Source organism: Pseudomonas graminis, from assembly GCF_900111735.1.
Taxonomy (GTDB): domain Bacteria; phylum Pseudomonadota; class Gammaproteobacteria; order Pseudomonadales; family Pseudomonadaceae; genus Aquipseudomonas; species Aquipseudomonas graminis.
This window is the reverse complement of sequence record NZ_FOHW01000014.1, coordinates 57,672-114,678: the sequence shown is the minus strand read 5'-3', so window position 1 is coordinate 114,678 and position 57,007 is coordinate 57,672. Positions and strand designations below refer to the sequence as shown.

Here is a 57,007-nt window from a genome sequence, read left to right as displayed (position 1 = left end):
ATTAGGACCCGTCACATCACTTTCATTGGCATGCATTCCGCTGCTCATCGCATTCGTCATCTACGTAGCGCTGTACAGGTGGAGAAGCCGGACGACGGGACTGGTTGCCCGGGGAAATCGGGTCGAGGTTACCGCACCTCCTTTCCGAAACCAGACGCTGCAGGGCGGAATAGGGGCTGCGCTGTCGAGCGTGATCTACCCTATGGTCCATTCCTACGATTCTCCCGCTTTATTACTTGCCTGTATCTTTTTCGCAATCTCACTGTTCATGCTCTTTTACCATCGGGTCAGTATTGCGTCTCTTCGCAGTTTGAAGGAGCAGGAGCTCAAGGAGCGGGTGAACTACACGTTCATGGAGGTGGAGAGGATACGCGCACGGCGTGCTGCCTCATTCATAGGCCGCTGGTCATGATGGTTCTGTGTATCCGCATCGAAGAAAAAATCGTTAGAGTGGGTGTGGGAAGATTAGCCCGCCGCGCGATGTGCGATAGGTACACACCCCGGTACCCCATACAAGGAGCTAGCGTCTAAATGTCCACTATCTACGATCCCGATGCACGAACGGTCAACGCGCTGACACGGACGCTTTTCATAGTTGCCATTGGCTTGGGTGCCGTTGGTCTCTTGCGCTCAGCCACAGACGGATGGGTGTACGGGCTGCTGTTTTTCTTGCTCTCAGGTTATACGCTTTACATGAGATATTGGTGTGAGCGTTATACGACATTCGCCCTGAGTTACTTCACTTTGATGATTTTTCTCTTGGCCCTTGCCCCCGCGTGGGTCAGTTACACCGTGGTCACGGATGACTTGGGAGGGTCTCCGACTGAGGGACGTATAACCGCCGGGTTGATATTGGGTTTCATCGCGACGCTGTACGCTGGCATTTATCTAACGCCTCCTCGAGGGTTCGCGTTCGACGTATCCGATAACAGGGTTTCATTTTCCGTATCTTCCACATCCGCGGGAGCGGAAGGGTTGATTGCCGGTGTTGGGACCTTGGCCGCAGGTGCAGTGATTAAATCAGTCACGCCGTTCACCACGGGCATTTTGATCATTCTGATTTTCCTCTTTGCCACCGTTTGCATGCTGATCCACGCTCGCGACCGTATCAGGGGGTTACGCACACTGCGCAAGAGAGAAAAGAACCGGCTCACGCCTTACACATTCATGCAGATTGATGAAATACGCGAAGCACGCAGCCGCTGGTGGCTGGGCAGGCTGTTCAACTGGCTTGCTTCCAGGCGCCATTAGTCAGGAGTCTGCCTGGCCAGTCTCACTTGATCCCCAATGGGCATCGGAACACGGCGCGCCTTGCCCCGATTGGGCTCCGGCTTGCCCATCCAGCCAATTCACTCAAATAAGCTCACAATCACCCCCGAACCACCCCCTCCAAACCCTCATGCCCCTGCACAATCAACCCCCTGACCAGCTCCTCAAATTCCGCCTCAGTCCCGGATTCCCGCACTTCGAACCCAGCACTCCATCGCACCACACACCGATCCACCAACTCCGCAACCTCATCCACCCGAACCTGTGCCCGATACCCATCCACCGGCAACGGCGACTCCTCAAACACATAAGCCAACCCCCTGACCCCATCATCAAACTCGGTCAAACGCTCACGCAACACGGCACCATCCGCAAGCGCCAGCCGCCTGACCGCACCCACCCGCAAACCCCCAGCCTCACCCTCAAGAAGACTCTTCAAAATCGCCGGATGCCAGTCCGCAATCCCGCCAAACTCCCGCAGCACCTTCCACGCCTGATCCGCACTGCACGGCAAACCGGCGCTGTACTCGACTAAAACCATCTCTACTGTCTCCCAAATAATTAACACTGCAGCGCTTAAAACCAATCGCGAACTAACAAGCTGCACTAACCCGACCCGCAAGCCCCGAAGTCGAAACCCCGAGGCCTGCGTCCATCAAGCCCACGGCTGTAAAACCTACCCCTCAAACTGGTGATAAACCTTCGCAATCACCTTCCAGTCCCCATTGATCTTGATCAACGTCAGGTAGTCGTTGTAATCCGCGCCGATCGCATCCTTCTCCATATCCACCCGCACAACAGCCGTAGTCGGTGTAATCGCCAACACGTCCAGCCGCGTCGTGATGTCCGCCGCCTTGCCGTTGCTCTCGACAAAGTCATACAGGTTGCTGATCGGCCCACCCAGCAGTTCGCCGTTGGTAAAACCGTACATCACCGCCTCTTCATGAAAGGCCTGCTTGATTGTCGCAACACTGCCTTCACGCAGGCCTTCAACGTAGCGGCTGGCGGTCTCGATGACGGCGTTGTAGTCGTGGGTGGCAACGGCTTTGATGTTCTTGCTCATGTTGATGACTCCAGGGTTTGAGTTGGATAGGGGATAGCTTCAATTACCAAAAGACCCGCCATCACCAGTCCTGTCGGGTAGGTGAAATGATCAGGTCGTTGACGGTGACATTGGCCGGCTGATTCAGCGCGTAGATGACGGCGCGGCTGATGTCTTCCGGTGCGATGGCGATTTCGTTGAGCGCTTGTGCGGCTTTGCGCCCGGCAGGGTCGGTGACTTTGTCGGCCCAGCCGGTGTTGATCACGCCGGGGCTGACGGTGTTGACGCGGATGCCGTGGTGCACGCCCAGTTCCTTGCGCATCGATTCGGTCATGGCCTGCACGAAGAACTTGGTCGCGCTGTAGACGCCGGCGCCGGGACCAACCTGGTGGCCTGCCACCGAATCCATATTGAGGATCTGCCCGGATTTCTGTTCGAGCATGAAGGGCAGGGCGGCGGCGATGGTGTTCAGGTAGCCCTTGATGTTGACGTCGATCATGGCGTTCCAGTCCTGGGTCACGAGGTCGACCCAGTTGGAGAACAACATCAGGCCGGCGTTGTTGACGAGGATGTCGACCGAGCCGTAGGTGTCTTTGGCGAACTGCGCCAGGGCGCGGGTCTGTTCAGCGTCGGTCACGTCGGTGACAAAGCTGGACGCCTCAAAGCCCAACCCGCGGAGTTCGCCGACAAGGGCGGCGAGGGCTTTCTCATCCAGCGCGGCAGCCACGACATTCACCCCTTGTGCGGCCAATGCTCTGGCCGTCGCGGCGCCGATGCCTGATGACGCGCCGGTCACGATGGCGGTTTTCTTGTCCAGATAGTTCGTGTTCATGATCATGTTTCCTCAAATTCCAGGCGTGCGGGCAGCGTCGGCCTTCGTGGGAAAGCCTTGCCGTTTAGCCGTTATTGAATGCGGTGCTTGAAAGCGGTGCGGTTGCCAGTGCTGTTAGTAAGTGCCCACCGGCCAGTCGGTGTAGCCCTTGGCGCCGCCGCCGTAATAGCTTTCACGCGGGGCGATGGTCAGATCGGCGCCGTGGCGCAGCCTCGCGACCAGGTCCGGGTTGGAGATGAACAGGCGGCCGAACGCGACGGCGTCGATCTTGCCCTGGGCGCGGCGCTCGACGGCCATGTCCAGGTCGTAGTTGTTGTTGCCTATGAACGGGCCGTTGAACTGGGCACTCAGCGCATCCATGTCGACGCCTGCCGGCACTTCACGGGAGGTGGCGGTCGCGCCTTCGACAAAGTGCAGATACGCCAGGTTGAAGCGGTTCAACTGCTGAATCAGGTAACCGTGCAACGCCATGACGTTGCTGTCCGGCGGCGTGTTGCCTGCATCCGGCGTGACCGGCGACAAGCGAATCCCGACGCGGTCGTTGCCCCAGATATCAACGATCGCCTGGGTGACTTCCAGCGTCAGTCGCGCGCGGTTTTCAATCGAGCCGCCGTATCTGTCGGTGCGCTGATTGGTGGAATCGCGCAGGAACTGGTCGAGCAAATAGCTGTTCGCCGAGTGGACTTCGACACCGTCGAACCCTGCGCGCTTGGCGTTCTCGGCCGCGTGCTTGTACTGCTCGATGATGCCGGGGATCTCGTCGGTTTCCAGCGCGCGCGGCATCGACACCGGCACAAAGCCGTCGACCGTGTAGGTGTTGCCCTCGGCCTGAATGGCGGACGGCGCGACCGGGGCTTCGCCGTTGGGCTGCAGGTCCACGCTGGAGAACCGGCCCACGTGCCAGAGCTGGCTGACGATCTTGCCGCCAGCCGCGTGCACGGCGTCGGTGACTTTGCGCCAACCGGCAACCTGCGCTTCGCTCCAGATCCCGGGCGTCGCTGCATAGCCGCGTCCCTGGGCCGAGATGTTGGTCGCTTCGGCCACGATCATCCCGGCGGTGGCGCGCTGGGCGTAATAGGTGGCGTGCAGTTCACCGGGCACGCCGTCTTCTTCATAGCGGCTGCGGGTGACGGGTGCCATGACGATGCGGTTGGCCATTTCGATGGCGCCCATCTGCACGGGGGAAAACAAGTCGGTGCTGTTACTGATATCACTCATTGAGAATTACTCGCATATTTGACCGGTCGTCTACCAATCTTTGAAAAAAAAGCGCCTGCTACCGCAGCAGGCGTTGGGTCAGGCTCATGGCCGTGTCGAAGGACATGGTGGACTTGTTGACCTTCACCAGAAGGGAAGCGCCCAGCCATAGTTGGTACAGGGTCTCGGCGAAGGCTTCGCTGCCTTCTTCGATGTGCAGGCTGCCGTCTGCCACGGCCATGTCGACACAGGCGGTGATGCGCTTGATGATCTTCGCCGTGCCGGCCTCCAGCACCCTGCGCATGTCCTCGGACAGGTCGCAGACTTCCGGGCCCAGCTTGACCACCAGGCATTTGCCTTCCGGATGATCGGTGCCCTGGGTCTCGATCCAGTAGTCGAAGTAGGCCAGCAGCTTTTCGACACCGCTGCCCGAGCGCGTCATGACGGTGTCGACGCGGCCCAGGTATTCGGAGAAGTACTCATCGAGCAACGCGGCGCCGAACTCTTCCTTCGATTTGAAGTAATAGTAAAACGAGCCCTTGGGCACGCCCGCCGCGCTCACCACTTCAGCCAGGCCCACGGCGGTGTAGCCCTTGTGGGTCATCAGCGACTTGGCGACGTCGATGATGTGTTGGCGCATTTCCAGGTTGGGTTTCTTCATAATGCGCAGCACCTTAAAACAAAACTGACCGGTCGTCTACAAAGTGACAAGTGCCCGCGATGAACGGCACTCATGTCAGGCGCATGCCCATCTCAAAGGCCCGCGTCTCGAACCCGAGCTCTTCATACAGCCGCCGCGCATGGGTATTGAAGCCCCACACCGACAGGCGAATGTCCTGCGCGCCGCGCTCCTGCGCCCACCCTTGCACTCGCTCAATCAGCCCACGGCCCAAGCCTTTGCCCCAGTAAACCTCGGCCACGCACACCGAGCCGATCCGCGCGAATGCCATCGGCTGCAGCAATGGCCCGCCCGCTGAAAACATCCCTGCGCTGACAAAACCCGCCGCTCGATCCCCGACAAACGCCAGGAAAATAACCTGCTCCGGATTGTTGAGAAAGCTCATCCAGTGAGGGGCATCGCGAGTGTAATCCCGGGTTTCAATCGCGTAGATATCGGGGCGCTCAGCGTGGTGAATGGCATTCAGCAGCTGCCCCAGTTCGCAGATTGCCGCCACGTCCTCGACCGTGGCTTGTCGGTAACTGATCACTTCATCCATTGCGCGTCGCTCCTTGTACAACCGTTGCGGAAGATCGGCTCTTGTACCCGTCGCCCATCAACTCCACAACCCAGTCGATGAACACCCGCAGCTTGAGGCTGATATGCCGGTTGGGCGGGAAGGCCACGTACATGGGCATCGATTCCAGCTGCCAGTCCTCGAACAACGCGATCAACTCACCGCTATGCACGGACGGCTGAGCCATGTACTGCGGCAGCCAGAGGGCGCCCATGCCGGCAAGACCTGCCGCGAGGTAAGCGTTGCCGTCGTCCACCGTGAGCAGGTAGCGGCTTTGCACCTGAACCCGTTCGCCGTCCCGCTGCAGCACCATCGGGAACAGCTGCCCGGTGCGCGCCCAGCGGAAACCGACGATGCGGTGCTGAAGTGCTTCGAGGTCACGGGGATGAGTCGGCGTGCCCGCGCGCCGCAGATAAGCAGGCGCCGCGTAGACGCCCAGCTGCAAGTCGGTGATGTGCCGGGCCATCAGCGATTGGTCGGTCAGCTCGCCGCCGCGCACCACGCAGTCGACGTTCTCGCCGATGAGGTCGATCATCCGGTCGCTTACGCCCAGGTCGATCTGGATGTCGGGGTAGCGGGCATTGAAGTCCGGCAGCGCCGGGATCAGCACCATGCGCGCGAACGGACTGGGCACATCCACACGCAAACGTCCCCGGGGCGCAGCGGAGGCGCTGGACAGACCGGTCTCGGCGTCGTCCAGATCCGCTAGCACGCGCAGCGCCCGTTCGTAGAACACAGCGCCGTCGGCCGTGACATTGACCTTGCGCGTGGTGCGGTTGAGCAGCTTGACCCGCAACCGTGCCTCGAGCTGCTGCACCAGTTGCGTCACGGTGGTCTTGCTCATGTGCAACGTGCCGGCGGCCTTGGTGAAGCTGCCGGTTTCCACGACTCAGACGAACGCCTGCATCGCGTCGAAACGGTCCATCGCGCCACCTTATTGTTTGGGGAATGCAAACAGTCTTGATCAGCGCTGCTGGTTTATCCAGCGAATCCTCCGCCCTACAGTCTGCCCATCAAAACCATGGAGCATCCCGCTCCGCTGAAGGAGAAAACCCATGACTGTTCGTGACGTTGTATTCCCGCCCGGCCGCCACGCGTTGTACGAGCGCAATCGCTACTCGCCGGCGATCAAATCCGCGGGCTTGCTGTTTGTCTCGGGGCAGGTCGGCAGCCGTGAAGATGGCTCGCCCGAACCCGATCTGCGCGCCCAGGTCCGCCTGGCATTTACCAATCTCAATACCATTCTCAACGCCGCCGGCTGCACCTTCGATGACGTGATTGACGTCACGGTGTTCATGGTCGATCCGCAGTCGACCCTCGAAAAAGCCTGGGAAGTGGTGCCGGAGTTCTGGGGCGAAGCGCCGCATCCGACCATCACGGCCGTCGGTGTGACCTGGCTGTATGGCTTCGATTTCGAGATCAAGGTCATCGCCAAGCTGCCTTAGTACCCGATGCTCAATCCGCCGGCCACGCCTCAACGCAGTTGAAATCCGCATCACAGCCCGACAGACTCACGCCCCGTTTCGGCAGGTCGTGCCGGGGCGCAGCGAGAAGGGGCGGCAAGGTTGAACGAACACACATTGTCCAGGCGTCTGGAGCGCGTGGCGGCGCTGGTGCCTGCCGGCGCGCGACTGGCCGACATCGGCTCCGATCACGCCTACTTGCCGGTGGCGTTGATGCGCCGTGGCCTCATTACCATGGCCGTGGCAGGGGAGGTGGCAACGACGCCGTTCAGCGCCGCACAACGTACGGTGCGCGAGAACGGTTTCGAGCAGCACATCCATGTGCGTCTGGCCGATGGCCTTGCTGCGATTGAGGTGGAAGACGGTATCGACACGATCAGCCTCTGCGGCATGGGCGGCGAGACGATTCGCGACATCTTTGAGGCGGGCGATGGGCGGCTCAGCGGAAGGGAGCTATTGATTCTGCAACCCAACGGCGGCGAGCCTGAACTGCGCCAGTGGTTGATGGATAACGCGTATCGCATCGTCCATGAGGACGTACTGCTGGAGAACCGCTTCGACTACGAAATCATCGTCGCCGAACGCAGCGGGCCAGTGGTGTACAGCCCTGAAGCGCTGTACTTCGGCCCACTGTTGATGCTCGAACGCAGCCCGGCGTTCCTCGACAAATGGCAGCGGCGGCTGCGTAACAAGCAACGCACCCTGGCCGGCTTGCAGCGGGCGCGGCAGGGCGTCTCGGAACACACGCTGCACGACACCGCACAGCAAGTTCGCTGGATCACCGAATTGCTCGGCTGAACGTGCGCGGTCTCAGCCCCCTCGGTTTCAAAGTCCCGGACGTAAGGCCCGGGCCCTGAATCCTTGTCTTAAAGCTCCTTCTTCATGTGCTTTTCGATCTGCTCCAGAGACTTGCCCTTGGTTTCCGGCAGGCACAGGAACACGAAGATCAGCGAACCGATGTTGATCGCCGCAAACACGAAGAAGGTCGGGTTGCCCAGGGTGTCCACCGCGATCGGGAAGAGGAACGCGACGGTCGCGTTGAACAGCCACTGCATCGACACCGCCGTGCCGGTCAGCAGGCCCCGCACCTGCATCGGGAACAGCTCGGACATGAGCAGCCAGTACACCGGCGAGATGCACATCTGCATGAACAGCAGGAACACCAGAATGCACGCCAGCGCGGCATAGCTCTGGGTCAGATTCTGCGGCATGAACATCAGTACGCAGCCCAACGCCGCCTGCATCATGATCACGATAACCAGGCCGGTCATCAGCAAGTGCCGACGCCCGTAACGGCCGATGGCCCAGATCCCCAGCAGCGTGGCGATCACCGACACGATGCCGTTGCCGATGGTTGCGGTCAGCGCAGCGTTGGTGCCCATGCCGGTGTGTTTGAGGATGATCGGCGTGTAGTACATGAACGCGTTGACGCCGGTGAACTGCGCGGTAAAGCCCAGCCCGACACCGATCAGCAACAACTTCAACACCCACGGCTGACGCAGCAGATCGCGAGCGGCGACGCGCTTGTGGGCTTCTTTCTCCTGGGCTTTCATTTCCTCGACTTCGCGCTTGGCGGCGTCTTTGGTGTCACGCAGTTGTTCGAGCACGTCTTGCGCTTCATCGAAGCGGCCTTTTGAGGCCAGCCAGCGCGGCGAGGGCGGCACGAAGAACGTACCGATCAGCAGCAAAACGCCCGGGACCATGGCGATGGCCAGCATGTAGCGCCAGATGCCGGGGGTGTGCAGTAACGCGGCGAGCACGGCGCTGAGCACGTAGGCCAGCAGTTGGCCGCTGACGATCATCAGCTCGTTGCGGCTGACCAGTCGGGCGCGGCGTGACGGCCCGGCGATCTCGGCGATGAACACCGGCACCGTGGCCGAGCCACCGCCAACGGCGATGCCCAGCAGAAAACGCGCGGCGACCATGAACGGCACCGAGGGCGCCGTGGCCGTGCCGAGTGCACCGACGATGAACAACAGCGACAGAATGCGCAGGGTCACGCGTCGGCCAAAACGGTCGGAGAGGTAACCGCTGGCCAGTGAGCCAAAGGCGGCGCCGACGATCAGCGATGCGGTGATCAGCCCTTCGCTGACCGGGTTCAGGCCAAGACCGCCCTGATCTAGCGGCAAGGTCATGAAGGGCAGGGCGCCCGCGATGATGCCCGTGTCGTAACCGAATGCGAGTGCGCCCATGGTGGCGACAAGGACCGAGATGAAAATCAGGCGACGCGGCGAAGTGCGCTGCTCGTCTGGTTGGCCTATGGCGGCGGATGGGGTGCTGGAAGACATGGAAACCTAAACCTCTCGTGGAACTGGCGTTATGCCGGTTCGCTGACGTCGTGGTTAGGGGCATGCGGGCTCTGTGAGTTCCGTGGGAGGGCGAAAAAAACTGACTGGTCGGTCTAGGGCCGATGTGCCCGGCCAGAGCCCCGGATTCTCGGGGCCACCGGCACGTACAGGGTGACAGTTGCAGTCCGGGCCGGACTCAGCAGCCATCCACGGTGCAGCCGATGGCTTGCGTGTTGCTCCGCTGCGCCCCCGTCGCGAGCATTTCGCCCACTTTCTGCGCGAAGCTGTCCATCCCGAACGGCTTGAGCAACACCGCCATGCCGGTCGCCAGTTGATCGCCACCCACGGCCGAGTTTTCCGCGTAACCGGTGACGAACAATACGTCGAGGGAAGGCAGCAGGGCGCGCGCGGCGTCGGCGACCTGCCGGCCATTCATGCCGCCGGGCAGGCCGACGTCGGTCACCAGCAGATCGATCGAGGGCATCGACTGCAGCATTTGCAAGCCCGACGGCCCGTCCATGGCTTCGCTGACCTGATAGCCGCGTTCGCGCAGGGTGTCGCACATCAGCATGCGCACGTGGGGTTCGTCGTCGATCACCAGCACGGTTTCGCCGCTCGTGCCGGGCTGCAAGGGGCAGCGGGTCTGTGCCTGCTCCCCCTCACCCAGGTAGCGTGGCAAGTAGAGCGTAACTGTCGTGCCCGCGCCGAGGGTGGAGCGCACCTGAACCGTGCCACCGGACTGGTGAACGAAACCGTGGATCATCGACAGTCCCAGGCCTGTGCCCTGACCGATGGGTTTGGTGGTAAAGAACGGGTCGAAGATCCGGTCGAGGATCTCCGGGGCAATGCCCGTGCCGGTGTCGCTCACGCTGATTTCAACGAAGTCGCCGGCGGGCAGCGAGGTCGTGACGCCTGCAGCGCTGTCAGCGGAGACGTTGCGGCTGTGCAGCGTGAGTTCGCCGCCGTTCGGCATGGCGTCGCGGGCGTTGAGGGTCAGATTGACCAGCGCGCTTTCCAGCTGCGCGGCGTCGATCTTGCTCAGCCACAGGTCGCCGCTGGCCATCGTTCGCAGGCTGATGGACGGGCCGCTGGTGGACGAAATGAGCTGACCCATTCCCGCGATGAGCCGGTTGACGTCGGTGGGCTTGGGGTCGAGGGTCTGACGACGGGAGAACGCCAAAAGCCGCTGGGTGAGGGTGGCCGCGCGATTGGCCGAGTCCTGGGCCGCGCCGACGTACCTGTCCAGCCCGTCGACCCGGCCGTTGGCGATGCGGCGGTCAATCATTTCCAGGCTGCCGATAATGCCGGCGAGCAAGTTGTTGAAGTCGTGGGCGATGCCGCCGGTGAGTTGCCCTACGGCTTCCATTTTGTGCGCCTGGCGCAGGGCCGAATGGACTGCGGACAATTCCTGGGAGCGGGCGAGCACGCGTTGCTCGAGGGTTTCGTTGGCGCTCTGGACCTGTTGAAACAGGGTGGCGTTATCGATGGCGATGGCCGCCTGAGCGGCCAGGGCCGAGATCAGATTTTCATCGCGCGGGGTGAATTGGCCGGGCTCGGGGTGGCCATAGAACAGCCCGCCCAACACTTCGCCGGAGCGCGACACCACTGACACGGCCAGATAACTACGCATCGGCGCATGGCCTGCCGGCAAACCGAAATGCGGGGAAATCCGCCCATAATGCGGGTCCAGCAGTATGTCGTCGGAGCGCATCGCGCCCGCCGTCAGGAACGCGGGCGCGAACACCGGGCTGGCACGCGGGCTGGCACGCGGGCCCGGCAGCCCGGCCAGTTCCGGCGACTGGACGCCAGACAGCGTGAAGAGGTCAAAATGATCGCCGGTGGCGTTGTGAAAATACCCGCCGATCTCGGCGCCGGTCATCTCGCGGCCGGCATCGGTCACCGTCTGTACAAGGCGCTTGAGGTCCAGCTCGAGGGCGAGCTCGGCATTGACCCGGTTGAGCGTTTCCAGCGTGCGGGTTTCCTCGCGCAACGCCGCTTCACTGGCCTCCAGCGCGGTACGGGCAATATGCGCCTGGGTGACGTCGTGACCTTCACAGAAAATGCCGGTGACCTGGCCTGCCTCATCGAGCAGCGGCTCATAGATGAAGTCCAGATAACGTACGTCCCGCGGTGCGTCGGGGTGACTGAGCCGGATCGGCGTGCCCTGATGCACCAGGCGCTCGCCGGTGGTGTAGACCGCATTCAGCCACTCGTAAAACCCTTGGCCGTCCAGCTCCGGGAACGCCTCGTAAATGGTTTTGCCAATGTAATCACGCTCGCCGAACAGCCGGGTGTAGGACTGGTTGACGAACTCGAAGCGGTGCTCCGGGCCGTTGAGGATGGTGATGAAACCGGGCGCCTGCTCGAACATCTTGCGTTGGCGGACCAGTTCCTGCGCCTTGCGCCGCTCGGCGAGGACCCGCTCGGTGACTTCGTGGCCCTGATTGAGGATCCCTGCAATTCGCCCGTTTTCGCCACGGATCGGCGTGAAGCTATAGTTCCACCACGTCTCATGCAGGCGCCCGCCACGCTCCATCATCAACAGTTGGTCGAACGCGGAAAAGCCTTCAGCATCCCTGACCGCCGCTTCGAGTTGCGGCCCGACGACGTCCCAGATCGCGGACCAGACTTCCCGCCCCGGGCGTCCCAGTACCGCCGGGTGCCGGTCTGCCGGAATCGGCGCCCAGGCGTCGTTGTACAGCAGGCAGAAATCTTCGCCCCAGTAGATGGCGGTCGGGAAGCTGGAGTGCAGGCAGATGCTGATGGCCGAGCGTAAAGACTGCGGCCACTCTGCCGGATCACCCAGTGAAGTCGACGCCCAGTCGAAATCCCGGATCAGCTGTCCCATTTCGCCGCCACCAAGGAGAAAGTCCTGGGGGCCAATTTGTACGTTGTCCGACATCATGGGCGACTTCTCGACGCTGTCATTCGAAAAAGGATGGACTTGGGACGATAAAATGGATTTCTGCGACTGGATGTACGGCAGAGAGTACGCAGCCAGCGCTGCCGCGTCGGCAGCAGATGGCACGTTCGTCACTGGGACCGCTTGAGCTCAACGCAAGTATAGCCCTGAGCCATCATCTTGGTCGGCGGTCGCCAGTGTGACAGTAATGCGGGGGGCTGTGTGGCCTATCGAGCGACGGCCGCGAATGCGGAAGGGGTTGCTTCGGTAGAGGGTGCAAGTTGCCGCCAGCCATAAAAGGCGAGGGCGGTGAGCAGCGCGCTGATCCACACAATGACGCCAGCCCAGAAGGTATGCGACATGAAATGCCAGCCCTGCAGGACGCGCGTCGTACCGTAAATGGCACCCAGGACCATCGAAGCGTAGAGGATCGCCCTCGCATGGCGCCATTGGTAACGGCGCGCGACGAAGTACAGGGCGACCATGGTGAAGCCGCCCGACGCGTGTCCGCCCGGCCAGCAGCGACCGGGGCCGGCTTCATGGAACATGCGGAAATTCTCGAACCATTCCTTTTTCTCCATGGCCCCGCCGTACAGCGTGGTTTCGACCGGGCAATAGATGCTGGTGTGGCTTTTGAAGAAATGGATCATGCCGGTGATGACGGCGAACGACACGACGATGAACAGGAAGTCCCGGCGGTGGCGAGCGGTGAAACGCAGCAGCGGGGCGATACGCAACCTCTCAAGCGCAGTCAGTAGCCGGTCGTCCCGTCCCGGTTTTAATAGCGGCCAGATGAACGACAGGATCGACCCGATGATGGCCGCTTCACCCGTGAGGTCGGGAATGATCCGCGGCCAACGGTGGGTCAGGTTTTCGAACAGTCGATTATGGCCAAACGGGAATTCGTGGTTGGGGTAATACAGCCAGTTGCTGATGACCTCGTCCAGGGAGGTGAGGTCGAAGACCACGAATATCGCCAGGGCGATGGCGATCGGCAAACCCAGGTTCCACGCGTAAAAGTTTGATCGTTCGTTTGGCACGCTTACTGTCCCGATGAGTGTGGTTCATAAACTTCCCCGGGGTATTGCGGGGCGCTGACTGAACTTACGCGCTGGCAGGTCAACCGGCAGTGAAGACAATGTGAAAACTGCATTCATGTGTATGGCTTTTTCGGGACTTTCAATCAAGAGATGGCGCGGTGTGTAAGGGGGGAGTTACATCAGGACAGTTACGTGCCTTTCCTGGCCACTTTTGGAACGTGAACGACTTTTAATAATCACTGTTTTTTTCACGTGCCGTTAACCAAACAGTCATGCATCGCTGTTTACGCTTGTTGCCATTCAATGACGCAGACTTCCATCTGCCGATGGACTGAACAGTCGGAGCAACACTATGCGCGAACACGTCAATGTCCCGCCCGTACACAGGGCGGGTAATTTATTCAAAAACGCCAAAAAATACCGTGTTCTATTAACCGCTGGTGCGATTGTCGTGTCGCTGCTGTTGTTGACGGGTTACACCTACTGGCCGCGTTCGCCCATTGCTCTCGCCAGCGGTGAGAACATGAACAGAGCGGGGCTTTATGACAGCTGGAAGAAAGGCGAGGTGGTGGTGCTGGTCCGCCATGGCGAGCGCTGCGACCGTTCAGACAATGAGTGTCTTGGCCCGAAGGACGGGATCACCCGCAATGGCAGCCAGGTGTCGGCAGAAGTGGGGCGTTCGCTCAGTCAGTTGGGGTTGGCGCAGACCGATATCCTCGCCAGCCCGTCCACACGCACGGCGCAGACCGCCGCGGCCCTGTTTGGCCATCCCGTCGCGTCTCAGGACTGGTTGTTTGATTGCGAGAAGATGAACCTGGGTCAAGTCATGGCGCACAAGGCAGACGACCGTAATCTGGTGGTGGTGACCCACAGCGGTTGTATCGGCCAGATAGAAAGCCAGCAGGGGTATCCCCATGCCGAAATAAGCGAATACGACAGTGCGGTGTTTATATCGCTGGATAAGCGGAGTCGGCCTGTTATCCGAGGCGTGCTTAATCCCGAAGACTGGAAGCAGTTGGCGATAAAGGGTGGTAATTAAGCCGAGGTGTGCGGCTATTTACAAAGTTGATAGCCGACGCCGTACACCGTATGAACCAGCGGATACGCAAAACCGTCATCGACCACTTTTCTGATTTGATGCACGCGAGTGCCGAGGCCGGTGCTCTTGTGAGTGCCTTGTTCGCCCCAAAGCATTTTGGCGATCTCTTCCTTGCTGACAATCGCCGGACTTCTTAGCATCAGCAGCGCCAGGATGTCGATGTTGGTGGGGTTGAGTTTGAGGTGTTTGTCCGCGCGGAACGCCCTGTATTTCCCGGTATCCAGCACCAGATCTTCAACAACCAGCATATTAGTGATTCCACCCTCGCGACAGTGGCGGGATAGTAGGGCCGCGATTGTCAAAAATTGGTTTGGGGGGTGTGAAGAACTCGTGGGACCGGCGCCGGACACAATGGTACGACCGGCTTCAGCCGGGAAGGCGTCAGTGGGCACGCTGCGAAATTGATGGTGAACAAACGGGCCTCTTCCCGGCTAAAGCCGGTCCCACTAAGAAGCATCGCGTGCATTCTGCGGGGCCGGCGCTGGACACAATGGTGGGACCGGCTTTAGCCGGGAAGGCGTCAGGCGTCACGCTGCGAAATTGATGGTGAACAAACGGGCCTCTTCCCGGCTAAAGCCGGTCCCACTAAAAAGCATCGCGTGCATTCTGCGGCGCCGGCGCCGAACACAATTGTGGGACCGGCTTTAGCCGGGAAGGCGTCAGGCGTCACGCTGCGAAATTGATGGTGAAAAAACGGGCCTCTTCCCGGCTAAAGCCGGTCCCACTAAGAGGCATCGCGTGCATTCCGCGGGGGCGGTGCCGGTCTCACTAAGAAGCATCGCTTGCATTCTGCGGGGGCGGTGCCGGACACAATGGTGGGACCGGCTTTAGCCGGGAAGGCGTCGGCCGCTACACCATCACCCCACCCGCCACGTTTTTGAATGGCATCCACTGCTTTTGCGGGATCGGCAGTTCGCAGGATTCCCCGCGCCCGATCGGGAAGTAGTGAAATCCGTTCTGGGCCAGGCGTTCTGTGTCGTACAGGTTGCGGCCGTCGAAGATCACCGGCGCGGCGAGGCGTTGCTGGATAAGCTCGAAATCCGGGGCCTTGAACTGTTGCCATTCGGTGCAGATGATCAGCGCGTCTGCGTCGTTCAACGTCGACTCCGGCGTACCCATCAAAATCAAATCCCTGCGGTTGCCGTAAAGACGCTGCGTCTCCTGCATGGCCTCGGGGTCGAACGCGCGCACGGTGGCGCCGGCGTCCCACAAGGCTTCCATCAGCACCCGGCTCGGCGCGTCGCGCATGTCGTCGGTGTTCGGCTTGAACGCCAGGCCCCACAGCGCGAATGTCTTGCCGCGCAGATCACCCTCGTAGAACGCCTTGACCCGCTCGAACAGCTTGTTCTTCTGCCGCTCATTGATCGCCTCGACCACCGCCAGCAGGTCGTTGGAGCAATGGGCTTCCCGGGCGCTGTGGATCAAGGCGCGAATGTCCTTGCCGAAACACGAGCCGCCATAACCGCAGCCGGGATAGATGAAGTCGTAACCGATCCGTGAATCTGCGCCGATGCCCAGCCGGACCGACTCCACGTCGGCGCCCAGATGCTCGGCCAGTTCGGCGATCTGGTTGATGAAGCTGATCTTGGTGGCCAGCATGCAGTTGGCCGCGTACTTGGTCAGCTCGGCGCTGCGCAGGTCCATGAACATGATCCGGTCATGGTTGCGGTTGAACGGCGCGTACAACTCGCGCATCACTTTGCGCACGGCATCGCTGTCGCAGCCGATGACGATCCGGTCCGGGCGCCGGCAGTCGTTGACCGCTGAACCCTCTTTGAGAAACTCGGGATTGGAGACGATATCGAACTGCAGCAAGCGACCGGCCTGGCGCAGCGCCTTGTCGATATGACCGCGCAACGCGTCGCCACTGCCCACCGGCACCGTTGACTTCTCGACGATGATCAGAGGCTCCGAACGGTACGTCGCGATGGCATCACCGACGGCGAAAAACCCCGTCAGGTCTGCCGAGCCGTCATCGCGGGACGGCGTGCCGACGGCGATGAACAGCACATCGGCGTGCTCGACCGCGCGTTGTGTGTCAGTGGTGAACTGCAGGCGCTTGTTCTCCAGGTTCTCGCGCACCAGGCCGGCCAGCCCCGGTTCGAAAATATGCACCTGACCCTGCCGCAACTGCTCGACCTTGGCCTGATCGATGTCCATGCAGACCACGTCGTGACCCACTTCAGCAAGCACGGTTGCTTGCACCAGACCGACATACCCGCTACCGAAAACGCTGATTTTCATTGAGGAAAGCCCTGTGAAGGTGTGCTGGAAATGCGCCGAAGGTTGATGGTCAGCACGCCCATCACGATCAGGATGACGCCCAAAGTTTTCGATACCGTGAACGTCTCATGGAAAAATGGCAGCGCCGCGGCGAGGGCATACACCAGCCCGTAGCTGACGCTGAGCAGGGAGTAGGCGCGACTGAGGGGCAGATCGCGCAGTGCCAGCAGCCAGGCGAGCATCGACAGGCCATACGCAATGATCGCGGCAGCAATCACCAGCACCGCGCCAAGCGCTATCTGCACCGGCACTGCCGGGTCCAGCCACAACTCTGGCGAGGGCAGACGGCTCATGCCCCAGCGCATACCCAACTGCGCTGCGCTGACCAGCGCCACGCTGCACATCGCCCACGCCGTTGCCATGCGCCTCAAGCCTGACCGGCTCACGCCTGACGCCCCAGCAGCACGACGCCAGCCAGAATCAACGCGACGCCCAACCAATGGACGGCGTCGGTGGACTCCTTGAAAACAAAGCGGCTGGCCAGGGTGATCAGCACCACGTTCAGGCCCAGCATCGGGTAAGCGATGCCGACGTCCAGACGCTGCAACACCAGCAGCCATCCGATGAGGCCCAATCCCAGACAACCCACGGCCAGCCACAACCAGAACGAGCGCGCCGCAACGAACACGCCGGGAAACGTGCCGCGCCAGCGCTCCACCGCGCACTTCTGCGCGACCTGGCCCAGGCACGTCAGCCCGCAGGTGGCCAACAGCAGCAGCCAGGTCATGGCGCTGACTTCCCGTAAATGAGGATGATCAGGTTGCCCTCGTCGTAGCGCTCGGCGTCCTTGGGCAGCAACTCGAGTTCGCGCAGTTCCTCGTCGGTTCTGCCGCGCATGACCACCCCGACCTGACCCTCGCTGCGGGCTTTGGTCATCCAGGTGTTGATCCTTTTCAGGGTCACTTCGCGGCCTGTCGCGTGGGGATACGCCAGGCCGTAATCCAGTTCGTTCCAGGTGTTGAAAAACGACACGTCGGTTCTGTTCAGGCGCCACGCCAGTGCCGACGCCGCGCCCAGATCATTGCTCAGCAAGTGCGTGCTGGCCGCCAGTTGCGCTTGATGGGCAAGCACAAACTGGTCAGGCGTCTTGTTATGCACCACGTCATAGGGCAGGGCAGCCGGCAACAACGCCACCAGCAGCCAGCTGCCCAGTGCCGGTGCGGCCCAATACTTCATCGGGCGAATGCCTTGCAGGGCATTGCTCGCACACCAGCCGCCCAGCACCATGATCGCCAGCAGCAGGCTCACCGGCTCGTGGTCATACACCGGATGCTTGAGTTGCAGGTACACCAGCGCCATTAGCCCGATCAACCCGGCCGCCGCGTTCAGCCAGCCATTGACGCGCAAGGCGGTGAGCTGGGCTTTATTCAGGCGCTCGATAAGCGCGTCGGCCATCAACAGCGCCATCGGCAGCAGGCACGGCAGAATGTAAGTCGGCAGCTTGCCGTTGCTGAGGCTGAGAAACGCCAGCGGCACCAGCAGCCAGATGAGGAGAAAGCCGGTTTCAGGGCGACGCATGCGCTGCCAGGCCTGGCGGAACGTGGCCGGCAGCAAGGCGGCCCATGGCAGGCAGGACACCACCAGCAGTGGCAGGTAAAACCACCAGGGTTCGGCGTGTTGGGCATCATTGCCTGCAAAGCGCCGGATGTGCTCGTGCCAGAAGAAGAACCGCCAGAAGTCGGGTTCCTGCCCATGCACCGCGAGCACCCACGGCAGGCTCACCAGGATGGCAATCAACACCGCCAGCGGCCCATAGCGAAGCAGTTCACCCAGACGCCGCTGCCAGAGCATGTAGGGCAGGGCGACCATCACCGGCAGCGCCCAGGCCAGAAATCCCTTGGTCATGAAGCCCATGGCGCAGGCCAGGCCGATCAGCGCCCAGGCGCCCAGTCGCGCACGCCCGCTGCTGTGAATGGCGCACCAGAACCCCACCAGCGTCAGGTTCGCCCACAAGGTGAACTGAGGATCGAGGTTGGCGTAACCGGCTTGCCCGGCAATAAACGCGAAGCTCATGAACAGCAGCGCACTGGCGAAACTCTTGCGCGGGTCGTTCCACATCCGCGCAGCCAGCCAGTAAGCGAGCATCACACTCAGACCGGTGCTCAGCGCTGAGACGATGCGCACGCCAAACAGGTTTTCACCAAAGATGGCTTGCCCCACGGCAATCAGCCAATAGCCCGCAGCGGGTTTCTCGAAATAACGCAGGCCCATGAAATGCGGCGCCGCCCAGTGACCGCTGTGCAGCATTTCCTGACTGATCTGCGCGTAGCGGGTTTCATCGGGAATCCACAATCCGTGGGACCCCAACGGCAGCAGATAGAACACGGCGAAGGCCAGCACCAGCAGGGCGATGTTGCGATGTTTGGCTTTGATCATCGCTGCACCCCCAGCCAGCCTTCGCGACCGCGCAGCGCTCCACGCATCAAGTGGCCTGCAGGCAGCTGATCCTGCCTGTCCGGCAACATCGCGCCGAGGGGCTGAAACTGGATGCCCTGGTTTTTCGCCTCGCCCAACAACGCGCGGAACCCAGGGGCCATGACAATGCCTTCGACCTCGGCGTGAACGGTGTAGACGTTCAGCTTCCAGGCCGCGAACCGCCCTAGGATGTCGTCGTTGAAGCCTTTGGCGTCGAGCTGTGGCGAAACCAGTTCGTCGTAAGTCGGCAGGTCCACCGGAATCTGCGGCGTGCCCAGCGCGCCATCGGCCAGCACCGGCCGGAATATCGACGTGCCCCGGCAGTCGCTGTTGTAGCGAAAACCGAATGCCTCCTTCGCCTGCACCACGCGTTCATCGGCGCGCCAGCCGGCGGCGGCGGAGCAGGTCACTGGGTGGCCGAGGATGTCGTTCAACACGTCAACGCCGCGCTGGATCTGATCGGTCAGCTCGGCTTCGCTCCAGCGCCCGGCATTGGCCTGCCAGCCGTGGTGATCCCAAGCGTGCAAGCCCACTTCATGACCGGCGTCCCGGGCCCGGCGCATCAGCGGCCCGAGATCGCGACCGATGGGTTTGCCGGGCCACGCGGTGCCCGCCAGGAGAATGTCCCAGCCGTACAGGCTCGCCGCTCGCGAACGCAGCATTTTCCAGAGGAACTGCGGCCGTGCGAGACGCCACAGATGGCGACCCATGTTGTCCGGACCAACACTGAAGAAAAACGTCGCCTTGACCTGCGCTTCGTCGAGCAGGTCCAGCAAACGCGGCACGCCGTCACGGGTGCCGCGCCAGGTGTCGACGTCGATGCGCAGTCCGGCCTTCATCAGCCGCGTGCGCCGGTAGTCACGTTCAGTTCCGCCTTCTCGGCCATGGCTTCCCGGAGGAAGAAGTCCAGGGTCTTGCCGATGGTTTCACTCAGTTCGATGGTCGGCGTCCAGCCGATCAGCCGTTTTGCGTTGTCGATGCTCGGCTTGCGATGGCTGACGTCCTGATAGCCCTTGCCGTAAAACGACTGGCTCTCGACTTCACGGAAACCGGCGAAGGGCGGGAAGTTGTGGCGCAGCGGGTGGGCTTCGAACTGACGCAGCAACTCGGTACCCAGTTGGCGAATGCTGGCTTCGTTTTCGGGGTTGCCGATGTTGATGATCTGGCCGTTGCAGAGCCCGCCCTTGTTTTCGATGATCCGCGCCAGGGCTTCGATGCCGTCGACGACGTCGGTGAAGCAGCGCTTCTGCGCGCCGCCGTCCACCAGTCGAATCGGCGTGCCCTCGACCAGGTGCAGAATCAGCTGAGTGATGGCCCGGGAGCTGCCGATGCGCGCGGAGTCCAGGCGGTCCAGCCGTGGCCCCATCCAGTTGAACGGGCGAAACAGGGTGAACTGCAAACCCTTCTGCCCGTAGGCCCAGATCACCCGGTCCAGCAACTGCTTGGACACCGAATAGATCCAGCGTTGTTTGTTGATCGGCCCGACCACCAGATTCGAGGTGTCTTCGTCGAAGCTGGCGTCCTGGCACATGCCATACACCTCAGAGGTCGACGGGAAGATCACGCGCTTGTTGTACTTGACGCAGTAGCGGACGATTTTCAGGTTTTCTTCGAAGTCCAGCTCGAACACCCGCAGCGGGTTGCGCGTGTATTCGATGGGCGTCGCGATCGCCACCAGCGGCAGCACCACGTCGCACTTCTTGATGTGGTACTCGATCCATTCGGAGTGGATGCTGATGTCGCCTTCGATGAAGTGGAAGTTCGGCCTGGCGCGCAGGCGTTCGATAGCGTCCGAGCCGATGTCCATGCCATAGATTTCATAGCGGTCGTCTTGCAGCAAACGTTCGGACAAGTGATTGCCGATGAAGCCGTTGACCCCGAGGATCAGTACGCGGGTGCGTCGGACCGAGCGGCGCGGGTCCATGCCCTGCAAGCGCGAGCCCTCCACCAGACCGAACTCTCGGGCCAGTTGCGCGCCGCTCAGGTAAAGACCGTCGTCGCCACGCTGGCCGGCATGGATCACCAGCGAGCCTTCGCCGCAGGCAATGCGCAACGGCTCGCAACCGAGCACCGTGCCGGGCGCTTCGCCGGTGTAGCCGGTCTCTGGGCGGGCGGCCCAGACAATCAGTTTGTGCTCACCCACCGGGCAGAAAGCGCCGGGATAGGGCTGGGTCACTGCCCGAACCAGATTGCCCAGACGGGTTGCCGGCAGCGACCAGTCGATCAAGCCGTCGGCGGCGGTGCGCCGGCCGTAACAGGTGGCGGCAGATTCATCCTGAGGTGTGCCCGACAACCGGCCTTGAGCGAGCAACGGCAGGGTTTCCGAGAGCAGGTCCGCGGCGGTTTCACGTAACTTGCCGTGCAGGGTCAGGGCCGTTTCAGTCGGGCTGATCGAGATCCGCTGTTGCGCCACGATCGGCCCTGCGTCGGCGCGCTTGACCATCTGGTGCAAGGTCACGCCGGTTTCGCTTTCGCCGTTCACCAGCACCCAGTTGGCCGGCGCCCGGCCCCGGTACTTGGGCAGCAGTGAGCCATGCAGGTTGAACGCGCCGTCTTTCGCGCAGGCCAGCAGCGGTTCACCGAGCAGTTGGCGGTAGTAGAAGGAGAAGATGAAATCGGGTTCGAGCCGGGCGATGCGCTCAAGCCACAGCGGGTGATTGGGGTCTTCCGGCGCGTGGACGGGAATCCCGTGCTGCGCGCACAGCTGCGCCACCGAACCGAAAAAGGTTTTCTCCTTCGGGTCGTCGGCGTGGGTGAACACCGCCACGATCTCATAACCGGCGTCGAGCAGTGCCTGCAAGCCAACGCAGCCAATATCGTGGTAAGCAAAAACGACAGCTTTCTTGTTCATGGTGCGACCTTGTGGGCGTAAGCGGGGGCAGAAGAGGGGGCAGCAGACTGGGCAGTATCGAGCGCTGTTACGGGGGAGCCGCGCACGACCTTTTCAATGAAGAAGCGCGGCCTTGCGCGCACGTCGCTGTACATGCGGCCGAGGTATTCGCCGAGCAGGCCCATGCCGATGAACTGGCCGCCGGTGAACACGAACAGCACCGCAAACAGGACGAAGGTGCCGTGCCCGGCCCACGGCGCGCCGAAGATCAGACGCAGGACAACCAGCGCGAGGGCGAACAGCACGCCCAGGATGGCCATGCCGACACCGACGATGCTCAGCAGACGCAGGGGCGTAGTGGTCATGCAGGTGATCAGGTCGAACATCAGGTTGATCAGGCGCATGGGGCTGTACTTGGAATCGCCGTGCTCGCGCTCGGCGTGCTCGACCAGGATTTCCGTGGTGTGCCGGGCGAAGCTGTTGGCCAGAATCGGGATGAAGGTGCTGCGTTCCCGGCAGGCGAGCATGGCGTCGACGATGTTGCGCCGGTACGCGCGGAGCATGCAGCCGTAGTCATTCATCGCCACGCCGGTGGAGCGCTGCACGGCCAGGTTGATGAGTTTCGACGGCCAGCGCCGCCAGGCGGAGTCCTGCCGATGATTGCGCACCGTGCCGACCACGTCGTAACCCTGTTCGGCAAGTCGCACCAGACGCGGTATTTCTTCGGGCGGGTTCTGCAGGTCGGCGTCCAGGGTGATCACCACATCGCCTTTGCACTGCTCGAAGCCGGCCATGATCGCGGCGTGCTGGCCGTAATTGCGGTTGAGAATGACCGCCACCACATGGCTGCCCTCACGCTCCGCCGCCTGCTGAAGCAGTTCGGCCGAGTCATCCCGGCTGCCATCGTCCACCAGCACGATTTCAAAGGCATGGCCGAGCAGGGCGCAGGCGGCCTCCGTGCGGCGCAGCAATTCGGGCAGGCTCTCTTGCTCGTTGTAGACCGGGATGACGATGGACACGCAATTGATGGGAAAGGCTTTCAACGCGGCGCTCCCACGATGGATTCAATGGCCCCGACCACCCGCTCGACGTCGTCGCGGGTCATGTCGGGGAACAGCGGAATCGAACACAGCCGCGACGAATTCCACTCGGTGTTCGGCAAATGCACGTCCGGGAAACGCTGTCGGTAATACCGGTGCAGGTGAGTGGCGATGAAGTGAATGCCGGTGCCGATGCGCTGCTCTTGCAGCGCTTTCATGAAACCGTCGCGGTCGAGCCCGCAGCGCTCGGGGTCGATGCGCAAAATGAACAGATGCCAGGCGTGGTGCTGCGGGTACACGGGCTGAGAGAGCGGTATCACCGGGCTGCCCGCCAGTCGGTCCAGGTAGTGGCTGGCCAGCCGACGGCGCTTCTCGTTGATGTGATCCAGCCGGTGCAATTGTACGAGGGCGATGCTGGCGTTGATGTCCGCCAGGTTGTATTTGAAGCCGGGCTCGATGACTTCAGCCTGGGGTTTGCGGCCCAGGGTCAGGCGATCGTAGGCATCGACGCCGAGGCCGTGGAATTTCAGCTGGCGCACCCGGTCGGCCAGCACGGCGTGATCGGTGACGAACATCGCGCCTTCTGCGCAGGTCATGTTTTTAATGGCATGGAAGGAAAAGATCGCCGTGCCGCGGCTGCCCACCGGCTGGCCCTTGTAGCCCGTGCCTGCCGCGTGGGCGGCGTCTTCGATGACCGCGATGCCGTGGCGGTCGGCCAGCGCGTAAATCGGGTCGAGGTCGCAGGCGGCGCCGGCGTAATGCACCGGAACGATGGCTTTTGTACGCGGGGTAATGGCCTGTTCGATCAGCTCGGCGTCGGTCATCAAGGTGTCCCGGTCAACGTCGACAAACACCGGCGTTGCCCCCAGCAGGCAGATCATGTTGGCCGTCGAGACCCAGGTCTGCGAGGGCGTGATAACTTCATCGCCGGGGCCAACGCCCAGCGCGAGCAGGGCGATGTGCATGGCGCCTGTCGCGGACGAAACCGCCACCGCGTGCCGTGCACCGACCCGCTCGGCGAACTGCGTTTCCAGCTGCTGACACTCCGGGCCCGTGGTGATCCAGCCGGACCGCAGCACGCGGGTGACGGCTGCCACTTCTTCATCGCCGATACTGGGGCGGGAAAAAGGAAGAAAAGCCTCATTCATAATTAGAACGTCCCAGTGAAGTCCGATATGTGGCGATGCGAAGCCGCAGACACAGGTGTGCGCGGATCGTCAGTTTTTATAAGCGCTCAAGGTGTATCAGCAATGTGAGCTTCGCCGGATAACGCCGGTCAAGAGCGTCGCTTAAACATGTTCTGGCGGATCATTGAATCGCAGGTTAGTCGCTCAAATATGAAAATAATGTGTGTGGAGTGTAGGTATTCTGTCTTGGAATTTTGCTGTCAGGGTCAATGATCTCGGGCGTACCAGCTCGTTGTGACAATTGTTCGTGCGGGTTCATATTTAAGCCTGTTTATCAACAGTGGGGCCGCTGTTATTTCGATGGCAGACAGCATCTGTTCAATAAGCTGTTTATTCAAGTTTGAGCGGATTCAACACCGTCCATGCCGGGAACAACACTAAGTCCTCCATTAATATGTAGTGACGCACGCAGCAATTACCCTCTGCTTCCAATGGATGTGTATTTTTCAAGGTCGTCCACCTATCGGGATTTCGCGAATGTGTTCGCAAAGGCCTGCGTTTACAAAGGGCGGGTCCGCGCTCTTTCATGGCCGCTCCCTTAACGTTAGCGCCCGCATACTTAATCGCAGCTGAACATGAAGCAGGCTAGGACCGGCTTCAGCCGGGAAGAGGCCAGTGCATTCACCCAAAATTTCGCAGCGCGATTACGTGCGTTGTCGAGATCCACTGTAGGAGCGCGCTTGCCCGCGAATGCGTTGTGTCAGCCGACATCTTCTTTTCCGCCCCCCCGGGTTCGCCAGCAAGCCGGCTCCCACAGACTTCCGCTCGCCATCAGTGTTGTGGCGTAACAACCAACGCCTTCCCGGCTAAAGCCGGTCCTACAATGGTGTTCCACCGCCAGTCCCTCGCTGCATGGAATCTGTGGTGGAACGGACTGGATGAACACGCTGCTCTTCGCCGGAGCCCGCAGCAAGCTGGTTGCTACAGATATTGTGTGCGCCGACGATTACGTGCGTTGCCGCGGTCCATTGTGGGAGCGCGCTTGCCCGCGAATGCGTGGTGTCAGCCGACATCTTCGTTTCAGACCCGCCGAGGGCTTTGACGCGGTGATCCGTACCGGGGCGTCACCCGACCTGAGTCCAGTGGTTCTTCGGCGGCTCTGAACCGGGGACGTGTTCGGGCAGGCGCACGAAAATGCTGTAGTGGGCCTTGTTGTCGATGGCTTCGAAGGCCGCCAGCTTTTCGATCAGCGCGGCGTTGACCACTTTGCCCGCATTGAGCAGCAGCATGCCGTTGTCCGCATTCAAGTTGCGCACCAGCGTCATGCCCGGCACCAGCTCTCGGGTGGTGACGGCCTTGACGGTAGGGTCGTTGAGCACCGCGTCGTCCAGGTACGCGGCGCAGGCCTTGGCGAAGTCCTCGATCAAGCCGGGGTCGTAAAGCTTGCCGGCGTAGCGGCGGATGAACAGCAAGGCCTCGCCGCTGCTCAGGTGCCGTTCCAGAATCAGCCCGCGCTGCAGTTCGATGAAGTCCACGGCCAGCTTGAGCAGCCGTGCGCCGTAGGGGATTGCTTCACCCTTGAGATGCGCCGGAAAGCCGCTGCCGTCCCAGCGTTCCTGGTGATGCAGGATCAGGCTGGCGGCGTCCTGAATCGGTTCGAGGGTCATCAGCAACGATTCGCTCTGCCGTGGGTAACTGCGCCAGGTGTCGCGGTCGGCGTGGCTGACCATGTCCGACGGGATGTTGATCAACGCGTCGCTCCAGCCCAATTTGCCGATGTTGTACAGCGCGGCGGCCATGCACAGGTCGCGGCGCGTGGACTCGTCCAGATTGAGGTGGTTGCTGCACGCATTGATCAGGTCGATGACTTCGCGGTTGGTCTGCTTGTCCGCGGGCAGGCGCTGATTGACCAGCATCGAAAACACTTCGGTACCGGTGGCGTAGCTGTGCTTGAGCTCTTCGTAGGCCAGGTCGAGCATGTCGGCGGTCTGCTGCAACTCGGCGGTGCGCGCCAGCACGCGTTTTTCGAGGGTGGCGTTGAGGCTTTTCAGCTCGTCGTTCTGCCGCTGGGTGAGCTGCTCGAGGCGCTGTCTTTCACGCTCGGAAAACTGGAACGCCAGGGACTGGCGCAGGGTCAGCACCAGTTCTTCGTCGGTCCAGGGTTTGGCGATGTAGCGATGCACATGGCCCTGGTTGATGGCTTTGACGATGGTTTCGAGGTCGACGTAACCGGTCAGCAGGATGCGCGTGGTGTCCGGGTACAGGCTGTAGACCTGCGCCAGCAGCGCCGCGCCGTCCATGCCCGGCATACGCGCGTCGCTGACGATCAGGTCGACCGGTTGTTCGGCCATGATCTTCAGGGCCTGTTCGCCACTGGTAGCCAGCAACACGTCGTAGGGTTGCTCGCGAAGCAGGCGGCGCAGGCTGTTCAGAATCGATTCTTCGTCGTCCACCAAGAGGAGGGTGGGGCGTGACTGCACCGAAACACTCGCTGGGGCTTGCATGGTTGAGCCTCTCGTCGTCGCCATCTTGATCGAAACGGACTGCTGGATGCCGCAAGGTTAGTTGAGATATGGCCACTCTTCGCGGCGTTTGAGCAATAAAATCAGGGCCTCAACTTCGCGCTCGACGGGCCGACACTTAGGCATGAGTCCACGCGACGAGGCACTCGGTCGATCATGTTGCTCCTGCAGATATTCTCGATCATTTCCGTCTGCCTGCTGATGCTGCTGGGTCGCTGGCTGCTGCACAGCTATCAGGTGATCAACCGGGTCAACGAGGACCTGCAGGCGGCCAACGAAAGCCTGGAGCGCCGCGTCGAGGAGCGCACCCGGGCATTCAAGCAGGCCAGTCACGCGTTACAGGTCGAGATCGACGAGCGCAAGCAGCTGGAAAGCCAGTTGATCGGCGCTGAAAAGCTGGCCTCGCTGGGGCAGATGGCGGCCGGCATCGCCCACGAGATCAACAACCCCATTGGTTTCATCTCGTCGAACCTGGGCACGCTGGCGGTCTATTTCGGCAAGATCCAGGAAGTGCTCAAGGCCTACAAAGCCGCCGAGGATCAGTTGGGGCCGCCTGAATGTCTTGAGGTGCTGGAAGGCGTGAAAACGCGTCTGGACCTGGCCTTTGTCGAAGCGGAAATCCCCTTGCTGATTCAGGAATCGCGCGACGGGGTGGCCCGCGCCGCGCAGATCATCAAGGACCTCAGAGAGTTCTCCCGGGCCGACACCAACCCTCAGTGGCAGTGGGCGAGCCTGCAACGCGGTATTGATTCGACGCTGAACATCGCCGCCAACGCGGTCAAGTACAAGGCCGACATCGTCAAGCACTATGTGCCATTGCCGGACATCGAATGCCTGCCGGCGCAGCTTAATCAGGTGATCATGAATCTGGTGGTGAATGCCGCCCAGGCCATCGGCCCGGAGCGCGGCACCATTACGCTGCGCAACGGCGTGCAGGGGGACAGCGTTTGGCTGGAGATCAGCGACACCGGGACAGGCATTGCGCCGGAGGTGCTGCCGAAGATTTTCGACCCGTTCTTCACCACCAAACCGGTGGGCCAGGGGACGGGGCTGGGGCTGTCGTTGTCCTACGGGATTGTGCAAAAGCATGGCGGCACGATCAGCGTGCGTAGCCTGGAAGGGGTTGGCACCACCTTTCGCATCGAACTGCCGGTTCGCCAGCAGCGCCCTGAACAGGGCGCTGTGAATTGAGACCTAGGCGTGGGACATGCCGGGCACGTCCATGTTGATCCGTCGCCAGGCGGCTTCGGCAAAGCTGTACACCGAAAACGCGATCAGACCCAGCGCCATGACCATCAACACCACGCCACCGGCCGGCAGGTTTTGCAGCGCGTTGAGTGCATCTTTCAGCCCGGGCGGGTGCATCGCCTGATAGCTCGAACCACTGATGGCCAGCAGCACGCTTATTTCAACGAACGCCACCCCGCGCGCGATCAAGCCGAAGCGGGACACGGGGGTTACGTATCTCATGACGTCCTCGTCGGCCTCGAAATACTTCTCGAACGAGGCTTTCCAGCCTTTGAAGAAATGCGCGATGCCGACGCCCAGTGGCACCAGTGCGACCAGGTAGACCACCAGATTGGAGTATTTCCACGACAGCAGGGTGGCGAGCAGGTCTTGGGTCTGACCGCCGCCACCGCCGGAACTGCGCAGGCCGTCGATCAGCAGGCCCAGGGCAAAGAACGCCAGCGCACCGTTGACCAGCCCGCCCGCGAGCAACCCGCCGCGAATGACCAGCCCCTTGAGTTCGGTGCCGTGATGGTCAACATCGCGGGTGGCTTGCAACACCCGCCAGGCGGCGAACGCCAGCAGACCGGCGACCACCAGCCCGACCAGAAAGTGGCCGAACGGCTGGCTGAACAGGGCCTCGAGGCTGCTGTGACTGTCTTTGGGGCGGGATGAATCGCGGGCGGCGAGCAGGGCAAAAATGCCGATGATCAGGTACAGAACGCCGCGGGCGGCGTAACCCGATCGGGCGAGCAGGACAAGGGTGTGGTGCGGCGACATCGAAGGTTCTCCGGTTAAGCAATAGATCAGCAGACCCGGGAGCGCGCGAGGGGTTCGATCGGGTTGCTTTTTGCAGGACCGGCACCACCGGGAATCCCAACCGCTGCACGCGACGCTTTTCAGTGGGACCGGCTTCAGCCGGGAAGAGGCCGGTGCATACACCGTGATCGTTCCCACGCTCCGCGTGGTAATGCATCCGCCGACGCTCGGCGTCAAAGCGATGGACGCGGAGCGTCCGGGGCGGCATCCCCACGCGGAGCGTGGGGACGATCATTAGGCGGTGTTGCTGCTGACGCCTTCCCGGCTGAAGCCGGTCCCACAGGTCCGCGTCACGGCCAGATTTTACTGAATGCACGCGATGCTCTTAGTGGGACCGGCTTCAGCCGGGAAGAGGCCGGTGCATACACCATGATCGTTCCCACGCTCCGCGTGGTAATGCATCCGCCGACGCTCCGCGTCAAGGCGATGGACGCGGAGCGTCCGGGGCGGCATCCCCACGCGGAGCGTGGGGACGATCATTAGGCGGTGTGGCTGCTGACGCCTTCCCGGCTGACGCCTTCCCGGCCGACGCCTTCCCGGCTAAAGCCGGTCCCACATGGACGCGTCACGGCCAGATTCCACTGGATTCACGCGATGCTTTTAGTGGGACCGGCTTCAGCCGGGAAGAGGCCAGTGCATACACCGTGATCGTTCCCACGCTCCGCGTGGTAATGCATCCGGCGACGCTCCGCGTCAAGGCGGTGGGCGCGGAGCGTCCGGGGCAGCATCCCCACGCGGAGCGTGGGGACGATCATTAGGCGGTATGGCTGCCGGCGCCTTCCCGGCTAAAGCCGGTCCCACTAAAACCCACGCGGTCAATCCGCCGCAGATTGAATGCGCTGACGAACCCAGGCGCGGCTGTGCTCCAGCACGCGGTCCGCCATCATGGTGGGGAAATGGATGAAGCCATGGGGCGCTTCCGGCAACAGATGCACTTCGACACCGGCGGTTTTCGCCCAGCGATCGGCCAGTTGCAGGGTGTCGTCCCGCAGCGGGTCCAGTTCACCGACCCACATCAACGCGGGCGGGAAGCCTGTGAAATCGCCATACAGCGGCGACAGCGGCGGCGCCTGACGCTGCGCTTCGCTGATGTCCGGCGTCAGCATGCGCAGGGCGTCGACCATCCCGGGGCCGTCCAGCATCAGGGTGTCGGGGCCTGCCGTGCGCACGCTCGGCGTGCCGGTCAGGTCGTAAACGCCGTAATAGAGCAGGGCGCCGCACACCCGCTTGAACAGCTCGGGCCAGGCCTTGAGCTGCAACAGCGTCGCCCCGGCAAGATGCCCGCCGGCGGATTCGCCGACGACGATCACCGGCAGCCCGGCGAATTCCGGGCAACCGTCACCCAGCAACCATCGCGCCGCGATCAGGCAATCCTCCATCAGCCCTTCCACCGGCGTAGAACCAGCGAGCCGGTAATCGACCGAAACCACCGCCACATCGCAGGCCCTCACCATGGCCATGTTGAGGTCGTCGTTCATCTGCGCGTTGCCGATCACCCAGCCGCCGCCATGAATGTCCAGCACCACGCCTTTGGCCTTGCCCCTGGGCCGGATGATCCGCACCGGCACCCGATGACCGTCGACATGTGCCGTGGTGGTTTCAGCGTGCAGGCCATGGCGGGCCAGCTTGGCCGCGCCGTTGAGCTGACCGACGCGCAGCAGCGACTGAATCAAAAGGGGCGTGAAGCGATTGCGGATACGAAACCGCGGCAGCCAGCCCAGCTTCTTGCTGAACCGTCGCGCCTGCGCCAGTTCGTCGTCGTGAAAATGCAAACCGTGGTTGCTGTCCAATTGCGTGCGCTCTCTCGGGCTCATACCCGCCAGTCATGGGTACTGACTTGGTCTTCGCCCAAGGCCGAGAGTTTCACGCCCGTGACCACAACAGGTTGACGCCCGCCACGCACCTGTAGGAGCGCGCTTGCCCGCGAAGGCGGTGTGTCAGGCAATCGAGTCGTCGCAGGCACGATGCTTTCGCGGGCCAGCGCGCTCCTGCAATGACCCCGGTAACACACACACAATCTGATCGTGCCCACGCTCTGCGTGGGCATGCATCCCGAGACGCTCCGCGTCGCCTTGCCCGCAATTCTATTACCGAGTGAGGAGGGAACGCGGAGCGTCCGGGGCGGCATTCCCACGCGGAGCGCGGGAACGATCAAACAGCCGACTTAACGGTTACTCATCGGCGGCGTCGGCTTGATCAACTGCAACTGCTGGCGATAGTCATCGGTCACTTGCCGCGCCTGGCTGTTGCTGGTGATGACCCGTGGGGTGATCAGCACGACCAGTTCGGTGCGTTTCTTGCTCTTGACGGTGTTGCCGAACAGCCAGCGCAAGCCCGGGATGCTGCCCAGATACGGCACGGCGGACACGGTGTCGGCGTTGTCCTGTTTGATCAGGCCGCCCAGCAACACCGTCTGGCCACTTTGCACCGCCACCTGGGTTGAGACGGAACGCGTCGAGATCCGCGGGTTGCCGTTGGCGTCTGTGGCGTTGTCGTTGGCGTCACTGACCTGCTGCTGAATGTCCATGTACACCAGACCGCCCGGATTGATGCGCGGTGTGACGTCGAGGATGACCCCGGTCTGCACGTATTCAACGCTGCTCAGGGTGGCGGTGGTGGCCGAAGTGTTGACCGTGGTCTGGCTGATCGGGATGTTGTCGCCGACCTGAATCTGCGCCTGCTGGTTGTTCATCACCACCAGCGACGGCGCCGACAGCACCTGCGTGCGGCCGCTGGTTTCCAGGGCGTGAAGGGCGACCTGCAGGTTGTTGCTGACAAACGAATAAAACAGCGACTCGGCACCAAGGCTTGCGCCGCCACCGCCCAGGGCGCCCTGACTGCCAGGGGTGTTCGCCACGGTAGTGCTGGTGGAATTACCGGCCAGCCGGCCGAGGTACCACTGCACGCCGAGGTCCAGCTCGCCGGTCAGATTCACTTCCAGAATTCGCGTCTCGATCTGCACCTGCATCGGCGCGTTATCCAGTCGCTTGATGGCCGACTCGATCTCCGCCCACTGGGCCGGCCGCGTGCGGATCAGCAGTTGGTTACTGCTCTGCTGCGCGGTGATGCGCGTGCTGTCGTCCAGACGCTTGCTGGCCCCCGAGCCACTCGAGGCGGCGTCCGAACTGTCGCTCTGTCCGCTGCTGTCGGCGCTGTCCTCGGAGGTTTCGCCGTCCTGATCCTCTTCACCTTGGGTGCCATTCTGCAAACCGCCATTGGCGCCACCCATGCCCGAGCCCAGGCCGCCGCCCATGCCCCCGCCCATCCCGGAGCTGCCGTTCAGGCCCTGACCGCTGCCGCTCAAGCCGCCGCTGCTGCCGGTGCCACTGCCGTTCAGCGATGACAGCGAACGCGTGCGCAGGCCCGGCGCGACCTTGGCCGCGCTGTCATCCTTGATCTGGCCGTTGCCGTAGATCTGCCGCAGGTATTTGGCCAGGTCCGAGGCTTTCATGTTGCGCACGTCGTAGACGTACATCTGCGGTTCGTTGCCGCCGCCTTCGTCGATGGTGTGAATCCAGTCACCGACTTCGCTCAGGTAACGGGGCTGCGAGGAAATCGCCACCACCGAATTGGTCCGCTCGATGGGCAGAAACTTGACCATGCCGGCCAACGGCATGCCGCTGTCCGGGCCGAACATCTTCTGCAGCTCGGGCATCAGCTCGCTGACGCTGGCGCGCTGCAGGCCATACACGGCGATAGACATGCCCTTGAGCCAGTCGACGTCGAAGGTGTCGATGGTGTCCTGGTAGTTGGCCAGTTCATCCGGCGTACCGGCGAGGCTCAACACGTTGCGCGCCGGATCGACCAGCAAGAATGCGTTGTCACGGGCAAAAGGCTTGAGCAGCTTCTGCATCTCGGTGGCCGAGATAAAGTGCAGCGGGAACAGTCGCGCCGACAACCCGGTGGACGGTCGCGCAACCGGCATTTCCGGCACCAGCTTGCCAGCGACGGCCTGGTTGGCCGGGAGGATCACGTAGCGGTCGCCCTGGCGGATCATCGCGTTGTCGGTCCACGACAGCAGCGTCTCGAGAATCGACAGCGCCTGCTGCTTGTTCACCGGTTGCGAGGTGGAGAAGCTGACGTCGCCTTTCACACCTTGATTGATGCTGTAGTTCTCGTGCAGCAAATCGCCGAGAACGGTGTTGATCACCGCTTCGATGGGCTGGTTGGCGAAGTTGAACGTGATGTCACCCGCCGCTGCCGACGCGCCTTTCCCCCCCGCGCCGGTCTGGGCCGGGCCCGCACCGCGCACAAACGTCTGGTTGCCACGAATGATCTGCTGGCGCGCCGGAGCAGGCCGGGCGCCGGGGTTGTTCGGGCTCGGCGTTTCGACCGGATCGCTGACCGGGCCTCGCTGCGAGCCGGTGCCATTGAGTGCTTCCTGCATCAGGGCCGGATCGTTTTCGAAACGTTCCGGGGTGGACGCGCATCCGGCCAGGGCCACGGCGGTGGCCAGGCACAACAAGGGGCTGCGCAGACGGGAAAACTCAGGGGTGAGACTGTTCATGGTGTGGGTACGTTTGGAAGAGTAATAGGGGGGACTTTCGACGGCGGCGGAAGGCGCAGCAGGGGCAGGCGCAGTTCGCGGGTCTGGCCCTGATGGCTGAAAGTGGCGTTTTGCGGCGTGACCGAATCCAGGGTCCAGCCATTGTCCAGCGTGCTGCCGACGGCCAGCTTGAGACGGCGCTTCTGTGGCAGTTGCAGGAGCACCCAGCGCGAAGCGCCGTCGATGATCACGGCGCTCAGGCTGATGCCATCCAGGGACGAGGCCTGGGATTTGCCGGTGACCAGATCAGGCTTGCGGTCGGGGCTGAACATCGACTGCTGCCAGGTCAGCGTGAGCGCTTGAGCCGGTAGGGAGGGCAATGCCGCAGGCCCTGCGGTGGGTGGGGTTTCACGGGCTTCGCCGGCCGGCAACCAGTCGATCTCCTGACCGGCGCCCATGCTCAGGCTGACGGCAACGGCGGCGAGGGCGACCGTGACAGCGCCGAGCGCGAGGGTAAGGGAGTCGAACTTCATGCGTCAGGCTCCTCGGACGGTGTCAGTGGTTGGGGTTGATCATCCAGATCGGCTTGCTCAGCGGGATCAGGCTGCTGCCGGGATTCGGTCTCGGGCCCGGCGGCGGGGGCTTTGGACGGCTGCGCCTTGTGCGGCGTGGCCTGTTGCAAATAACCGCGTAACAGCAGATGCACTTGCAGGCGTCCGGCGCCACCGCTGGCAGGCGCCGAGGTGGCGCGGCGAATGCTCAGGTTGTCGACAAACAGGAACGGCTGGCCGTATTCCAGCTCGTGCAGCAAACCCACCAGCGGCTCCATGGCGCAGTCCAGAGTCAGGCTGACCTTGACCTGCCGATACGGCTCGGCACTGTCGCGCTCGGGGGTGATCGGCATGCGCTGGGTGACCTGGCAACCAGGGCCCTGATCGGCGTGGGCCTTGACCAGATCGAGACTGCGCTGCATCAGGTCCGCGGCCACCGCGCTCGGGTCTTCGCCGGGCAACAGGCTGCTGCGGCTCGACGGGTCGCGGCGGGCGGCCTGCAACTGCTGCTCAAGGCTGTCGCGCTGAGCGAGCGCACCGGCATAGCGTTGTTCCTGTTGGCGTAACGTGTCTGCCTGTTCCTGCAGGTCACTCAACGGGTCGAGAAACCAGCTTTGCACCAGCAGCCACCACGCCGCCCACAGCACCAGGGCCAGGGCGATGAGCGCGGCGCCGCGACGTTCACGCGGGGTCAGTTCACGGCGCATCGGCAGTCTCCTTGCGCAACTGGGCGCGCAGGGAAAAGCGCTCTTTGCCGGTCTGCGCATCGGGCTGAATGATCCCCTGGAACTGCGCGTCGGTGAGGCTGCGGCAGTCTTTCATGCGGCTGATGAGGGCGCTGGCCTTGGCGCTCTGGCCGGTGATCGAGACACTGCCGCCGTCAGCGATTTCCAGCTGCTCGACCCAAGTGTCAGCGCCCAGGCAGCCGGTGAGGTCGGCGAGCACACTGGAAGTGGTCGGCTGCGCGGCCTTTTGCTGGGCCAGATAGCGCGCGGCGCCTTGGGTATTGATCAATTCGCGGCGCAGGTTCTGCACGGCTTGCACCTGGCTGCGTTGCTCGTCGACGTGCTGTTGCATCGCTTCGACCTGGGCCGTGCGTGCGTCCAGCCAGAGCACCATGCAGGTCAGCAGCAAGGCGCCGCAGACCACGGCGAGGAAACGCGGCAAGCGTGCGGAACCTGCAACGGCCGGCTTCAGCTCGGCCGGCAGCAGATCGACATTCAGCCGGTCGCCTTTCCCGCTGCGCGCATCCACGGCATACAACGACAGGCCGCGTTCTTTGCAAGTGTCGATGATCGGCTGCAAACGCTCGCGCAGCACCGCCACCAGCAGCACCTGCGCGAGGGTTTTACCCTTGGCGGTGACGCGCGCGACGTAATGCATCTGCTCGCGGGGGTAAGGCGTGTACTTGTCCAGTTCGAAACCGACCACGCTGTGCAGATCGCGCAGCGCTGCCAGCGGCAGTTGCAGCGGCTGGGCCAGCACCATGCCGGCGGGGAGCATCAGGATCAGCCGCTCGCCGGTCTCGTGTGCAATGTGCTCGGGCAGCGGCCAGTCGATCAGCCGCTCGCGCACCTGGGGCATCAGCCGTGCGCGGACGCCGGCGGGCAGCAGCGCCTGCAACTCGTCCAGCCAGGCCTGCCACAGATGCTGCGCCGGGCTGTCGCGCCACTGGCTGCGAACCCGGGCCTGCAAGGGCGCCAGCTGCTGTAAAAGTGATTGCTTCATTCTTGCCAACGCAGAACGCGATACGGTCGCGCTCCCTCCTTCGATGGGTTCAATAACAACGTGACGTTGAGCGTCGTGGTGTAACCGCCGGGCAATGTCGCCTGGCTTCGAATATTGATGACCGGTCCTGCGTCTTCGGTCGCGGGGCCCGCTTGCGGCAGACCCAGCGCTTGCCGCAGCCAGGGCGACGCCATGCGCGGATCGGGCGCGGCCAGGCCGCTCCATAACGTCACGTGCGGGCTGGCGCACTGATACAGCGGCTGGCCGATGCCCGGCAGCTCGCGCACTTCCTCGACCATCCGCAGCGGTGCCCGACCACCGCCGCGACGCTGCTCCAGGCCCTGGGCCACTTGCCGCGCCAGGTCCGGATTCGCACCGCACGCCACCAGCAGGCGGGCGAAGGATTCGGCTGGCGCTGCGTTAAGGTCGAGCTTTCCGGTCTCGCTGCCCAGACTCACCGCCAGGGCGGCCTGATCGAAGCGCAACCCGTGGGGCTGACCGTCGGCTTTCCAGTGGCGTACCGGGTCGCGGTCCAGCTGCGCCAGCACCGCCATGCCGATCCCGGCTTCCGCTGCGAGTACACCTTGGGTGTGCTGGCGTTGCCACAGCGCCTGGCGGTTCTGCAAATGCACCCAGCCGAGCAAACCGGCCAGCAGGGTACTCAGCAGCGCCAGCACCCACAACACCAGCAGCAATGCCACGCCTGTTTGCCGACGGCCGTTCATAACGTGTGTGCCTCGCCGGACAGGTCCAGGCGCAGATTGATGCTCTGTAACGGCCAGGGCACAGGACCGGCCAGTTGCGCGTCGATGCGCACGCTGATCGGCAGGCGTCCTGGCCAGGGCCAGTGGTCCAGCCACGCCGTGGATTCACCGGTGGGCGACACGCCGCGATAACTCAGTTGCAGCGAGCGCACGTCATGCAACAGCACCTGGGGCTCTTCGGCCGGTAACAACGTCTGACCGCGCAGGCGCTCCAGGCTGACCTGTAAACGCTGACCGGCTGCCAGCGTCACGCTGTGCCGGTACAAACCGCCGCCCAATGTGGCGGGCAGCGGCGCATAAAAGCTCATGGCCTGGGCGTCGCCCTCGAACACCGGTGCCTGGCCGGGCTCGGATCCTCCGGCCGCCAGTGGCAGCGACTGGCCGATGGCGTTGCGCAAGAAATTCTGTGTCGAACGTATTTCATCGAGCCGCGTGCTGTAACGCTCGGCCTTGGCCATGGCGCGGTTGGCCCCGGTGATGGCCGCGCCAACCATGGTCAGCAGCACGCCGAGCAGGCTCAATACGACCAACACTTCGAGCAGGGTAAAACCCCGAGCGCGGCGCTTCATTGCCCGGCTCCAGAACCGGCGCTGCGCACTTGCAGGGTGCTGTAACGGGCGCGGCGGGCGCCGTCGCTGACCTCAAGGTCCAGCCGCCAGGCGGTCGCCGGCGCATTACCGCGGGGCAGCGCGCTGACCTCCATCTGCCAGGTCACGCCGCTCCATTTGCCTTCGGTCCGACCCGGCTGCAAGCGACCGGCGCTGGCTTCATCCATCAACGAGCGCGCGGCCAGGCTCAGCCGATCACTGCGCTGGGCCTGCTGCAAGGCCCGCGCGCTCTGCCCGAACGCCACCACCAGCACGCTGCTGCACACCGCCAGCACCGCCAGGGCAGCGAGCATTTCCAGCAATGTAAAACCGCGCTGATGCGTCAATTGAGCGTGCGCAACTGAACGTTGCCGGTCAGCCAGTTGATGTCCACGCGCCAGTGTTTGTCGCCCCGGGCCAGCAGCAGGTGGCCGCCGCTGGAACCGCCGTCCGGGTAGAACTCGAACGCCGGGCCCAGGCCGTCGGCGGTCTGCAATTGCACGCGCATATCGGTGGGCAGTTGCACCGGCTTGAGGTGGGGGCCCTGAAGGCGCCCGTTGCGCAGGTCAAAGCGCGTCTGCGCCGGTTGCCCGCTGACGATCGCCTGCACCCGCGCCGCGCGCAGGGACTGCACCACTTCGCTCAACGCGCGACGTTCACTGGCCGCGTGCAAACCCCGACCCACGCCAAAGCTTACCAGGCCGACACTGATGCCGATCAGAACGATCACCACCAGCAATTCGAACAGGGTGAAGCCGCGGGCGCGGGGCAGGGCGTGCATATTATTCCCAGTTGCCGATGTCGGCCTTGTAGCCGTCACCGCCAGGCTGACCGTCCTGACCGAAGAAGATCAGGTCGAAGCTGCCGTGCTCGCCCGGGTAGCGGTAGCCGAACGCATGGCCGAACGGGTCTTTCAGGTCCGAAGGCTTGGCGTACGGGCCGGCCCAGCCGGTGGCGTTGGCCGGCTTGGTCACCAGTTGCTGCAGATTGGCCGGCGGCGTGCCGACGTCCAGGCCGTAGCTTTCGACTTTCATGCCGAGGCTGGCGAGTTGCGCCTTGCCTGCGCCGTATTTGCCCTTGTCGACGTTGCCGCCGACCTGACGCACGACGATGGTGGCGACGATGCCCAGCAGCACGATGACCGCGAGCATTTCCAGCAGGGTGAAACCGCCCTGGCGACGGCCTTGGGCAGCGTTGAATCGGGACATGTGTATTTCCTCAAATGTTACTGGTAAGGCTCATCAGCGGCAGCATGATGGCGAGCATGATCACCGCCACCATCACTGCCATGACAACGGTCAGGCTCGGCACCAGCGCGGCGAGCAGACGGTCGATGCCGCGCTTGGCCTCGACGTCGAACACGTCGGCGACTTTGAGCAGCATGCCGTCGAGATTGCCGGCCTGCTCGCCGACTTCAATCATCTGCAGGGCCAGTTCCGGCAGCAGCGGTTGTTCGCCGAACGCCTGGGCCAGCGTGCCGCCACCCTTGACCCACTCGGTGGCTTGCTCGACCTGGGCGCGCAGGGCGTAGTTGCCGCAGACCTGACGGACGATGGTCATCGCCTGTAACAGCGCGACGCCGTTGCTCAGCAGTGTGCCGAGGGTTCGCGCCAGACGCGCGGCTTCGATCCGCTGCAACAGCGGGCCGATGACTTTGATAAACAGCAGGCGTCGGTCATGCCGCTGGCGCCGCTGAGGATCGCGGCGCAACACGGCAACGGTCCAGATCAGGCCGATGATCGCTCCGAGCAATAGCAATCCGTAAGCGCTGAGGAATTCCCCCAGCCACAGAATCGCCTGGGTGATGAACGGGATCGGCACGCCCAGATCACGAAAGATCGGCACGAACTGTGGCACCACGTAGGCCAGCAGCAGGGCCAGCGAGCCGAGCACGCCGACCACCAGAAAGATCGGGTAGATCAGCGCATTGATGACTTCGCCGCGCAGCATCTGGCTGCGTTCCAGGTACTCGCTGAGTTGACGCAGGGTGTTTTCCAGGGAGCCGCCGGCTTCACCCGCGCGGACCATGCTGATGTACAGGCTGGAAAACTGGCCGTGTTCTTCTTCCAGCGCCTGGCTCAAGGGTTTACCGGCCTTGACCTGTTCGCGAATCCGTTCGAGCAACGCCTGGCGCTTGGGCTCGTGGGTTTGCTTGAGCAGGATGGTCAGGGCGCGTTCCAGCGGCTGGCCGGCACCGAGCAGGGTCGCCAGTTGCTGGGTGAAACTCACCAGCGCCGCGCCGTTCATTGCACCCCGGCGCATGGCTGCGCGCAGGCCGCTGTTGGCGCTGGCCTCAAGACTGAGCAGCAGCAGACCGCGCTTGTGCAGCACGGCTGTCGCCGCGTTCTGATCGGCGGCTTCGAGGGTGCCCTGTTGGGCGACGCCGTCGGCATCCAGTGCGCGGTATTTGAAATGAGCCATGGTCAGTCGCCACGCGTAACGCGCAGCACCTCTTCAAGGGACGTCACACCGGCCACGGCCTGGCGCAGGCCCTCTTCATATAAGGTGCGCAGGCCACCACGGCGGGCGGCCTGTTCCAGCGTCGAGGCATCGGCCTGACGCATCAGCAGGCCGCGCAGCTCTTCGTTCATCACCAGCAATTCGGTGATCGCGCTGCGGCCGTGGTAACCGCCGCCGGGCAATTCGCTGGCCGGACGATAAAGCATGATGGGACGCTGATCGGTGAAGCGGTCCAGGCCGTGCTCGGCGACCAGTTCCGGCGGTGCTTCGAAGGCGATGCGCGTGAGCGGATCGAGCCTGCGCACCAGCCGCTGGGCCAGAATGCCTTTCACGGTAGAGGCGATGAGATAGCTTTCGACGCCCATGTCCAGCAGCCGGGTGATACTCGCGGCGGCACTGTTGGTGTGCAGCGTGGAAAGCACAAGGTGCCCGGTCAGCGAGGACTGAATGGCGATGCGGCAGGTTTCCAGGTCACGCATCTCGCCGATCATGATCACGTCCGGGTCTTGCCGGACGATGGAGCGCAGGGCGCCGGCGAAGTCCAGGCCAATGGACGGCTTGACCTGAATCTGGTTGATGCCCTCAAGCTGATACTCGACCGGGTCTTCCACGGTAATGATCTTGCGCTCGGCCGTATTAAGGCGTGACAGCGCGGTGTACAGCGTGGTGGTTTTGCCGGAACCGGTGGGGCCGGTCACCAACAGAATGCCGTGGGGGTTTTCCAGCACGTCGAGGAAGTTCTGCAGGCGTTCGCCGTCCATGCCCAGGCTGGGGAAGTCGAAGCTGACGGTCTGCCGATCCAGCAGTCGCATCACCACCGACTCACCAAAGCTGGTAGGCACCGTGCTCACCCGCAGGTCCAGCTCTTTGCCCTGGATGCGCAACATGATGCGGCCGTCCTGGGGCAGACGACGCTCGGCGATGTCCAGCCGCGCCATGATCTTCAATCGCGAAATAATGGCGGCTGAAGAGCTGGAGGGCGGTGCTTCGGCTTCGTGGAGCACGCCGTCGATGCGATAGCGCACTTTCAGCTGGCTTTCAAAGGGCTCTATATGAATGTCCGACGCGCGTTGCTCGACAGCGCGCTGCAGGATCAGGTTGACCAGCCGGATGACCGGCGCCTCGGAGGCGAGGTCCTTTAGATGCTCGATGTCTTCTTCAGCGCCGCCGTGCTCATCGAGGGTCTCGATCAGCGAGCCCATGGCTGAGCGGCCCTGGCCGTAATAACGCTCGATCAGCCCGTCGACCTCACTGCCGGCACCGACCGACACGTACACCGGCGCCTGGCAGGCGTAGGCCACGGCGTCCAGCCCGTAGGCATTGCCCGGGTTGGCGGCCAATACATGCACGCCATCGGCATGGGCGCCGATGGGCAACAGGCGATAGTGCCGCAGGAAGCGTTCGCTCAACTCCGGCAAAGGCTCGCCCGACAGCGTCACGTTCTCCGCCAGCAGCAACGGCGCCTGCAGCGTCGAAGCCCATGCCTTGGCCAGGTCCAGTTCCGAGACCAGCCCCAGGCGAGTCAGCAATTCAGTCAGCGAACTGCCTTCGGATTCCTGAGCCAGTCGCTGCGCCCGTTCCAGATCACCTGTCTTGAGCCCGGCATTTGCCAACAGCCAGGCACACAGCGCTTCGGCCGAGTGCGCGGTGAGCTGTTGGCTATCTATAGGGGACGGATGAATGGACACAGCACCGGTTCAAATAAGAGAGGCCTCTGACGAGACCTCTGGGGTGTGAAAAAATATTGCGTATAACAGTATGCTGCTTAACCGCGACTGAACGACAGTGCGTTAGTTTGTCGCAGATGAAGTTTTAGCAGTCGGACGGCCACGCTTGTTTTCATCAGCCTGATTCTGCTTAGTGGCTTTCTTAACCGCTTTTGCATCTTGGGTCTGGGTCATGACGGTAGAATCTGCTGCGCCGGAAACAGTTTCCTGAGTATCGGAATCAGCGGCCATTGTTGCAGTTGCAAACGACAGGGTCAGTGCGGCGATAGCGCCCAGTACTGGCAATTTCATGTGATGTTTCTCCAATGTTTGTCATATGTTTGAAATGATCGCAACGCTGGGCTTCAGCGCAGGTTCGCCGTCTTTCTTAGAGCTAAGCCCCAGTATTTTCGGGGGTTCTGGCGGCGATCCGTGAAAATTGCTAAACCTACAGACCTGTAGGTTTAGCAAGAGTTCAGGGGATGTATCAAAAAATGTCGAGTTTGTTAAAGATTGATTTTTTTGTTTGACATCACTTGAAAACAATTGCCTTAATTTAAAGGTCTCGGGCAATGCTCGTGCAGTTCGGTGGCCCATCGCCATTAACGTTAGTTACAGAAGATTATATCGCCCACACTTTTCGTGTTGTTGTTACGCCCCTTTCCGCTTGCCGATGTTCTTTCGAGAAACTTTGGTAAAAGCTGAGTAGTGCCTGAAATAAAGGCCTGCGGCGTGTCAACTGCGACAAAAGAGCGCGGGCGATACTTGGAGAGCGTCACCTATGCAAAAACGTAAATCTTTCGGTGCCCACTCGGCACTGGCTCTGTTGAGCCTGGCCATCTGCCACGCCAACGCAGCAGACACCACGACCCAAGAGCAACTGGCGGCCAAGGAACTGCGCGCTGACAAAGCAGCAGAAAAAACCCTGGCGAAGATGACTCAGGAAGAAAAGCTGGCCTACATCGGCGGCATCGGCGGCTGGGACGTCAAACCGCTCAGCCAGTACGGCGTGCCACAGATCCACGGCGCTGACGGCGGCGCAGGCATCCGTTACACCAGCGAAGGCAACGATCCGGGCGTGGTCTATCCGTCCGGCCCGAACCTGGCAGCCACCTTCAACCCGCGCCGCGCCATCGATTTCGGTCGCGCCCTCGGTTACGACACTGCCAGCGGCGGCTACCAGTTCGTCACCGGCCCAGGCATGAACCTGTACCGCATGCCGTGGAGCGGCCGTGCGTTCGAATACCTCTCCGGTGAAGATCCGTTCCTGGGCGCCAGCCTTGGCCCTGCGGTCATCAACGGTATCCAGCAGCGTCGCGTCTGGGCCGAAGCCAAGCACTACGCCGGTAACGACCAGGAAACCAACCGCTTCATCCTCAATCAGGTCATGCCTGAGCGCGTCCTGCGCGAGATGACTCTGCCGCCGTTCGAATCTGCTACCAAGAACAGCGCCGTAGCGATGATGATGTGCTCGTTCCAGAAAGTGAACGGTGAATACGCTTGCGAGAACAAGCACCTGATCGCCGACATCCTGAAGAAGGAGTGGGGCTTCAAGGGTCTGGTGCAGAGCGACTACAACGCCGTCGTCCACGGTCTGCCAGCGGCACAAGCCGGCACCGACCTGGACATGATGGGCGGCCAGATGAACAGCCGCGTGCTCAAGCCTTACCTGGACAGCGGCGAGCTGGACATGGCGACCATCGACGACAAGGTCCGCCGCATCCTGAAGAACATCTACCTGTACCAGTTCGACAAGTTTGCACCGCTGACCACGCACAACATGAACAGCGCCACCAGCAACAAGGTCGCTCTGAACATCGCTCGCGAAGGCATCGTGCTGCTGAAAAACCAGGGCGACGTGCTGCCACTGGACAAGAACAAGGTCAAGCGCATCGCCGTCGTTGGCGACCTGGCCAAGTACGCGCCGCCGACCGGTTTCGGCAGTGCTCACGTTGACGCTACCCGTTACATCAGCGAACTGAGCGGCCTGCGCCAGATCGCCCCGGGCGCCAAGGTCGAGTTCCTCGACACCCTGTCCCTCGACCCGACAGCAATGCACTGGACCACCACCGACAGCAAAGGCAACAGCGTCGCTGGCATGAAGACCGAGTACTTCAACAACGCCACCTGGTCCGGCGATCCATCGGCCACCCAGATCGACACCTATGTCAATCTGGACTGGTCCACCGACACCGTGCCGAGCAATGGCGACACCGCCAACACCTCGATTCGCTGGAGCGGTCAGGTCACCCCGACCATCAGCGGCGACCAAGTCTTCAAAGTCCGTGCCGACGGCGCTGTGCGTCTGTGGGTCAACGGCGAGAAGGTCATCGACAACGGCGACGGTGAGAACATCACCAACAAGAGCATTCCGCCGACCATCCCTGTTTCCGGCAAGATCAAGCTGGAAGCTGGCAAGGCTTACGACGTGAAGCTTGAGTACTCGCGCCGTGACGGTTACCTGTCGACCATGGGCGGCCTGGTGGGCGTGCAGATGTCGACCGCTTCGCTGACCGCACCTTCTGACCTGTCGCAATACGACGCGGTCGTGGTTGCCGTGGGTAACAGCGCTGAATACGAAGGTGAAGGTTTCGACCACAGCTTCGATCTGCCTGAGTACCAGAACGAGCTGATCCAGAACATCGCCAAGGCCAACCCGAACACCGTGGTGACCATGCACGGCGGTACCGCGCTGAAAATGAGCGACTGGATCGACCAGGTTCCGGCTGCGCTGCACGCGTTCTACCCGGGTCAGAACGGTGGTCAGGCCCTGGCCGAGATCCTGTTCGGCAAGGTCAACCCGTCGGGCAAGCTGCCGATCAGTATCGAGCGCAACATCGAAGACAATCCGCTGTACAAGGATTTCCCGAACTTCGATAACACCCGCACCAAGGTCAAGGAAATCAGCTACGCCAACGACCTGACCATGCTCGGCTACCGTGGCTACGACAAGACCAACACCAAACCGCTGTTCGCGTTCGGTCACGGCCTGTCGTACACCCAGTTCACCTACAACAACATCTCGGTCACTCCGGGCGTTGCAGTGGGCAACACGCCGATCAAGGTCTCGTTCGACCTGACCAACAGCGGCAAGCGTGCCGGTTCCGAAGTCGCCGAGCTGTACGTCGGCCAGCAGAACCCGACCGTCGAGCGCGCCGTCAAAGAGCTGAAAGGCTACAAGAAGGTCTTCCTGCAGCCGGGCGAAACCCGTCACGTCACCATCGAACTCAACGACCGTTCGCTGGCGTACTTCGACGAGGCGAGCAAGCAGTGGGTGATCGATGCCGACACCTTCAACATCAGCCTGGGCGCGGCCTCGGACGACATCCGTCTGAATGCCAAGCTGGTCAACTCGTTCCGTCAGGAACTGTCGACCACCACCAGCAACCCGCTGCCACGTTCGGCGCTGAACTCGGTCAAAGTGACCCTGCCAGCGGTGAAGACCGGCGGTGTGCTTGATCAGAGCGAAGACACCGACGCAGCCAATGGCAACACGGACTACGACGGCAACACCGAGTACTGATTGATCGCAACGGGAGAGGGCTGAGCAGCAGGCTGGCGTCGGGAGCTGATCCCGGCGCTGGCCAAGCCCGGAACCCGAGTGACACTCTGAGCTTGAGTGACAGAGAATGAGGCGATCCGGCCAGCCCGGATCGCCTCATTTTTTATGCGCGGATATCGCGCTCGACCTGCGCCATGTAACTGTCGAACCGCTCCACCAGATCCACTGTCTCCGGGAACCGCAGCCACTGCAGCTGCAGCCCGTCCATCATCGCCAGTATCTGGTGAATGAGCGCGTCCAGATCCAGATCCCCACGCACTTCGCCGGTGGCCACCAGATGGTCGAGCCGTGCCCGCATGCGCCCGTGAATCGTCAGGTAGCGGGACTGAAACCACTCCCATCCCGGATGACTGTCCACCAGGCTTTCGGCGTTCAGCATGCTGAACGCGCGAATCACGCCGGGCGCCGTCGCGTTGGAACGATTGATCTGCCGCAGGCCGCTGACGAAGCCCTGCAGTGTCGGCTCGCTGTGCAAGCTGCTGATCACCTTGTGATTGACCTCGTCGCGGCGCGCGAGCACACCCATCAGCAGGGCGACCTTGTTCGGAAAGTGGTGCAGCACGCCCGCCACCGAGATGCCGACGAGGTCGGCGATGCGGGCAATGGAGGAACCGCTGTAGCCCTCCAGCGAAAACAATTGCAGCGCGGCGTCGAGCAGTTCCTCGCGGCGCTTCTCACCCTTGGGTGCACGACGGGTGCGGGGGAGTGTGTCTGACGTATTTCCTGTCATCGGGTTTACCTGGCGTCTCCATGATTTGCAGGTGTCTGGGCGTTTCGGCCGGCCTGGCGCAGGGCTGCATTGCGAAGACGCAACGGAGTGCGGGGGGCGGCAACTCGTCGCGGGTGCTGAAACGGCACGCCCTGTTTAAGGGCGCAACGGGGTTTTGGCAAGTAAAAACTGATATTCAGGACTGCCGGCAGGCGGTGCCACCGTTCGGATGAGCCCTGTCCAGAAACTGGGAACTCCCGCCGTGCCTGTCTCTCCCTTGAAGTAACTGCCATACAAGGAGAATCCACTATGAACGAACGTGCCAATCCAGGAATCGCCTATCTGATCGAATGCGCCGAGGAGACGAAGATTGAATCGCGGCTGTTTGCCATCTATGAAGCGCTGGCTGAAGCGGGCGGGATCATTCCCCAGGAATTTTTGATCAAAGTGGCACGCGAGACCACCGCAGGCCCCAAGCTGCAGTTATTGATCAGGCTGATCGGCAGAGCCAGTCGCGCTCAGGTTTATTGACCCTGACCGGTCAGGCGACCTGCGCCTCTGCGATAATTTGACGGCAGGGCCCCATATCTGACGGCGGGGCCTGTTACGGCTCGGAGCGCTTGCCCCTCCGGCAACGCTCCGAGCAGTAACGCACCTCATCCCAGCAGCGCGCCCATTTTTTCCGCCAGGTAAACGGCAGGCCGCACACCACGCAGGTTTTCACCGGCAGCTCGCTCTTTTTCAAATCGCCTCCCCGGCGTCGAGTTTGCCCAGCAGCGACTCGCCCCTTTGCCACAGCGCGTCCTGTTTGGCCTCGGTCATCCGGTCGAGGTTCTTGTAGACCATGCCCATCCGTTGATTGGCCCGCAGCAGGTTGCTGTGGCGCATCACGAAATGCCAGTACAGCGCGTTAAACGGGCAGGCGTCCTCCGTCGTGCTTTCCTTGACCTTGTAGGCGCAGCTGCCGCAGTAGTCTGACATGCGCTTGATGTACTGACCGCTGGCGCAGTAAGGCTTGGAACCGAGGTAACCGCCGTCGGCGTGCATGACCATACCCAGAGTATTGGGCAACTCGACCCATTCGAAGGCGTCCATGTAGATCGCCAGGTACCACTCGCAAATCTCCTTGGGCGCGATGCCGGCCAGCAGGGCGAAATTGCCGGTGACCATCAGCCGCTGAATGTGATGGGCGTAGGCGTGCTCAAGGCTCTGGCCAATGGCCTGGCTCATGCAGTTCATTTTGGTCTGCCCGTTCCAGTAGAACGCCGGCAGCGCGCGCGTGTTGCCGAATGCGTTGCCTTCGGCGTATTCAGGCATCTTCAGCCAGTAGACGCCGCGCACATATTCCCGCCAGCCGATCAGTTGGCGGATGAAGCCCTCGGCGGCGTTCAGTGCGACGCCGCCCGACCAGTACGCCGACTCTACGTCGCTGCACAATTGGCGCAGGTCGAGCAAGCCGATGTTCAACGCGGCGCTGATGCGCGCGTGGAAGAGGTAGGGCTCGTCGATGGCCATGGCGTCCTGGTAGTCGCCGAAGGCCGCCAGTCCGTAATCGAGGAAGTACTGCCACAGGGCCTGGGCGTCGGCGTGGGTCACCGGGTAGTCGAAACCGTCCAGCGAGCCGTAATGGCCGGAGAAACGCTCACGCACCAGGTCCAGCACGTCGCGGGTGATGGCGTCCGGGGCGAAGCGCGCGGGGTAGGGTGCGGAGACCTTCTTGGGCAGCGCCTTGCGGTTTTCCGCGTCGAAGTTCCAGGCACCGCCCACCGGCGTGCCGTCGCTGTTGAGCAGCAGCCGTTGCTTGCGGCGCATTTCGCGGTAGAAAAACTCCATGCGCAGCTGAACCTTGCCGCTGGCCCACGTGGCGAACCCTTCGCGGGAGCAGAGAAAACGCGTGTCGCTGTGCCAGACCAGTGGCAGGCCGCATTCCCTGATCGAGTGCTCCAGACGCCAGTCACCGCACTCGGTGGCGTGGACTTCGTCGGCCTGTAACAACGCGTCCCATCGCTGCAACTCGGTGGGCACCGAGCCGGTGTTCAGCGGGTCGTCCAGCGTCACGTACTGGACGATGATGCCGCGCTCCTGCAGCGCTTGGGCGAAATGGCGCATGGCGCTGAAGATCAGGGCGATTTTCTGCGGGTGATGGGGGACATGGGTGGCTTCCTCCATCACCTCGACCATCAGCACGGCGTCGCGCCCGGGATCGAGTTCGGTGAGGGAGGCCAGGTCGAAGGACAACTGATCGCCGAGGACCAGGCACAGACGGCGGACGGGCATCATTGATCCGTATCCTGTGACGGCGAGGGTGTAGCGGTCTTGCGTCTGGATCGACAGAGCAAGGGCGAGAAAAGTTTGGGCACGGGAGTCCTGAAAGGCAGGGAGTGAGGCGCCGAGCAGGTGATTTGCCCGGCGCACGATCATGGGGCTAGCCGGACACGTGGCGCCTGACGCACTGCATCAGGCCCTGCAACGGGCCGGAATCAACCGGCGCGGGGACGCAGACGGTGCGCTCCCGATCGCCTTCGCTGATGGTCAGCGTGTAATGCTGCATGCCGCGCACTGCACGGGCCGGGCGCCTACCTTCCGGCAACGCGAAGAACTCGGACGCGTCAACCAGTTGCCGCAGCTCCTTCTGGTCGCCCTCCGGCAGGGCGTCCACTTCAATGGTGTTGGGCTTGTTCAACCCGGGGAAATAGGCGACCCCGCCGCTTTCGCTGAATGAGATTCGCATGTTCGTGGCTCCTCGCAGTGGCGCCTGGTCATAGCGGATGGTCATGGCGGATCACTGCGCGTTGATGCCCACGGCCGCCCAGCCTTCTTGTACCGCGATTTGGGCTTGCTCGCCTACACCGTACAGCCGGCCGGCCACGTCATGGGTGATCCGCGCAAACCTTACGAAGCCGGCATTGGGGCGCAGGCGCGAATCGCGCAGCGCGTCGTACCAGATGCGCCCGGCCTTTTCCCAGGCATGACCGCCGATCCGCGTCGCCACTTGGTAAAACGCATGGTTGGGGATGCCCGAGTTGATGTGCACGCCGCCGTTGTCGTCGTAGGTGTGGACGAAGTCGTCCATATGACCGGGTTGTGGGTCCTTGCCCAGCACTTTGTCGTCGAAGGCGGTGCCGGGGGCTTTCATCGAGCGCAAGGCGCTGCCGCTGATCTTGTCGGTGAACAGCCCTTCACCGATCAGCCAGCTGGCCTGCTCGGCGGTTTGTTTCAGGGCGTACTGTTTGATCAACGAGCCGAACACGTCAGACATCGATTCGTTCAGCGCGCCGGCCTGGTTGAAGTAGACGAGGCCGGCTTCGTCTTCGGTGACCCCATGGGCGAGTTCGTGGCCGATGACGTCGAGGGCGATGGTGAAGCGGTTGAACAGCGATTGATCGCCGTCGCCGAAGACCATCTGCGCGGAGTTCCAGAAGGCGTTGTTGTAGCCCTTGCCGAAGTGCACGGTGGCGTCGAGGGCCATGCCGGCATCGTCGATGGAGTTGCGGTCGAAGACGTCGAAGAAGAAATCGAAGGTGGCGCCGAGGCCGTCGTAGGCTTCGTCGACGGCCATATCACCGCTGACGGGCTGGCCTTCGCCGCGGACGAGGGTGCCGGGCAGGGTTTCGCCGCCGTCGGCGGTGTAGATCGAACGGCGTTTGCCGGTGAGTGGCGCGGCCGCCAGGTGCACAAGACGACGGTCGGGTTGCACGCTGAGGCGCAGGGAGCGAAAGGTGATGTCCTTGGCGCGGGTGCGTAGCGCCGCTTCGCGCTGGGCTTTGTTGCCGTTGCGCGCAATCTGGTCGAGCAGGTAGGGCGGGATGAGGCAAAGAATGGGGTTACGCGTGTGGTTCCTGCACATGGGCAATGCTCCTGAGTGACATCGTTCAGTTGAGCGACGCGTCGCGGTCTCGTTTTAATCGACAAGCGCGGATGGTGCGGCGTTCCCCGGTGGCGTATGAAGGTCAAGAGCGTCTGCCTGGGGGCAGACTGTTTCGCCTTCGGCGACTTACTTTTGAAAAGCACCAAAAGTAAGCAAAAGTGCCTGCTCCCGGTTTGGCCCTTCCTTCGTCAGGGTTCCTTCACTCCGGTCCCGCTCCGTGGGTCCGCCGCCATCCGCCATCCATGGCGGGGGGCGGCTCTCGCGGCATCCATGCCGCTCGGCCCACGGAGCGAGACCTGCGTTCAGCCTGCACCCAAGTCGCGATTGGCGGTGTCTGAGCTTTCTGCGTATGAGGATCAAGATCAAAAGCTTCCCGGCTGAAGCCGGCCCTACAGACCTATCGCGGCCACTGTAGGACTGGCTTTAGCCGGGAAGAGGCCGGTTTGATCAACACGCATTTTACAGACTGCACGCGGCTTTTTAGTGGGACCGGCTTCAGCCGGGAAGAGGCCAGCTCATGCGCCGACATGATCGTTCCCACGCTCCGCGTGGTAACGCAGCCCCGGACGCTCCGCGTCCCGAAGACGACGCGCATTGAGATCTGGGGAGGTGACGCGGAGCGTCACAGGATGCATCCCCACGCGGAGCGTGGGAACGATCACCAAAGCGCGTTTAGGTGGATCAAAAGCTTCCCGGCTAAAGCCGGTCCCACAGGGTATACGCGGTGCTTTTAGTGGGACCGGCTTCAGCCGGGAAGCCTTTGATCTGCTTTTGATCTTCGTACACAAAAAGCCCAGTCACTGCAAAACGCGACTTGGGTGCAGGCCGAACGCAGACGACGCGCAGTGGGCCGAGCGGCATGGATGCCGCGAGAGCGCCGTCAGGACATGGATGTCCGTTCGGCGCGGGCCCACGGAGCGTCGTCGGAGTGAGGGAACCCGACGAAGTCGGGCCCAACCGAGAGCAGGCACTTTTGCTTACTTTTGGTGCTTTTCAAAAGTTAAGTCGCCGAAGGCGAAACCCGAGGCCCTTAGGCCGACGCTCTTGATCTCCCCTCAGTCCCCTGCAAACCGATGCCGAACCGGATTTTTCAGCCACAGTTGCAGTTCGGCTTCGGCCTGTTCCAGCGCGGTGCGGTTGAGCAGGCGGCGGAGCAGGGCGACGTTGACGGCGCGGGCGCGGAGGTTGAAGGCGGTGCTGCGCTCGCCGGCCGCGTCCGGTTGATAGACGCCGAGCTTTTCGTACAGCTGCTGCAGCCGGTTTTGCACGCTGCGCAGCGACAGGTTGCGGCGGGTAGCGATGGTGCGGTCGGTGAGGCCGAGGGCGATGTCTTGCAGCACTTCGTATTCGCCATCACTCAGCCCGGACAACTGATCGTGGGCTTTGAGCTGCACGCCGCGAATCTCGCGGTCGATCACGCACTGCTGCTCGATGAACAAGCCCCGCAACGCCAGACGCAAACGCTCCTCCGAGGCGGTCTTGAGGATGTAACCGTAGGCGGCGCCCTGGGGCACGATACGCGCGATGCCGCGCACGTAGGCCTCGTCCGAGTAATTCGACCAGAACAGAATCGACGTGTCCGGCTGCTGCCGCCAAATCGTCTTGGCCGCTTCGACACCAGTGCGGCAGGGCATCTGCAGGTCCATCACCACCGCATCCACCGGGCTCTGGCTGAACATTTGCTCGCCAATCTGGCCGTCTTCAGCCTCCAGCAAGCGCGTGCATTCCGGCAGCGCCACTTCGATGACCTCGCGCAGGAACGCCCGATGCACCGGGTCGTCTTCAATCAGCAGGACTTGCATGGCGTCTCCGTTAAAAGCGCAGGCTCAAAAACAGCTGCCGCCTCATCAACCAGGGCGAGAGCAGCCAGCGGCAGGCACACCCTTACCCGCGTGCCTCGCGCGTGGGGGCCGCGCTCGATATACAACTGCGCCGCCATCAGTTGCGCGCGCACCTGCATGTTCTGAATGCCGCCGCTGTTGAACCCGTGGCCGACGTCCAGCCCAACGCCGTCGTCGTCAATCGTCAGTTGCAACAGGCCGCCCGTGTGACTGATGTGGATGACGATGCTGTCCGGCATCGCGTGCTTGATCGCGTTGTTCACCGCTTCCTGGACGATGCGGAACACCGCGACTTTGACCGACTCCGGCAAGCGATCACCCATGCCGTCGGTGTTGTCCTGCAGACGCGTTTCAATGCTCAGGCCGCTGTCGCGTACGCTGCGGCGCAACAGGTCTTCAACGCCTTCTTCAAAACCGAACAACTGCAGCACCGTCGGCTTGACCGCGTCAATGAGCTGCCGCAGCTCCTGCATGCTGTCCTTGAGGGAGCGGGCGATCCCGCGCAAATCCTCGCCCGGCACGCTGGGCAGGGTTTGCAACCGAGCGATGCGCCGGTGCAGGCGGGTCATGTCGGCGAGGGTCTGGTCATGCAGGTCCATGCCCACCCGCTGCCGCTCGCGCTCCAGCTCCTCGGTCAGGCGCAACGCGCCCTGGCGCAAGCCTTCCTCCCGCGCACGCACTTGCGCTTCGGCGATGGCCAGTTGTTTGGCCTGCTCCGTCTGCCGCAGGGCGTATACATAGGAGGCCAGCAAATCGGCGACGTGCTGGGTGTGACGCACATCGTCGAGCGTGTAGAAATGTTCGGTGTGTTTCGAGCAGCTTAGCGCGCCGATGATTTCGCCCCGCGCGCGCAAGGGCACGTGCAGGCGGCTGCGCAAGCGGGCGTCGAAAATCGGGTGGTTGATGGCGCCAGGGAAGGCGAAGCGTGCGTCGTTCATGGCGTCGTGGGTCAGCAGAAACGCCTGCTCGCCAAGCAGCACGGTGCGGATGGGGCTGGTGTGCACCGGCATCGGCTGGGCCACGTCGCCCCATAGCGTGTGCACGCCGCTTTCATAGGTGATGTGCTCGCGGCCGTCGAGGACAAACAGGCACACGTCAAGGTGATCGTGGGGCAGGATCGGGCTGATTTCCCGGGAGACGGCATCGATCATTGACTGGAAATCCAGCTGGCCGGCGAGGGCGCGGGAGATACCGAGAAAATGATGCAGCACGTCTTCGGCAAGGGTGTGCGGTCGCTGTGCCATGGGCTCCAACCTGTTTTTTATTTTTGGAATGGAACACTTTCAGGAACTGAACACGTTTTGAAACTGCACGGGATGCAGCCCGGTCATTATGGCCCCTGTGCGGTAAAAAGAACGCACGTTCCTGCAGGTCGCTTGCGGGATCCCGCATCAGGTCTGCACGATTGACCACTGACGCTCTGCACCGGCCAGTGCAGACTCGCCGCGTACTGTTCGTAATAAGGTGCGACCGACGCCGTCGGCCACCCTGCAGCCCCCATAAAAATAACAAGGGTTCAACTATGAAAAGTCGTCGTCATCCCCTACGCCGTTCGTTGCTCTGTGCCGCACTGGCCGTGGCGCCCCTGATGGCTCTGCCCGTCGCTTCCCACGCCGATACAGCCGACAAGAAGATCGCGCTCTCCAACAATTACGCCGGCAACTCCTGGCGCCAACTGATGCTCGCCAGCTGGCAGCAGACCACCGACAAAGCCGTCAAGGATGGCCTGATCGCGTCGGCCGACAGCTTCACCACCGCGGAAAACCAGGCCACCGAGCAGGCCGCGCAAATCCAGAACCTGATCCTTCAGGGCTATGACGCCATTGTTATCAATGCCTCGTCGCCGACGGCGCTCAACGGCGCGGTGAAACAGGCCTGCGACGCCGGCATCATCGTCGTGTCCTTCGACGGCACCGTCTCCGAACCCTGCGCGTACCGCATCTCCATGGACTTCAAGCAGACCGGCATCGAGCAGATGGACTACCTGGCCGGGCGCTTCCCTCAGGGTGCCAATGTGCTGGAAGTGCGCGGGCTGGCCGGCGTGTCGGTGGACGAGCGCATTCACTCGGGCATCACTGCCGGTGCGCTGAAACACCCGAACCTGAAAGTGGTCGGCGAAGTGAACGGCAACTGGTCACCGACCGTGGCGCAGAAAGCCGTGTCCGGCGTGCTGCCCAGCCTGCCTAAAGTCGACGCCGTGGTGACCCAGGGCGGCGAAGGCGTGGGCATTGCCCAGGCCTTTGTGGCGGCCGGCCGTCCACTGCCGTCGATCATCTTCGGCAACCGCGAAGAAGAGCTGAGCTGGTGGAAGAAGCAAAGCGACACCCAGGGCTATCAGAGCTTCTCGATCAGCAGCGGACCGAGCATTTCCAGCCTGGCGTTCTATGTCGCGCAGCAGTTGCTCGACGGCAAAAAAATGCCCCATGACCTGCTGTCGCCTGCGGTCACCGTCACTCAGCAGACCCTCGACGCCAGCCTGAAGGACCTGCCTAAAGGCGGGATCGTCAGCGAAACCTACAGCGTCGACGACGTCGCCAGGCTCAAGCCCGCCGCTTCCCTGTGAGCTTCTCCCTGTGAGCCTGTCCATGTAAGCAAAGCAGGCCGCGCAGCCTGCGGCCCGCCAAGGAATTCTGACCATGAACGCAAATGGACCTGTGCGGGTGGCCTTCGCGGGTGCCGGCAAATCGTTCGGCGCCGTCCGCGCATTGAGTGACGTCGACCTGAGCGTGCGCGCAGGCGAGTGCCTGGGCCTGATCGGCCACAACGGCGCGGGCAAATCGACGCTGATGCAAGTGCTCGCCGGCACCCTGGCCGCCGACTGCGGCCAGCTGCTGATCGAAGGCCGCGACCTGCGCGACGGCTATTCGGTGCAAGTGGCGCGGCAGCATGGCATTCGCTGTGTGTTTCAGGAGCTGTCGCTGTGCCCGAACCTCAACGTGGCCGAGAACACCCGGCTTATGTCACCGGCCCTGCGCGGTTTCGGCTGGCGGCGTCGGGCCGGCGAGCTGATCGAAACGATGCTGGAGCAGATTTTTCCCGGCCACGGCATCGAAGCCGATGACATTGTCGCTGACCTGTCCATCGGCAAGCGGCAGATGGTGGAAATCGCCCGGGCGTTCATCAACGTCGACGAGCGCCTCGATCTGATCATCCTCGACGAACCGACCTCATCCCTGGACGCCCGTGTCGCCGAGCAACTGTTGCGCCACGTGCGGCGTTTCGTCGAGGGCGGCGGCAGCATCGTGCTGATCAGCCACATCCTCGGCGAAATGCTCGGCACCTGCGACCGCATCGCGGTGATGCGTGACGGCAGAATCGTCGAGACCCGCGCCGCGCGGGAATTCACCCACGATTCGCTGGTGGAAGTCATGGGCGGCACTGCACGTGAACAACAGCGGGGGACACAGGCTTTCGCCTCCCGCCGTGAGCATGGCAGCGCGCGCGTGCAGCAGCGCCCGGCGCGTCAGACGGATGGCCGTTCGGTGCAGGCGTTTGCCGGCGAGATCGTCGGGCTGTCCGGGCTTGCCGGGCATGGCCAGAGCCAGTTACTGACTCAAGTGCTGCGCGATTGCGTCAAGCACGGCACCGGCGCCAGTTTCGTCGCCGGCGACCGCCAGACTGACGGCGTATTTTCGCTGTGGTCCATCGGCGAAAACATCACCATCGGCTCCCTCAACCAGCTCAAGCGCGGCGTGCTGCTGGACCCCGACGCCGAGCAGAGCATGGCCGATGACTGGATGAAGCGCATGAGTATCCGCACCCCGGACATGCGCAATCCGATCCTGTCGCTGTCCGGCGGCAACCAGCAAAAAGCCCTGTTTGCCCGGGCCCTGGCGTCCGACAGCCAGATCATCCTGATGGACGACCCCATGCGCGGCGTCGATGTGGGCACCAAGCGCGAGGTGTATTCGATTCTGATGGAGGAGGCGGCGCGCGGCCGCACGTTCATCTGGTACACCACCGAGCTTGAAGAGCTGACCTATTGCGATCACGTGTATGTCTTCCGCGACGGCCAGGCCGTGCTCGACATGCCGCGCAGCGAATTGAGCGAGGAGCGCATCCTGCGCAGCTCCTTCGCCGAGGAAACCCCATGAATGCCCCGTTGAATTCCGTTGCCCGCGCACCCGTCGCCACGCGCAACAACGCCGCGCGCCGTGCCCGCATGCTCCGCGCGGCCTTGCCGGCGGTGTCGCTGGTGGTGTTGCTGGCAACCATCTTCATCATGCAACCCCGGGCCATGAGCTACATGGGCCTGAACCTGATGCTCAACCTGGCAGTGCCGATTGCCCTGGCGACCATCGCGCAGATGCTGATCATCAGCGTCAACGACCTCGATCTGTCCATGGGCAGCTTCATCAGCTTCGTCGCCTGCGTCGCGGTAACGCTGCTGGATCAACACCCGTTCCTCGGCTGGCTGGCGCTGGCCGGTTGCGTGGGCGTGTATGCGCTGCTCGGCGCGTTGATTCACAGCCGCAACCTGCCGTCGATTGTCGTCACCCTAGGCATGTCGTTCATCTGGGTCGGCGGCGCGATTCTGCTGTTGCCATCACCGGGCGGGACGGCGCCGCAGTGGCTGCAGGCGCTGGTGAGGATCAAGCCGCCGCTGATTCCGCTGGCGATCGTCGTGTGCCTGGTGCTCGGGCTGGCGATGCACTTTTTCCTCATGCGCTCCACCGTCGGCGTGGTCCTGCGCGGCGCCGGCGGCAACCCGCTGGCGATTGCCAAGGCCGGCTGGTCGCTGCTGCGCATCAAGGTGGCGATGTACGCCATGGCCGGCAGTTTCGGCGTGTTGTCGGGGCTGTTTCTGGTGGGGTTGACCACGTCGGCCGACGCCAACGTCGCGCTGCGATACACCCTGTTGTCCATCGCCGGGGTGATCCTCGGCGGCGGCGAATTCGTCGGCGGCCGCGTGTCGCCCATGGGTGCGGTGCTCGGCGCGCTGACCCTGGTGCTGGCCGGTTCGCTGCTGTCGTTCATCCGCATCTCGCCTGACTGGCAGATCGGCGCCCAAGGCGCGATTCTGATTTTCGTGCTGGCGCTGCGTGCGGCGGTCAATCGTCTGGAGGTACGCCCGCTATGAGCACTTCACCTGTTGCAGCGCTGCGCGGCAAGCCGTGGCTGTGGTCATTCCTCGCCGCCTTATTGATCTGGGCGGCGACGCTGGTGTTCACCGGCGGGCAGGGCGCAGGCGCGTTGCTGTCTGGCGCGCTGGCGTTCTCGACGTTCTTCGCGATTGTCGGCATCGGCCAGATGTTCGTCATCAGCACCGGGCCTGGCAACATCGACCTGTCGATCCCGGCCAACATTGCCCTCAGCGGCGCGCTGGGCATGAAGCTCATGGACGGCCAGGACGCGAACATCTGGCTGGGCGTGATCGGCGTGCTGGGCATCGGCGTGCTGGTGGGTTGCGGCAATTTCGCGCTGATCCGGCTGCTGCGCATTCCCCCGATCATCGCGACCCTGTCGGCGAGCTTCATTCTGCAATCCCTGGCGATCGCCTACGGCCGCAGCGTGCGGGTGCCGCCGCCGGAGGCGTTCTACACCTTCGCCACCGGTCGGGTATTCGGCGTGCCGTACCTCGCGATCGTGGTCATCGCCGTGGCAGTGCTCATGGGTTATGTGCTGACCCGCACCCGCTACGGCCGTTCGGTTCTGGCTATCGGGCAGAACGCCCGCGCCGCCGAACTGGCCGGCATCAGGGTCGGCCGCATGCGCTTCGCCACCTACGTGCTCTGCGCGGTGTTCGGCAGCCTGTGCGGCCTGACCCTGGCCGGGTTTTCCGGCGGTGCGTCCCTGGGCATGGGCGAGGAATACCTGCTGGCGTCCATCGCCGTCGTGGTGATCGGCGGCACCTCGGTGGCCGGCGGATTTTCCAACGTGCCGGGCATCTGGGGCGCGTCGCTGTTTCTCTACCTGCTGGTGAGCATGCTCAACACCTTCGGCGCCAGTGCCGGGGTGCGGCTGATCCTCACCGGCCTGATCATCATCGCGGTGATTACCGCTGTCAGCGGACGCAAAAATGCCCGCGCCTGAAGCAAGGATCGAACCTGTGTCCGACGACCTCTACGAATGCCATGACAAGCGTTTCCACCGCCTGATCCTGCCCAACACCCAG

The 57,007-nt window shown here is 62.7% G+C and carries 51 protein-coding genes and 3 pseudogenes (2 of these 54 only partly in view); 13 read left to right on the top strand and 41 right to left on the bottom strand.

What is annotated here, in order from left to right; translation table 11 throughout:
* Together BMY98_RS12835 and BMY98_RS12830 are read left to right on the top strand one after the other, a co-directional pair.
* Positions 1–412, top strand: the 3' portion of a protein-coding gene (locus BMY98_RS12835; protein WP_074889637.1) for a hypothetical protein. Its footprint begins 275 nt before the window's first position; only the last 412 of its 687 coding nucleotides appear in the window; its start codon lies off the left edge, out of view; the stop codon is at positions 410–412.
* 119 nt (positions 413–531) lie between these two features.
* Positions 532–1,251, top strand: a complete 720-nt coding sequence (locus tag BMY98_RS12830; protein ID WP_074889635.1) for a hypothetical protein — start codon at positions 532–534, stop codon at positions 1,249–1,251.
* A gap of 118 nt (positions 1,252–1,369) precedes the next feature.
* On the opposite strand, the gene BMY98_RS12825 is transcribed toward BMY98_RS12830, so the two are convergent.
* The 7 genes from BMY98_RS12825 to BMY98_RS12795 all read right to left on the bottom strand — a co-directional run bounded on the left by BMY98_RS12825 (position 1,370) and on the right by BMY98_RS12795 (position 6,461).
* Positions 1,370–1,810, bottom strand: a complete 441-nt coding sequence (locus tag BMY98_RS12825) for an SRPBCC family protein (RefSeq protein WP_074889633.1) — start codon at positions 1,808–1,810, stop codon at positions 1,370–1,372.
* Between the two features lie 135 nt (positions 1,811–1,945).
* Positions 1,946–2,332: a nuclear transport factor 2 family protein gene (locus BMY98_RS12820; RefSeq protein ID WP_074889630.1), complete on the bottom strand. Its 387-nt coding sequence runs from the start codon at positions 2,330–2,332 to the stop codon at positions 1,946–1,948.
* A 61-nt stretch (positions 2,333–2,393) separates the two neighbouring features.
* Positions 2,394–3,143 carry an SDR family oxidoreductase gene (locus tag BMY98_RS12815; protein ID WP_074889710.1) on the bottom strand — a complete coding sequence of 250 codons (750 nt, stop codon included), beginning with the start codon at positions 3,141–3,143 and terminating at the stop codon, positions 2,394–2,396.
* Positions 3,144–3,257: 114 nt separating this feature from the next.
* On the bottom strand, positions 3,258–4,361 hold the full coding sequence (locus tag BMY98_RS12810) for an alkene reductase (protein WP_074889627.1): 1,104 nt from the start codon (positions 4,359–4,361) through the stop codon (positions 3,258–3,260).
* A 58-nt stretch (positions 4,362–4,419) separates the two neighbouring features.
* The gene (locus BMY98_RS12805; RefSeq protein WP_074889624.1) at positions 4,420–5,001 is read right to left on the bottom strand and encodes a TetR/AcrR family transcriptional regulator; all 582 of its coding nucleotides are present in this window, start codon (positions 4,999–5,001) and stop codon (positions 4,420–4,422) included.
* 70 nt (positions 5,002–5,071) lie between these two features.
* On the bottom strand, positions 5,072–5,557 hold the full coding sequence (locus BMY98_RS12800) for a GNAT family N-acetyltransferase (RefSeq protein ID WP_074889622.1): 486 nt from the start codon (positions 5,555–5,557) through the stop codon (positions 5,072–5,074).
* Complete coding sequence (locus tag BMY98_RS12795; protein WP_245760054.1) at positions 5,550–6,461, bottom strand: LysR family transcriptional regulator; 912 nt, start codon at positions 6,459–6,461, stop codon at positions 5,550–5,552. The genes BMY98_RS12800 and BMY98_RS12795 overlap by 8 nt, the downstream gene beginning before the upstream one ends.
* A 169-nt stretch (positions 6,462–6,630) precedes the next feature.
* Between BMY98_RS12795 and BMY98_RS12790 the strand changes: the two genes are divergently transcribed.
* Entirely contained in the window at positions 6,631–7,020 is a 390-nt protein-coding gene (locus BMY98_RS12790; protein ID WP_074889619.1) for a RidA family protein, read from the top strand.
* A gap of 120 nt (positions 7,021–7,140) precedes the next feature.
* A complete protein-coding gene (locus tag BMY98_RS12785) occupies positions 7,141–7,836 on the top strand; it encodes a tRNA (adenine(22)-N(1))-methyltransferase (RefSeq protein ID WP_074889616.1) in 696 nt (231 codons plus the stop codon).
* Between the two features lie 68 nt (positions 7,837–7,904).
* Here BMY98_RS12785 and BMY98_RS12780 read toward each other — a convergent pair whose 3' ends face one another.
* The 3 genes from BMY98_RS12780 to BMY98_RS12770 form a co-directional block, all read right to left on the bottom strand.
* Positions 7,905–9,326 (bottom strand): sugar porter family MFS transporter, encoded by a 1,422-nt coding sequence (locus BMY98_RS12780; RefSeq protein ID WP_074889612.1) that lies wholly within the window; start codon positions 9,324–9,326, stop codon positions 7,905–7,907.
* 196 nt (positions 9,327–9,522) lie between these two features.
* Positions 9,523–12,174, bottom strand: a complete 2,652-nt coding sequence (locus BMY98_RS12775) for an ATP-binding protein (protein WP_175514164.1) — start codon at positions 12,172–12,174, stop codon at positions 9,523–9,525.
* Between the two features lie 281 nt (positions 12,175–12,455).
* A complete protein-coding gene (locus BMY98_RS12770) occupies positions 12,456–13,268 on the bottom strand; it encodes a phosphatase PAP2 family protein (protein ID WP_074889609.1) in 813 nt (270 codons plus the stop codon).
* A gap of 352 nt (positions 13,269–13,620) precedes the next feature.
* On the opposite strand from BMY98_RS12770, the gene pmrG reads away from it, so the two are divergent.
* A complete protein-coding gene (gene pmrG, locus BMY98_RS12765; RefSeq protein ID WP_083398780.1) occupies positions 13,621–14,307 on the top strand; it encodes a lipopolysaccharide core heptose(II)-phosphate phosphatase PmrG in 687 nt (228 codons plus the stop codon).
* A 14-nt stretch (positions 14,308–14,321) separates the two neighbouring features.
* On the opposite strand, the gene BMY98_RS12760 is transcribed toward pmrG, so the two are convergent.
* From BMY98_RS12760 to nosR, 10 genes and pseudogenes are all read right to left on the bottom strand, one after another.
* Positions 14,322–14,615 carry a winged helix-turn-helix domain-containing protein gene (locus BMY98_RS12760; protein ID WP_074889606.1) on the bottom strand — a complete coding sequence of 98 codons (294 nt, stop codon included), beginning with the start codon at positions 14,613–14,615 and terminating at the stop codon, positions 14,322–14,324.
* A gap of 601 nt (positions 14,616–15,216) precedes the next feature.
* On the bottom strand, positions 15,217–16,611 hold the full coding sequence (locus BMY98_RS12755; RefSeq protein ID WP_074889604.1) for a UDP-glucose dehydrogenase family protein: 1,395 nt from the start codon (positions 16,609–16,611) through the stop codon (positions 15,217–15,219).
* A pseudogene (arnF, locus tag BMY98_RS12750) lies at positions 16,589–16,994 on the bottom strand (4-amino-4-deoxy-L-arabinose-phosphoundecaprenol flippase subunit ArnF). The gene BMY98_RS12755 and the pseudogene arnF overlap by 23 nt, the downstream one beginning before the upstream one ends.
* Before the next feature lie 38 nt (positions 16,995–17,032).
* Positions 17,033–17,377 carry a DMT family transporter gene (locus BMY98_RS12745; RefSeq protein WP_074889599.1) on the bottom strand — a complete coding sequence of 115 codons (345 nt, stop codon included), beginning with the start codon at positions 17,375–17,377 and terminating at the stop codon, positions 17,033–17,035.
* The gene (gene arnT / locus BMY98_RS12740; protein ID WP_074889596.1) at positions 17,374–19,026 is read right to left on the bottom strand and encodes a lipid IV(A) 4-amino-4-deoxy-L-arabinosyltransferase; all 1,653 of its coding nucleotides are present in this window, start codon (positions 19,024–19,026) and stop codon (positions 17,374–17,376) included. Before arnT ends, BMY98_RS12745 begins: the two co-directional genes overlap by 4 nt.
* Positions 19,023–19,904, bottom strand: a complete 882-nt coding sequence (gene arnD / locus BMY98_RS12735; RefSeq protein WP_074889593.1) for a 4-deoxy-4-formamido-L-arabinose-phosphoundecaprenol deformylase — start codon at positions 19,902–19,904, stop codon at positions 19,023–19,025. Before arnD ends, arnT begins: the two co-directional genes overlap by 4 nt.
* Positions 19,904–21,916, bottom strand: a complete 2,013-nt coding sequence (gene arnA, locus BMY98_RS12730; protein WP_074889590.1) for a bifunctional UDP-4-amino-4-deoxy-L-arabinose formyltransferase/UDP-glucuronic acid oxidase ArnA — start codon at positions 21,914–21,916, stop codon at positions 19,904–19,906. The genes arnD and arnA overlap by 1 nt, the downstream gene beginning before the upstream one ends.
* Positions 21,913–22,938, bottom strand: coding sequence for an undecaprenyl-phosphate 4-deoxy-4-formamido-L-arabinose transferase (arnC, locus tag BMY98_RS12725; RefSeq protein WP_074889587.1), 1,026 nt, complete (start codon positions 22,936–22,938; stop codon positions 21,913–21,915). The genes arnA and arnC overlap by 4 nt, the downstream gene beginning before the upstream one ends.
* Positions 22,935–24,083, bottom strand: a complete 1,149-nt coding sequence (gene arnB, locus BMY98_RS12720) for a UDP-4-amino-4-deoxy-L-arabinose aminotransferase (protein ID WP_074889584.1) — start codon at positions 24,081–24,083, stop codon at positions 22,935–22,937. The genes arnC and arnB overlap by 4 nt, the downstream gene beginning before the upstream one ends.
* 1,103 nt (positions 24,084–25,186) lie before the next feature.
* Positions 25,187–26,566: a response regulator c-di-GMP phosphodiesterase, NosR family gene (gene nosR / locus BMY98_RS12715; RefSeq protein WP_074889581.1), complete on the bottom strand. Its 1,380-nt coding sequence runs from the start codon at positions 26,564–26,566 to the stop codon at positions 25,187–25,189.
* A gap of 300 nt (positions 26,567–26,866) precedes the next feature.
* Between nosR and BMY98_RS12710 the strand changes: the two are divergent.
* Positions 26,867–27,775, top strand: a pseudogene (locus BMY98_RS12710) (ATP-binding protein); the annotation flags it as partial.
* A 3-nt stretch (positions 27,776–27,778) separates the two neighbouring features.
* On the opposite strand, the gene BMY98_RS12705 reads toward BMY98_RS12710, so the two are convergent.
* From BMY98_RS12705 to BMY98_RS12635, 14 genes and pseudogenes are all read right to left on the bottom strand, one after another.
* Positions 27,779–28,591, bottom strand: coding sequence for a DUF1206 domain-containing protein (locus BMY98_RS12705; RefSeq protein WP_074889574.1), 813 nt, complete (start codon positions 28,589–28,591; stop codon positions 27,779–27,781).
* 854 nt (positions 28,592–29,445) lie between these two features.
* Positions 29,446–30,444 carry an alpha/beta hydrolase gene (locus tag BMY98_RS12695; RefSeq protein WP_083398779.1) on the bottom strand — a complete coding sequence of 333 codons (999 nt, stop codon included), beginning with the start codon at positions 30,442–30,444 and terminating at the stop codon, positions 29,446–29,448.
* Between the two features lie 350 nt (positions 30,445–30,794).
* A complete protein-coding gene (gene gspD / locus BMY98_RS12690) occupies positions 30,795–33,137 on the bottom strand; it encodes a type II secretion system secretin GspD (protein ID WP_074889569.1) in 2,343 nt (780 codons plus the stop codon).
* Positions 33,134–33,649 carry a hypothetical protein gene (locus BMY98_RS12685; protein ID WP_074889566.1) on the bottom strand — a complete coding sequence of 172 codons (516 nt, stop codon included), beginning with the start codon at positions 33,647–33,649 and terminating at the stop codon, positions 33,134–33,136. Before BMY98_RS12685 ends, gspD begins: the two co-directional genes overlap by 4 nt.
* Positions 33,650–33,783: 134 nt before the next feature.
* Positions 33,784–34,374, bottom strand: a pseudogene (gene gspM, locus BMY98_RS12680) (type II secretion system protein GspM); the annotation flags it as partial.
* Positions 34,364–35,395, bottom strand: a complete 1,032-nt coding sequence (locus BMY98_RS12675; protein WP_074889563.1) for a PilN domain-containing protein — start codon at positions 35,393–35,395, stop codon at positions 34,364–34,366. The gene BMY98_RS12675 and the pseudogene gspM, both read right to left, overlap by 11 nt.
* Complete coding sequence (locus tag BMY98_RS12670) at positions 35,392–36,120, bottom strand: general secretion pathway protein GspK (protein ID WP_074889560.1); 729 nt, start codon at positions 36,118–36,120, stop codon at positions 35,392–35,394. Before BMY98_RS12670 ends, BMY98_RS12675 begins: the two co-directional genes overlap by 4 nt.
* Positions 36,117–36,728 (bottom strand): prepilin-type N-terminal cleavage/methylation domain-containing protein, encoded by a 612-nt coding sequence (locus tag BMY98_RS12665; protein ID WP_074889559.1) that lies wholly within the window; start codon positions 36,726–36,728, stop codon positions 36,117–36,119. The genes BMY98_RS12670 and BMY98_RS12665 overlap by 4 nt, the downstream gene beginning before the upstream one ends.
* Positions 36,725–37,060 carry a general secretion pathway protein GspI gene (locus tag BMY98_RS12660; protein ID WP_245760056.1) on the bottom strand — a complete coding sequence of 112 codons (336 nt, stop codon included), beginning with the start codon at positions 37,058–37,060 and terminating at the stop codon, positions 36,725–36,727. The genes BMY98_RS12665 and BMY98_RS12660 overlap by 4 nt, the downstream gene beginning before the upstream one ends.
* A 29-nt stretch (positions 37,061–37,089) precedes the next feature.
* The gene (locus tag BMY98_RS12655) at positions 37,090–37,527 is read right to left on the bottom strand and encodes a GspH/FimT family pseudopilin (protein ID WP_074889555.1); all 438 of its coding nucleotides are present in this window, start codon (positions 37,525–37,527) and stop codon (positions 37,090–37,092) included.
* Position 37,528: 1 nt separating this feature from the next.
* Positions 37,529–37,954: a type II secretion system major pseudopilin GspG gene (gene gspG / locus BMY98_RS12650; RefSeq protein WP_065989019.1), complete on the bottom strand. Its 426-nt coding sequence runs from the start codon at positions 37,952–37,954 to the stop codon at positions 37,529–37,531.
* Between the two features lie 10 nt (positions 37,955–37,964).
* Positions 37,965–39,167 carry a type II secretion system inner membrane protein GspF gene (gene gspF, locus BMY98_RS12645; protein ID WP_074889552.1) on the bottom strand — a complete coding sequence of 401 codons (1,203 nt, stop codon included), beginning with the start codon at positions 39,165–39,167 and terminating at the stop codon, positions 37,965–37,967.
* Positions 39,168–39,169: 2 nt separating this feature from the next.
* The gene (gspE, locus tag BMY98_RS12640) at positions 39,170–40,888 is read right to left on the bottom strand and encodes a type II secretion system ATPase GspE (RefSeq protein ID WP_074889698.1); all 1,719 of its coding nucleotides are present in this window, start codon (positions 40,886–40,888) and stop codon (positions 39,170–39,172) included.
* Positions 40,889–40,996: 108 nt separating this feature from the next.
* Entirely contained in the window at positions 40,997–41,224 is a 228-nt protein-coding gene (locus BMY98_RS12635) for a hypothetical protein (RefSeq protein WP_074889548.1), read from the bottom strand.
* Between the two features lie 469 nt (positions 41,225–41,693).
* Here BMY98_RS12635 and BMY98_RS12630 point away from each other — a divergent pair, with 469 nt between their 5' ends.
* Positions 41,694–44,435: a beta-glucosidase gene (locus BMY98_RS12630; protein WP_074889545.1), complete on the top strand. Its 2,742-nt coding sequence runs from the start codon at positions 41,694–41,696 to the stop codon at positions 44,433–44,435.
* Positions 44,436–44,577: 142 nt separating this feature from the next.
* On the opposite strand, the gene BMY98_RS12625 is transcribed toward BMY98_RS12630, so the two are convergent.
* Positions 44,578–45,204: a TetR/AcrR family transcriptional regulator gene (locus BMY98_RS12625; protein ID WP_074889543.1), complete on the bottom strand. Its 627-nt coding sequence runs from the start codon at positions 45,202–45,204 to the stop codon at positions 44,578–44,580.
* Between the two features lie 288 nt (positions 45,205–45,492).
* On the opposite strand from BMY98_RS12625, the gene BMY98_RS12620 reads away from it, so the two are divergent.
* Positions 45,493–45,714, top strand: a complete 222-nt coding sequence (locus tag BMY98_RS12620; protein ID WP_074889541.1) for a hypothetical protein — start codon at positions 45,493–45,495, stop codon at positions 45,712–45,714.
* 73 nt (positions 45,715–45,787) lie between these two features.
* On the opposite strand, the gene BMY98_RS12615 is transcribed toward BMY98_RS12620, so the two are convergent.
* The 6 genes from BMY98_RS12615 to BMY98_RS12580 all read right to left on the bottom strand — a co-directional run bounded on the left by BMY98_RS12615 (position 45,788) and on the right by BMY98_RS12580 (position 52,136).
* Complete coding sequence (locus BMY98_RS12615; RefSeq protein WP_074889538.1) at positions 45,788–45,928, bottom strand: DUF2256 domain-containing protein; 141 nt, start codon at positions 45,926–45,928, stop codon at positions 45,788–45,790.
* Positions 45,925–47,463 (bottom strand): cryptochrome/photolyase family protein, encoded by a 1,539-nt coding sequence (locus tag BMY98_RS12610; RefSeq protein WP_074889537.1) that lies wholly within the window; start codon positions 47,461–47,463, stop codon positions 45,925–45,927. Before BMY98_RS12610 ends, BMY98_RS12615 begins: the two co-directional genes overlap by 4 nt.
* A gap of 145 nt (positions 47,464–47,608) precedes the next feature.
* The gene (locus tag BMY98_RS12605) at positions 47,609–47,914 is read right to left on the bottom strand and encodes a protealysin inhibitor emfourin (protein WP_074889533.1); all 306 of its coding nucleotides are present in this window, start codon (positions 47,912–47,914) and stop codon (positions 47,609–47,611) included.
* Between the two features lie 51 nt (positions 47,915–47,965).
* Positions 47,966–49,030, bottom strand: a complete 1,065-nt coding sequence (locus BMY98_RS12600) for a M4 family metallopeptidase (protein ID WP_074889530.1) — start codon at positions 49,028–49,030, stop codon at positions 47,966–47,968.
* A gap of 1,076 nt (positions 49,031–50,106) precedes the next feature.
* A complete protein-coding gene (locus tag BMY98_RS12585; RefSeq protein WP_074889520.1) occupies positions 50,107–50,853 on the bottom strand; it encodes a response regulator transcription factor in 747 nt (248 codons plus the stop codon).
* On the bottom strand, positions 50,838–52,136 hold the full coding sequence (locus tag BMY98_RS12580; RefSeq protein ID WP_074889518.1) for a GAF domain-containing sensor histidine kinase: 1,299 nt from the start codon (positions 52,134–52,136) through the stop codon (positions 50,838–50,840). Before BMY98_RS12580 ends, BMY98_RS12585 begins: the two co-directional genes overlap by 16 nt.
* Positions 52,137–52,414: 278 nt before the next feature.
* Here BMY98_RS12580 and BMY98_RS12575 point away from each other — a divergent pair, with 278 nt between their 5' ends.
* The 5 genes from BMY98_RS12575 to BMY98_RS12555 form a co-directional block, all read left to right on the top strand.
* Entirely contained in the window at positions 52,415–53,455 is a 1,041-nt protein-coding gene (locus tag BMY98_RS12575) for an ABC transporter substrate-binding protein (RefSeq protein WP_074889514.1), read from the top strand.
* 73 nt (positions 53,456–53,528) lie between these two features.
* Positions 53,529–54,986, top strand: a complete 1,458-nt coding sequence (locus BMY98_RS12570; RefSeq protein WP_074889512.1) for a sugar ABC transporter ATP-binding protein — start codon at positions 53,529–53,531, stop codon at positions 54,984–54,986.
* The gene (locus tag BMY98_RS12565) at positions 54,983–55,972 is read left to right on the top strand and encodes an ABC transporter permease (RefSeq protein ID WP_083398777.1); all 990 of its coding nucleotides are present in this window, start codon (positions 54,983–54,985) and stop codon (positions 55,970–55,972) included. Before BMY98_RS12570 ends, BMY98_RS12565 begins: the two co-directional genes overlap by 4 nt.
* Positions 55,969–56,925: an ABC transporter permease gene (locus BMY98_RS12560; RefSeq protein ID WP_074889508.1), complete on the top strand. Its 957-nt coding sequence runs from the start codon at positions 55,969–55,971 to the stop codon at positions 56,923–56,925. Before BMY98_RS12565 ends, BMY98_RS12560 begins: the two co-directional genes overlap by 4 nt.
* A 16-nt stretch (positions 56,926–56,941) precedes the next feature.
* Positions 56,942–57,007, top strand: the start of a protein-coding gene (locus tag BMY98_RS12555; protein WP_074889505.1) for an SMP-30/gluconolactonase/LRE family protein. 846 nt of this gene lie beyond the right edge of the window; the window shows 66 of its 912 coding nt (coding positions 1–66); its start codon is at positions 56,942–56,944; the stop codon falls past the right edge of the window.

Bases quoted from the DNA above. Each gene is read 5' to 3' on its own strand.
- BMY98_RS12775 (WP_175514164.1), bottom strand. From the start codon at position 12,174: ATGGGACAGCTGATCCGGGATTTCGACTGGGCGTCGACTTCACTGGGT.
- arnT (WP_074889596.1), bottom strand. From the start codon at position 19,026: ATGATCAAAGCCAAACATCGCAACATCGCCCTGCTGGTGCTGGCCTTC.
- BMY98_RS12675 (WP_074889563.1), bottom strand. From the start codon at position 35,395: ATGAAGCAATCACTTTTACAGCAGCTGGCGCCCTTGCAGGCCCGGGTT.
- BMY98_RS12625 (WP_074889543.1), bottom strand. From the start codon at position 45,204: ATGACAGGAAATACGTCAGACACACTCCCCCGCACCCGTCGTGCACCC.
- gspD (WP_074889569.1), bottom strand. From the start codon at position 33,137: ATGAACAGTCTCACCCCTGAGTTTTCCCGTCTGCGCAGCCCCTTGTTG.
- BMY98_RS12585 (WP_074889520.1), bottom strand. From the start codon at position 50,853: ATGCAAGTCCTGCTGATTGAAGACGACCCGGTGCATCGGGCGTTCCTG.
- BMY98_RS12575 (WP_074889514.1), top strand. From the start codon at position 52,415: ATGAAAAGTCGTCGTCATCCCCTACGCCGTTCGTTGCTCTGTGCCGCA.
- BMY98_RS12665 (WP_074889559.1), bottom strand. From the start codon at position 36,728: ATGAAGCGCCGCGCTCGGGGTTTTACCCTGCTCGAAGTGTTGGTCGTA.
- BMY98_RS12670 (WP_074889560.1), bottom strand. From the start codon at position 36,120: ATGAACGGCCGTCGGCAAACAGGCGTGGCATTGCTGCTGGTGTTGTGG.
- BMY98_RS12580 (WP_074889518.1), bottom strand. From the start codon at position 52,136: ATGGCACAGCGACCGCACACCCTTGCCGAAGACGTGCTGCATCATTTT.
- BMY98_RS12620 (WP_074889541.1), top strand. From the start codon at position 45,493: ATGAACGAACGTGCCAATCCAGGAATCGCCTATCTGATCGAATGCGCC.
- BMY98_RS12745 (WP_074889599.1), bottom strand. From the start codon at position 17,377: ATGACCTGGCTGCTGCTGTTGGCCACCTGCGGGCTGACGTGCCTGGGC.
- gspF (WP_074889552.1), bottom strand. From the start codon at position 39,167: ATGGCTCATTTCAAATACCGCGCACTGGATGCCGACGGCGTCGCCCAA.
- BMY98_RS12705 (WP_074889574.1), bottom strand. From the start codon at position 28,591: ATGTCGCCGCACCACACCCTTGTCCTGCTCGCCCGATCGGGTTACGCC.
- BMY98_RS12560 (WP_074889508.1), top strand. From the start codon at position 55,969: ATGAGCACTTCACCTGTTGCAGCGCTGCGCGGCAAGCCGTGGCTGTGG.
- nosR (WP_074889581.1), bottom strand. From the start codon at position 26,566: ATGCAAGCCCCAGCGAGTGTTTCGGTGCAGTCACGCCCCACCCTCCTC.
- BMY98_RS12635 (WP_074889548.1), bottom strand. From the start codon at position 41,224: ATGAAATTGCCAGTACTGGGCGCTATCGCCGCACTGACCCTGTCGTTT.
- BMY98_RS12790 (WP_074889619.1), top strand. From the start codon at position 6,631: ATGACTGTTCGTGACGTTGTATTCCCGCCCGGCCGCCACGCGTTGTAC.
- BMY98_RS12605 (WP_074889533.1), bottom strand. From the start codon at position 47,914: ATGCGAATCTCATTCAGCGAAAGCGGCGGGGTCGCCTATTTCCCCGGG.
- BMY98_RS12655 (WP_074889555.1), bottom strand. From the start codon at position 37,527: ATGCACGCCCTGCCCCGCGCCCGCGGCTTCACCCTGTTCGAATTGCTG.
- BMY98_RS12820 (WP_074889630.1), bottom strand. From the start codon at position 2,332: ATGAGCAAGAACATCAAAGCCGTTGCCACCCACGACTACAACGCCGTC.
- BMY98_RS12685 (WP_074889566.1), bottom strand. From the start codon at position 33,649: ATGAAGTTCGACTCCCTTACCCTCGCGCTCGGCGCTGTCACGGTCGCC.
- gspG (WP_065989019.1), bottom strand. From the start codon at position 37,954: ATGTCCCGATTCAACGCTGCCCAAGGCCGTCGCCAGGGCGGTTTCACC.
- BMY98_RS12810 (WP_074889627.1), bottom strand. From the start codon at position 4,361: ATGAGTGATATCAGTAACAGCACCGACTTGTTTTCCCCCGTGCAGATG.
- BMY98_RS12825 (WP_074889633.1), bottom strand. From the start codon at position 1,810: ATGGTTTTAGTCGAGTACAGCGCCGGTTTGCCGTGCAGTGCGGATCAG.
- BMY98_RS12660 (WP_245760056.1), bottom strand. From the start codon at position 37,060: ATGCTCGCTGCCCTGGCGGTGCTGGCGGTGTGCAGCAGCGTGCTGGTG.
- BMY98_RS12780 (WP_074889612.1), bottom strand. From the start codon at position 9,326: ATGTCTTCCAGCACCCCATCCGCCGCCATAGGCCAACCAGACGAGCAG.
- arnB (WP_074889584.1), bottom strand. From the start codon at position 24,083: ATGAATGAGGCTTTTCTTCCTTTTTCCCGCCCCAGTATCGGCGATGAA.
- pmrG (WP_083398780.1), top strand. From the start codon at position 13,621: ATGCGCGAACACGTCAATGTCCCGCCCGTACACAGGGCGGGTAATTTA.
- BMY98_RS12610 (WP_074889537.1), bottom strand. From the start codon at position 47,463: ATGATGCCCGTCCGCCGTCTGTGCCTGGTCCTCGGCGATCAGTTGTCC.
- BMY98_RS12570 (WP_074889512.1), top strand. From the start codon at position 53,529: ATGAACGCAAATGGACCTGTGCGGGTGGCCTTCGCGGGTGCCGGCAAA.
- BMY98_RS12600 (WP_074889530.1), bottom strand. From the start codon at position 49,030: ATGTGCAGGAACCACACGCGTAACCCCATTCTTTGCCTCATCCCGCCC.
- BMY98_RS12760 (WP_074889606.1), bottom strand. From the start codon at position 14,615: ATGCTGGTTGTTGAAGATCTGGTGCTGGATACCGGGAAATACAGGGCG.
- BMY98_RS12695 (WP_083398779.1), bottom strand. From the start codon at position 30,444: ATGAGCCCGAGAGAGCGCACGCAATTGGACAGCAACCACGGTTTGCAT.
- arnA (WP_074889590.1), bottom strand. From the start codon at position 21,916: ATGAACAAGAAAGCTGTCGTTTTTGCTTACCACGATATTGGCTGCGTT.
- BMY98_RS12755 (WP_074889604.1), bottom strand. From the start codon at position 16,611: ATGAAAATCAGCGTTTTCGGTAGCGGGTATGTCGGTCTGGTGCAAGCA.
- BMY98_RS12815 (WP_074889710.1), bottom strand. From the start codon at position 3,143: ATGAACACGAACTATCTGGACAAGAAAACCGCCATCGTGACCGGCGCG.
- BMY98_RS12565 (WP_083398777.1), top strand. From the start codon at position 54,983: ATGAATGCCCCGTTGAATTCCGTTGCCCGCGCACCCGTCGCCACGCGC.
- BMY98_RS12630 (WP_074889545.1), top strand. From the start codon at position 41,694: ATGCAAAAACGTAAATCTTTCGGTGCCCACTCGGCACTGGCTCTGTTG.
- BMY98_RS12805 (WP_074889624.1), bottom strand. From the start codon at position 5,001: ATGAAGAAACCCAACCTGGAAATGCGCCAACACATCATCGACGTCGCC.
- arnD (WP_074889593.1), bottom strand. From the start codon at position 19,904: ATGAAGGCCGGACTGCGCATCGACGTCGACACCTGGCGCGGCACCCGT.
- BMY98_RS12800 (WP_074889622.1), bottom strand. From the start codon at position 5,557: ATGGATGAAGTGATCAGTTACCGACAAGCCACGGTCGAGGACGTGGCG.
- BMY98_RS12830 (WP_074889635.1), top strand. From the start codon at position 532: ATGTCCACTATCTACGATCCCGATGCACGAACGGTCAACGCGCTGACA.